The organism is Nitritalea sp., from assembly GCF_054166705.1.
The window spans coordinates 519043-575936 of the sequence record NZ_JBSZCV010000008.1; the positions used below are offsets into that span (position 1 = coordinate 519043).

The 56894-nt window shown below is 46.7% G+C and carries 52 protein-coding genes and 2 tRNA genes (2 of these 54 only partly in view); 26 read left to right on the plus strand and 28 right to left on the minus strand.

Annotated features, from left to right (window positions below):
• Nucleotides 1–491: the 3' portion of a fasciclin domain-containing protein gene (locus ACXIT9_RS06190; protein WP_458055355.1), read on the plus strand. The gene continues 10 nt to the left of window position 1, outside the view; the window shows 491 of its 501 coding nt (coding positions 11–501); its start codon lies off the left edge, out of view; it ends in the stop codon at nucleotides 489–491.
• A gap of 49 nt (nucleotides 492–540) precedes the next feature.
• Here the strand turns inward: ACXIT9_RS06190 and ACXIT9_RS06195 are convergent, their stop codons facing one another.
• Nucleotides 541–1014, minus strand: a complete 474-nt coding sequence (locus tag ACXIT9_RS06195) for a YcxB family protein (protein WP_458055356.1) — start codon at nucleotides 1012–1014, stop codon at nucleotides 541–543.
• Nucleotides 1015–1184: 170 nt separating this feature from the next.
• Between ACXIT9_RS06195 and ACXIT9_RS06200 the strand changes: the two genes are divergently transcribed.
• The gene (locus tag ACXIT9_RS06200) at nucleotides 1185–1415 is read left to right on the plus strand and encodes a hypothetical protein (RefSeq protein ID WP_458055357.1); all 231 of its coding nucleotides are present in this window, start codon (nucleotides 1185–1187) and stop codon (nucleotides 1413–1415) included.
• A gap of 7 nt (nucleotides 1416–1422) precedes the next feature.
• On the opposite strand, the gene ACXIT9_RS06205 is transcribed toward ACXIT9_RS06200, so the two are convergent.
• Nucleotides 1423–1848 (minus strand): Fur family transcriptional regulator, encoded by a 426-nt coding sequence (locus ACXIT9_RS06205; RefSeq protein WP_458055358.1) that lies wholly within the window; start codon nucleotides 1846–1848, stop codon nucleotides 1423–1425.
• 95 nt (nucleotides 1849–1943) lie between these two features.
• Here ACXIT9_RS06205 and ACXIT9_RS06210 point away from each other — a divergent pair, with 95 nt between their 5' ends.
• A complete protein-coding gene (locus ACXIT9_RS06210) occupies nucleotides 1944–3059 on the plus strand; it encodes an NAD(P)/FAD-dependent oxidoreductase (RefSeq protein ID WP_458055359.1) in 1116 nt (371 codons plus the stop codon).
• A gap of 95 nt (nucleotides 3060–3154) precedes the next feature.
• Nucleotides 3155–4339 (plus strand): RsmB/NOP family class I SAM-dependent RNA methyltransferase, encoded by a 1185-nt coding sequence (locus ACXIT9_RS06215; RefSeq protein ID WP_458055360.1) that lies wholly within the window; start codon nucleotides 3155–3157, stop codon nucleotides 4337–4339.
• A gap of 110 nt (nucleotides 4340–4449) precedes the next feature.
• On the opposite strand, the gene ACXIT9_RS06220 is transcribed toward ACXIT9_RS06215, so the two are convergent.
• The 4 genes from ACXIT9_RS06220 to ACXIT9_RS06235 all read right to left on the minus strand — a co-directional run bounded on the left by ACXIT9_RS06220 (nucleotide 4450) and on the right by ACXIT9_RS06235 (nucleotide 8168).
• Nucleotides 4450–5859: an LruC domain-containing protein gene (locus tag ACXIT9_RS06220; RefSeq protein WP_458055361.1), complete on the minus strand. Its 1410-nt coding sequence runs from the start codon at nucleotides 5857–5859 to the stop codon at nucleotides 4450–4452.
• Nucleotides 5852–6232, minus strand: a complete 381-nt coding sequence (locus tag ACXIT9_RS06225; protein WP_458055362.1) for a hypothetical protein — start codon at nucleotides 6230–6232, stop codon at nucleotides 5852–5854. Before ACXIT9_RS06225 ends, ACXIT9_RS06220 begins: the two co-directional genes overlap by 8 nt.
• A 162-nt stretch (nucleotides 6233–6394) precedes the next feature.
• The gene (locus ACXIT9_RS06230; protein ID WP_458055363.1) at nucleotides 6395–7795 is read right to left on the minus strand and encodes an LruC domain-containing protein; all 1401 of its coding nucleotides are present in this window, start codon (nucleotides 7793–7795) and stop codon (nucleotides 6395–6397) included.
• Nucleotides 7788–8168, minus strand: coding sequence for a hypothetical protein (locus ACXIT9_RS06235; RefSeq protein WP_458055364.1), 381 nt, complete (start codon nucleotides 8166–8168; stop codon nucleotides 7788–7790). Before ACXIT9_RS06235 ends, ACXIT9_RS06230 begins: the two co-directional genes overlap by 8 nt.
• Nucleotides 8169–8497: 329 nt before the next feature.
• Here ACXIT9_RS06235 and guaB point away from each other — a divergent pair, with 329 nt between their 5' ends.
• Nucleotides 8498–9976, plus strand: a complete 1479-nt coding sequence (guaB, locus tag ACXIT9_RS06240; protein ID WP_458055365.1) for an IMP dehydrogenase — start codon at nucleotides 8498–8500, stop codon at nucleotides 9974–9976.
• A 221-nt stretch (nucleotides 9977–10197) separates the two neighbouring features.
• Nucleotides 10198–11052, plus strand: coding sequence for a formyltetrahydrofolate deformylase (gene purU / locus ACXIT9_RS06245; RefSeq protein ID WP_458055366.1), 855 nt, complete (start codon nucleotides 10198–10200; stop codon nucleotides 11050–11052).
• A 101-nt stretch (nucleotides 11053–11153) separates the two neighbouring features.
• On the opposite strand, the gene ACXIT9_RS06250 is transcribed toward purU, so the two are convergent.
• Together ACXIT9_RS06250 and ACXIT9_RS06255 are read right to left on the minus strand one after the other, a co-directional pair.
• The gene (locus ACXIT9_RS06250) at nucleotides 11154–13985 is read right to left on the minus strand and encodes a M16 family metallopeptidase (RefSeq protein WP_458055367.1); all 2832 of its coding nucleotides are present in this window, start codon (nucleotides 13983–13985) and stop codon (nucleotides 11154–11156) included.
• A gap of 90 nt (nucleotides 13986–14075) precedes the next feature.
• Nucleotides 14076–14786, minus strand: a complete 711-nt coding sequence (locus tag ACXIT9_RS06255; RefSeq protein ID WP_458055368.1) for a lysoplasmalogenase — start codon at nucleotides 14784–14786, stop codon at nucleotides 14076–14078.
• 347 nt (nucleotides 14787–15133) lie between these two features.
• On the opposite strand from ACXIT9_RS06255, the gene ACXIT9_RS06260 reads away from it, so the two are divergent.
• Entirely contained in the window at nucleotides 15134–18430 is a 3297-nt protein-coding gene (locus ACXIT9_RS06260) for a TonB-dependent receptor domain-containing protein (RefSeq protein WP_458055369.1), read from the plus strand.
• 289 nt (nucleotides 18431–18719) lie between these two features.
• Nucleotides 18720–20273 carry a hypothetical protein gene (locus tag ACXIT9_RS06265; RefSeq protein WP_458055370.1) on the plus strand — a complete coding sequence of 518 codons (1554 nt, stop codon included), beginning with the start codon at nucleotides 18720–18722 and terminating at the stop codon, nucleotides 20271–20273.
• 134 nt (nucleotides 20274–20407) lie between these two features.
• On the opposite strand, the gene ACXIT9_RS06270 is transcribed toward ACXIT9_RS06265, so the two are convergent.
• The 8 genes from ACXIT9_RS06270 to ACXIT9_RS06305 all read right to left on the minus strand — a co-directional run bounded on the left by ACXIT9_RS06270 (nucleotide 20408) and on the right by ACXIT9_RS06305 (nucleotide 27564).
• A complete protein-coding gene (locus ACXIT9_RS06270; RefSeq protein WP_458055371.1) occupies nucleotides 20408–20983 on the minus strand; it encodes a precorrin-2 dehydrogenase/sirohydrochlorin ferrochelatase family protein in 576 nt (191 codons plus the stop codon).
• The gene (cobA, locus tag ACXIT9_RS06275) at nucleotides 20980–21780 is read right to left on the minus strand and encodes a uroporphyrinogen-III C-methyltransferase (RefSeq protein ID WP_458055372.1); all 801 of its coding nucleotides are present in this window, start codon (nucleotides 21778–21780) and stop codon (nucleotides 20980–20982) included. Before cobA ends, ACXIT9_RS06270 begins: the two co-directional genes overlap by 4 nt.
• Nucleotides 21777–23858: a nitrite reductase gene (locus ACXIT9_RS06280; RefSeq protein WP_458055373.1), complete on the minus strand. Its 2082-nt coding sequence runs from the start codon at nucleotides 23856–23858 to the stop codon at nucleotides 21777–21779. The genes cobA and ACXIT9_RS06280 overlap by 4 nt, the downstream gene beginning before the upstream one ends.
• Nucleotides 23859–23937: 79 nt before the next feature.
• Nucleotides 23938–25197, minus strand: a complete 1260-nt coding sequence (locus tag ACXIT9_RS06285; RefSeq protein ID WP_458055374.1) for a sulfate adenylyltransferase subunit 1 — start codon at nucleotides 25195–25197, stop codon at nucleotides 23938–23940.
• Nucleotides 25198–25212: 15 nt separating this feature from the next.
• On the minus strand, nucleotides 25213–26112 hold the full coding sequence (gene cysD / locus ACXIT9_RS06290) for a sulfate adenylyltransferase subunit CysD (RefSeq protein WP_458055375.1): 900 nt from the start codon (nucleotides 26110–26112) through the stop codon (nucleotides 25213–25215).
• 6 nt (nucleotides 26113–26118) lie between these two features.
• The gene (locus ACXIT9_RS06295; RefSeq protein WP_458055376.1) at nucleotides 26119–26823 is read right to left on the minus strand and encodes a phosphoadenylyl-sulfate reductase; all 705 of its coding nucleotides are present in this window, start codon (nucleotides 26821–26823) and stop codon (nucleotides 26119–26121) included.
• Complete coding sequence (locus tag ACXIT9_RS06300; protein WP_458055377.1) at nucleotides 26798–27073, minus strand: DUF2061 domain-containing protein; 276 nt, start codon at nucleotides 27071–27073, stop codon at nucleotides 26798–26800. Before ACXIT9_RS06300 ends, ACXIT9_RS06295 begins: the two co-directional genes overlap by 26 nt.
• A gap of 74 nt (nucleotides 27074–27147) precedes the next feature.
• The gene (locus ACXIT9_RS06305) at nucleotides 27148–27564 is read right to left on the minus strand and encodes an RrF2 family transcriptional regulator (RefSeq protein WP_009055790.1); all 417 of its coding nucleotides are present in this window, start codon (nucleotides 27562–27564) and stop codon (nucleotides 27148–27150) included.
• Nucleotides 27565–27707: 143 nt separating this feature from the next.
• Between ACXIT9_RS06305 and ACXIT9_RS06310 the strand changes: the two genes are divergently transcribed.
• The 6 genes from ACXIT9_RS06310 (at nucleotide 27708) to ACXIT9_RS06335 (ending at nucleotide 33331) form a co-directional block, all read left to right on the plus strand.
• Nucleotides 27708–28373 carry a heme exporter protein CcmB gene (locus ACXIT9_RS06310; RefSeq protein ID WP_458055378.1) on the plus strand — a complete coding sequence of 222 codons (666 nt, stop codon included), beginning with the start codon at nucleotides 27708–27710 and terminating at the stop codon, nucleotides 28371–28373.
• 159 nt (nucleotides 28374–28532) lie between these two features.
• Complete coding sequence (gene ccsA, locus ACXIT9_RS06315) at nucleotides 28533–29213, plus strand: cytochrome c biogenesis protein CcsA (RefSeq protein WP_458055379.1); 681 nt, start codon at nucleotides 28533–28535, stop codon at nucleotides 29211–29213.
• Nucleotides 29210–29458: a CcmD family protein gene (locus ACXIT9_RS06320; protein ID WP_458055380.1), complete on the plus strand. Its 249-nt coding sequence runs from the start codon at nucleotides 29210–29212 to the stop codon at nucleotides 29456–29458. Before ccsA (ACXIT9_RS06315) ends, ACXIT9_RS06320 begins: the two co-directional genes overlap by 4 nt.
• A gap of 37 nt (nucleotides 29459–29495) precedes the next feature.
• Nucleotides 29496–29912, plus strand: a complete 417-nt coding sequence (locus tag ACXIT9_RS06325) for a cytochrome c maturation protein CcmE domain-containing protein (RefSeq protein WP_458055381.1) — start codon at nucleotides 29496–29498, stop codon at nucleotides 29910–29912.
• Nucleotides 29913–29938: 26 nt separating this feature from the next.
• The gene (gene ccsA, locus ACXIT9_RS06330; protein ID WP_458055382.1) at nucleotides 29939–32467 is read left to right on the plus strand and encodes a cytochrome c biogenesis protein CcsA; all 2529 of its coding nucleotides are present in this window, start codon (nucleotides 29939–29941) and stop codon (nucleotides 32465–32467) included.
• A 75-nt stretch (nucleotides 32468–32542) separates the two neighbouring features.
• A complete protein-coding gene (locus tag ACXIT9_RS06335) occupies nucleotides 32543–33331 on the plus strand; it encodes a Rossmann-like and DUF2520 domain-containing protein (RefSeq protein ID WP_458055383.1) in 789 nt (262 codons plus the stop codon).
• Between the two features lie 12 nt (nucleotides 33332–33343).
• Here ACXIT9_RS06335 and ACXIT9_RS06340 read toward each other — a convergent pair whose 3' ends face one another.
• The 9 genes from ACXIT9_RS06340 to mutS all read right to left on the minus strand — a co-directional run bounded on the left by ACXIT9_RS06340 (nucleotide 33344) and on the right by mutS (nucleotide 44517).
• Nucleotides 33344–34699 carry a GntP family permease gene (locus ACXIT9_RS06340; protein WP_458055384.1) on the minus strand — a complete coding sequence of 452 codons (1356 nt, stop codon included), beginning with the start codon at nucleotides 34697–34699 and terminating at the stop codon, nucleotides 33344–33346.
• A 336-nt stretch (nucleotides 34700–35035) separates the two neighbouring features.
• The gene (locus ACXIT9_RS06345) at nucleotides 35036–35887 is read right to left on the minus strand and encodes a pirin family protein (RefSeq protein WP_458055385.1); all 852 of its coding nucleotides are present in this window, start codon (nucleotides 35885–35887) and stop codon (nucleotides 35036–35038) included.
• A 147-nt stretch (nucleotides 35888–36034) separates the two neighbouring features.
• A complete protein-coding gene (locus ACXIT9_RS06350) occupies nucleotides 36035–37087 on the minus strand; it encodes a hypothetical protein (RefSeq protein ID WP_458055386.1) in 1053 nt (350 codons plus the stop codon).
• A 645-nt stretch (nucleotides 37088–37732) separates the two neighbouring features.
• A complete protein-coding gene (locus ACXIT9_RS06355) occupies nucleotides 37733–39262 on the minus strand; it encodes a cryptochrome/photolyase family protein (RefSeq protein WP_458055387.1) in 1530 nt (509 codons plus the stop codon).
• An 80-nt stretch (nucleotides 39263–39342) separates the two neighbouring features.
• On the minus strand, nucleotides 39343–40398 hold the full coding sequence (locus ACXIT9_RS06360; RefSeq protein ID WP_458055388.1) for a PorP/SprF family type IX secretion system membrane protein: 1056 nt from the start codon (nucleotides 40396–40398) through the stop codon (nucleotides 39343–39345).
• Between the two features lie 360 nt (nucleotides 40399–40758).
• Nucleotides 40759–40842 (minus strand) — tRNA-Leu (locus tag ACXIT9_RS06365).
• A gap of 57 nt (nucleotides 40843–40899) precedes the next feature.
• Nucleotides 40900–40972, minus strand: a tRNA-Gly gene (locus ACXIT9_RS06370).
• A 131-nt stretch (nucleotides 40973–41103) separates the two neighbouring features.
• Entirely contained in the window at nucleotides 41104–41841 is a 738-nt protein-coding gene (locus ACXIT9_RS06375) for a helix-turn-helix transcriptional regulator (RefSeq protein WP_458055389.1), read from the minus strand.
• A 75-nt stretch (nucleotides 41842–41916) separates the two neighbouring features.
• Nucleotides 41917–44517, minus strand: a complete 2601-nt coding sequence (gene mutS, locus ACXIT9_RS06380; protein ID WP_458055390.1) for a DNA mismatch repair protein MutS — start codon at nucleotides 44515–44517, stop codon at nucleotides 41917–41919.
• Between the two features lie 83 nt (nucleotides 44518–44600).
• On the opposite strand from mutS, the gene ACXIT9_RS06385 reads away from it, so the two are divergent.
• Nucleotides 44601–45146 (plus strand): RNA methyltransferase, encoded by a 546-nt coding sequence (locus ACXIT9_RS06385; protein WP_458055391.1) that lies wholly within the window; start codon nucleotides 44601–44603, stop codon nucleotides 45144–45146.
• 19 nt (nucleotides 45147–45165) lie between these two features.
• Here the strand turns inward: ACXIT9_RS06385 and ACXIT9_RS06390 are convergent, their stop codons facing one another.
• Nucleotides 45166–45444, minus strand: a complete 279-nt coding sequence (locus ACXIT9_RS06390) for a hypothetical protein (protein WP_458055392.1) — start codon at nucleotides 45442–45444, stop codon at nucleotides 45166–45168.
• Between the two features lie 190 nt (nucleotides 45445–45634).
• Between ACXIT9_RS06390 and ACXIT9_RS06395 the strand changes: the two genes are divergently transcribed.
• Nucleotides 45635–45970, plus strand: coding sequence for a tRNA-binding protein (locus tag ACXIT9_RS06395; RefSeq protein WP_458055393.1), 336 nt, complete (start codon nucleotides 45635–45637; stop codon nucleotides 45968–45970).
• A gap of 23 nt (nucleotides 45971–45993) precedes the next feature.
• Here the strand turns inward: ACXIT9_RS06395 and ACXIT9_RS06400 are convergent, their stop codons facing one another.
• Complete coding sequence (locus tag ACXIT9_RS06400) at nucleotides 45994–46323, minus strand: Rieske (2Fe-2S) protein (protein WP_458055394.1); 330 nt, start codon at nucleotides 46321–46323, stop codon at nucleotides 45994–45996.
• Nucleotides 46324–46362: 39 nt separating this feature from the next.
• Here ACXIT9_RS06400 and ACXIT9_RS06405 point away from each other — a divergent pair, with 39 nt between their 5' ends.
• Nucleotides 46363–47124: a hypothetical protein gene (locus tag ACXIT9_RS06405; RefSeq protein ID WP_458055395.1), complete on the plus strand. Its 762-nt coding sequence runs from the start codon at nucleotides 46363–46365 to the stop codon at nucleotides 47122–47124.
• 198 nt (nucleotides 47125–47322) lie between these two features.
• Here ACXIT9_RS06405 and ACXIT9_RS06410 read toward each other — a convergent pair whose 3' ends face one another.
• A complete protein-coding gene (locus tag ACXIT9_RS06410; RefSeq protein ID WP_458055396.1) occupies nucleotides 47323–47625 on the minus strand; it encodes a DUF4286 family protein in 303 nt (100 codons plus the stop codon).
• A 107-nt stretch (nucleotides 47626–47732) separates the two neighbouring features.
• Here ACXIT9_RS06410 and ACXIT9_RS06415 point away from each other — a divergent pair, with 107 nt between their 5' ends.
• The 9 genes from ACXIT9_RS06415 to ACXIT9_RS06455 all read left to right on the plus strand — a co-directional run.
• A complete protein-coding gene (locus ACXIT9_RS06415) occupies nucleotides 47733–48401 on the plus strand; it encodes a carotenoid biosynthesis protein (protein WP_458055397.1) in 669 nt (222 codons plus the stop codon).
• Nucleotides 48402–48433: 32 nt separating this feature from the next.
• The gene (locus tag ACXIT9_RS06420) at nucleotides 48434–48877 is read left to right on the plus strand and encodes a sterol desaturase family protein (protein ID WP_458055398.1); all 444 of its coding nucleotides are present in this window, start codon (nucleotides 48434–48436) and stop codon (nucleotides 48875–48877) included.
• Between the two features lie 5 nt (nucleotides 48878–48882).
• Nucleotides 48883–49779, plus strand: a complete 897-nt coding sequence (locus ACXIT9_RS06425; RefSeq protein WP_458055399.1) for a MerR family transcriptional regulator — start codon at nucleotides 48883–48885, stop codon at nucleotides 49777–49779.
• A gap of 345 nt (nucleotides 49780–50124) precedes the next feature.
• Complete coding sequence (locus tag ACXIT9_RS06430; protein ID WP_009055756.1) at nucleotides 50125–50637, plus strand: RNA polymerase sigma factor; 513 nt, start codon at nucleotides 50125–50127, stop codon at nucleotides 50635–50637.
• Nucleotides 50638–50641: 4 nt separating this feature from the next.
• On the plus strand, nucleotides 50642–52123 hold the full coding sequence (locus ACXIT9_RS06435) for a phytoene desaturase family protein (RefSeq protein WP_458055400.1): 1482 nt from the start codon (nucleotides 50642–50644) through the stop codon (nucleotides 52121–52123).
• A gap of 21 nt (nucleotides 52124–52144) precedes the next feature.
• Nucleotides 52145–52987: a phytoene/squalene synthase family protein gene (locus tag ACXIT9_RS06440; protein ID WP_458055401.1), complete on the plus strand. Its 843-nt coding sequence runs from the start codon at nucleotides 52145–52147 to the stop codon at nucleotides 52985–52987.
• 52 nt (nucleotides 52988–53039) lie between these two features.
• The gene (locus ACXIT9_RS06445) at nucleotides 53040–53885 is read left to right on the plus strand and encodes a 4-hydroxy-3-methylbut-2-enyl diphosphate reductase (protein ID WP_458055402.1); all 846 of its coding nucleotides are present in this window, start codon (nucleotides 53040–53042) and stop codon (nucleotides 53883–53885) included.
• 19 nt (nucleotides 53886–53904) lie between these two features.
• Entirely contained in the window at nucleotides 53905–54621 is a 717-nt protein-coding gene (locus ACXIT9_RS06450; RefSeq protein ID WP_458055403.1) for a fatty acid desaturase, read from the plus strand.
• 99 nt (nucleotides 54622–54720) lie between these two features.
• Nucleotides 54721–56894, plus strand: partial view of a TonB-dependent receptor gene (locus tag ACXIT9_RS06455; RefSeq protein ID WP_458055404.1) — the 5' portion only. Its footprint extends 235 nt past the window's final position; the window shows 2174 of its 2409 coding nt (coding positions 1–2174); its start codon is at nucleotides 54721–54723; the stop codon falls past the right edge of the window.

Below are 56894 nucleotides of genomic sequence, written 5' to 3' on the forward strand. Positions count from 1 at the left end.
TACTTACTCTTGCGCTTGTGCTAACCGTAGTGTTGGCCTCCGCATTTACCGTAAACAAAAATGCATCTGTTCCTGCAAACGATGACATCGTGGCCTTAGCTTCCAAAACAGATTTCTTATCTACTTTAGTTGCCGCTGTAAAAGCAGGTGATCTAGTGGGTACCCTGCAGGGAGATGGTCCTTTTACTGTGTTCGCTCCTTCGAATGAGGCGTTTTCTAAACTTCCTGCTGGAACAGTAGAAGAGTTATTAAAGCCGGAGAATAAGGCGCAGTTAGTAGCTGTATTGACCTATCACGTAGTACCTGGAAAAGTTTATAGCAAAGACCTGAAAGACGGTATGAAGGCGAAAACGGCTCAGGGTGCTGAAGTGACCATTTCCTTGAAAAATGGAAAAGCGATGGTGAATAACGCAAATGTGTCCACTGCTGATATCGAAGCTTCTAATGGAGTCGTGCATGTTATCGATGCCGTTATCTTACCTCCTATGTAAGTTTCCTTATCCTACAAAATAATAAAGGCGGTAGAAATACCGCCTTTTTTTATGCCATAAGCCCTTTGCGCTTGAGAATGGTCTCTAAAAACTTGATCTCATTCTCAGATTTAAAGATGGTGTAAGGGAGATAGATAAACTGTGCACGCGACATGGTGAGTACAAAGGCCTCCTTCGATTTCTCTACCTTCTTAATCAGAGACCAGTTGATCGGCATGCCTTGCCGCGCATTTAGGCGCATCAAAATCTGGCGGCTGTCGATTTCATAGGATAACTTATCGAACATGGCCTTATTCTGCTCCATCTGCGTGACGCCAGCGAACTGGATCAACCAGAAAAGGACATAGAGGAGGTAGGCGAGTAGGGCCATGCTAATCCACCACCAAGAGGCAATCCAAAAATAGCCACAGGCTATGCCTACGGCGATAAGGATGGTCCACCACTGCTCTTTTAATACATTAGCAAGGCCTGTTTTAATGTAAGTGCCAGAATCTAACTGATATTTTTTGGTCTTAACGATCATTTTGGTATGGTATTCGAGCTGCAAATATCGACCTATCCACGCGATTTAACAAACGGAATCCCCTAATCCTGATTATTTTGGAAAAAATTAAATCATTATGGATTCTAAACGGTTAGACTATTGGTAGATAAAATTCTTTGTAGTAACTTAAAAGAAATTTTCAAAAGAATATGAGTAGCTTGATCATAGATTTAATATTATGTGGGGTGGCGTATGTGGTGCTGATATATTTTGTCGCTACTATGACCAAAGCCCGCTTCCAGAGAGGAGGAGATAATGGAGATGACGGAGATGGGGGTATCGAAGATAGCACACCTCCGAAAATAGATCTACCACCAGGGGTCATTTGGCCATCTGATGCCCCCAAGCGCGTGGGCCCCAAAGAGCCTGTAGAAGTGTAAGCATTCCTTAACTTAGGGCATTACACTGCTTACAGACGCCTTGGATAAGTAAATTAACTTCCTTTTCCAAGAACCCCTCTGGTAAGTGGATTTTAGGTAAAACGGCAGACTCCACACAGGTCGTCTTCCCACAAACCTCACACTTAAAATGTACATGATCGTGTACATGGCCTTCTTCATGTGTATCATGAACATGATCGTGACTGCATAAAGCATACTTCACCGCCCCGCTATCGTCGAGGACCTTATGCACGATGTCCTTTTCTAGATAAGTTTTTAGGGTTCGGTAAAGTGTCACGCGATCATGCTCTGGAGTCAAAACTTGCTCGAGGTCGGCATGTGAGAGTGCTTCTTTCCTTTCCCCCATTAAAGTGAGCACATCTAAACGACACTTTGTTATCCGTAATTTTTTTTGCTGCAGCAGTTCTTCCATTTGTTTTAACAAATATACGTAGTATGTAAACGTTCCTCCTAAATTAGGGTTTTACTCTTAGTATCCCAAAAATTACAGCGTACCGGCTTCTATTTATGCCTAAACCAGCTCATACATATACCGTGCTTATCATCGGAGGAGGACTCGCGGGTCTTGTTAGCGCTATTTTACTGCGTAAGGCCGGTCACCAGGTAACCCTAGTAGAGAAAAAAGCCTATCCCTTTCACCGGGTCTGCGGAGAGTATATCTCGAATGAGGTGCGTGCCTTTTTAAAACGTGAAGCACTCTTGCCTCCCGATGAGGTGGCGGAGATCAACCGCTTCCTGCTCTCTTCCACGGACGGTAAACAGGCTGCCTTGCCGCTTGATTTAGGAGGCTTCGGGATCAGCCGCTATGCCTTAGATCTTTTTCTTTATCAGCGAGCCCTTCAAGAAGGAGTCGAGGTGCTCGAAAAGGAACAGGCCCTCGATGTGCGTAAAAAGGGAAAACAGATGCAGGTAATGCTTCAGCGCGGAGGGTGGCGTGAGGTAGACCTCGTGCTGGGCGCCTTCGGCAAAAGGTCTCGCTTGGATAAAACCCTTCAACGCGATTTCATGCAGCGAGAGGGAAATTACATCGGGGTTAAATACCATGTGAGAAGTGATTTCGACCCCCATACCGTGGCGCTGCATAATTTTCCCGGCGGGTACTGTGGGATGAATAAAGTAGAAGGCGATCGGTACAACCTCTGCTACCTGGGGAGCCAAAAAGATTTGAAGAAGTATGGTTCTATCTCGGAAATGGAGGCCGCCTGCCTGTATCAAAACCCTTTACTGAAAGAGATTTTCGAAAATAGCACGTTCTTATTTGAAAAGCCTGAAGTGATTACCTCCGTAAGCTTTGCAAAAAAAAGCCCGATTGAAGAGGATATTTTGATGTTAGGAGATGCGGCGGGCTTAATCACTCCTCTCTGTGGAAATGGCATGGCGATCGCCATTCATACGGCGAAATTAGCGGCCGAGGCCATCAATGAAAGCAGTTCTCCTGAAATCGCCCGCCAGCGCTATGCGAAAAGTTGGTACGCTTTATTTTACGGCCGCCTGCGCATCGGCCGCATGATCCAGACACTTTTCGGGGCAGGCACAGGCTCCCGAATAGCTGTGGGTCTCCTGCGCTACAGCCCTACCCTTAGTACCCAGCTGATGGCCCGCACACATGGCCAGCCTTTTTAATTTACTGGCATATGGAAGGCTTCCATCCTTTGGTAGCTTCCTTTGCCCCTAAGGGCAAAAAATAATGGCTATCTTTACTGCCCAATTTAAGAGACATGAAATTATTTCCAAATACTGTCCGCGGTGTCGTTTTCGCGCTCGAGCAAATTTTCGAACAGGGGTACTATACCGATAAGGTTATCGAGCGCCTATTTAAGGCGAACCCCAAGTGGGGGGCACGCGATAGGGCATTTGTGGCAGAAAGCATCTACGAAATGGTGCGCTGGTGGCGGCTTTTACGTGAAATTAGCCCTCAGCAGGATTATTATAGCCTTTTTGCGACCTATTATTTAATGGCCGGGCATATGCTCCCTGCTTGGGAGGAGTTTAAACATGTGCAGGCGGACGCGGTCCGCAAAGCGCTCGATGGGCTGGAAAATCGGGCTGTAAAAGCTTCCATTCCCGACTGGCTTGATGCAGTGGGTGCCGCTGGTCTGCAGGACCTTTGGGAGCCAGAGCTTCAGGCGCTGAACCAACAGGCCGCAGTGGTGCTGCGTGTGAATACACTTAAAAACTCGCGGGAGCAGTTGAAAAATCGATTAGCAGCAGATGGTATTCAGGCTTACGCGCCGAAAGGCTATCCGGATGCGCTCGTGCTGGAGCAGCGTCAAAACATTTTTAAACATCCGGCTTTTAAAGAAGGTGCCTTCGAGATTCAGGATGCCTCCTCACAGCTGGTCGCTGCGGCTTTAGAGGTAGAGCCGGGCATGCGGGTCATCGATGCCTGTGCAGGAGCCGGTGGAAAGGCACTGCATATCGCGGCATTGATGCAGAATAAGGGGCGTGTGCTCGCGATGGATATTGAGGGCTGGAAGTTGAAGCAGGCCAAGTTGCGTGCGCGAAGGGGAGGAGTTTCTATTTTGGAGACACGCGAGATAGAGGCGAAAACGGTCAAGCGTCTGCGGGATTCAGCCGACCGTTTGCTTCTCGATGTTCCTTGCACGGGTTTGGGTGTCCTGAAGCGAAATCCAGATACGAAGTGGAAGTTGAGTCCCCAGCGCCTCGAGGAGTTAGGCGCCATCCAGCAGGAGATCTTGCAGGGGTATACGAGCATGTTAAAGCCAGGAGGTATTTTGGTGTATGCGACATGCAGTATTTTGCCAGCTGAAAATAGGGAGCAGATAGATAGGTTTTTAAATAGTGCTCCGGGCCATGCATTTCAGCTCCTAGAAGAGCAGCATGTGCTCGCACATCAGAGCGGATTTGATGGCTTTTATGTGGCGAAGTTGAAAAAAAGTTAGTGTCTTTTGGGCCAGGGGCCCAAAGGCTACTGACAGAAGTGGAAACAAAAAAAGGAGTACCTTAGGTGCTCCTCTTTTCCATTTTATACACACAAATTATTCTTATAGGCTTATTTTCCAAAAAACTTTTCGTTATTTCTATAGCCGGGTTTATCGGAGAACCAGTCGACGAAAGAGGTTCCCTTTGATTTCGCCCAGTCACTCATTTTAAGAAATCCCTCAGTGATAGGTTTTGCTTCCTGCATGAAGGGAACTTCTTCGGGAATCAGGATAGCCCAAGGGAGGTTCGTCGTCTTCGAGGTGTAGCTAACGCCTATTTCGCTATTATCAGCAGCTGTCCCATACAGGGAAGGGTCTACCAAGTCAGTGCCTGATCTTCCGGGAAGATGGACCTCACGTCCACGTGTTTGGTTGGCGATCAGGAAGGGGTCTACGCGTTCTGCTGTCACGGTAGTACCGCTAAGGGCAGCGCTTCCTTTTATTTTTATGAGCACCTCGAATGGAGCCAGTTCAGGCATAGTTCCTGCATTACCTGTTAGTAGCGTGTTGTTTGCAGTTGGAATTAGGGCATGTACACTCTCGATGACGATCACTGAAAGCCTTGTTTGGTTAGCTTCTGCTCCAGAAGGCAAGTAACTGAAGCTCGTCATTCCTCCTTTTAGGGTGCCACTTACTGATTCCACTGCCTCAGTGGGTATACCTGGAAAAGCGATCCCAAAACTGTTATCGAAAGCCGCGCCGGCAGCTTTAAGTAAAACGGTCAATTTGATCTCTTTTAAAATACCTGCTGCGGTAGTCGTTTTTTCGGCTTTTAGGTTGACAACTAAGTCATTAAAGTCATAATCACCTAATCCCGGCCATAAGTCTTCGAACATCACCGTGCTGAAGCCTGAAGTACCAAAAATGGAGCTGGTAATATCTGCGGCTGGTGTGACAGAGGTGTCTAGCGTGCAGTTTTTAGTAGGATCCGAGGCATAGCGCCCAGGGACTACGAGATCATCTAGCGCGATACGTCCATTTCCGCCGTTTCCAGTAAAAGAGACCATGATTTTTCCCGATTTACCGATTAATTCCGCGGGTACGGGTACGGAGTAGGTACGTAAGCGTATGTCGGTAGGAGCATCTAAGTTTGCTGAGAAGAAATGCTGGGGTGTTCCTTTTTGTCCCGATGCGTTAGCGGCGAAAGGAATGAAGCTAACATGTACGTTACGTACCGTGGCTGAATTTCCATCTGTTTTAAGCTTAAAGGTGATGTTTCCAGCACTTAAGTTTAGCCAGGGGGTCAGCAAGCTCTGGTCCCCAATGGTGGCCGTATTCACAGGACTAGTCGTTCTGGCGATGTGATTGCCTGAAATATCTACAGAAGAGTGAATGTTTATGCTGTTAAATTCCCAGCAAATGGTACGGTATTGGCCTACTGCGCCGAGTTCATTGTCCAGTACGACTTGGGCCTGAGCAAGTGGGCTCCAGAGCAGTCCGATTAGCCCTATGGATACGAAAGATGAAAAAAGCTTAGTCATTTATAGGAAAGTTAAAGGTGATAGTAGATTGACGGGCATTTGCGTTTACGCTTAATGAACCGAAGCTTACAGCTAAGCGCTCGATCTGAGCGGGTACTGCCACTTCGATGCGTAAGGCTTCATTAGCAGACTGAAGCGCCTGGTACAGGACTACGCCTTCCGGAGTGCTAACCGTAAAGAGTGCGCTGAAGTCGATAGGAGCCTTGAGAGGCTCGAATTCTACTTGAACGGAACGAAAACTGGACCAATTAAAACCCTGAGGCGCGCTCATAGAGTTTGGGTCTAAAAGGTTCTCTACTGACGGATTTTCCTGCGGCATGCAGGAGGCGAAAGCGAAGAGTACCAAGAGCAAGTAAAAAAGATGTGTTTTCATGTCCGTTTATTTTATTTGCTATGAAGGTAGCTTGATTTCAGTTTTTTAGCATTTTATTTCGATATAAGCTCTATAATTTTCGATAAAACAAAAAAAGGAGAGCGAACCACCCTCCTTTTTAGATAAACAAATCTTTTTTAATACGTTTCGAGATATTTTCTCTTAGCGGAAAAGCTTACTATTATTTCGGAATCCGCTATTGTTTTCAAACCAGTTCGGGAATTTATCGCCCGCAGATCTCGCCCATTCAGGGAAGTTGAGGTAGCCTTCGGTGATGTCTACGCCTTCCTGCATGAAAGGGATCTCTTTAGGGACCAGAAGCGCCCAAGGTAAATTTCTAGCTGTGGAGGTATAACTTAGACCATTAAGGCTATTGTCTGAACTCGTACCTAAGAGACTTGGGTCAGAAAGACTAGTACCCTGACGGCCGGGAAGGTGAATTTCACGTCCTCGGTTTTGATCTACGATCAAGTAGGGATCAAAGGTCTCGTAGCTTATTTGATCTGCTTTGATACCAGCACTCTCACGCACTTTGATGGTAACAGTGAAAGGTTCTGGTGTGAACGGTGCTGCAGACTCATTTCTAAGCGGATTATTCGCGAAAGGGATCACTTGATTGATGTTCTCGATTATGATAACAGATAGTGTGCTCTGTCCAGCTTCTGCACCATTCCCTTGGTAAGAGAAGAGCGTGGAACCGCCTTTAACTGTTCCTGTAATTTCTGTGACGGCCGTGCTTGGGATTGTCGGGAAAGCTACTGCAAAGCTGTTTCGGAACGTAGCTCCGGCAGCTCTTGGCAGAACTTCAAGCTTGATTTCTTTTAGGATGCCATCTAATGCAGTACTCACTTTTTCTGCTTTAATGCCTACGACGAAGTCGTTAAAGTCATAATCTCCTAATCCAGGCCATAAATCTTCAAACATAAGGGTACTGAAGTCATTTGTTCCTAAGATGGAGGTAGTTACATCTGGAGGAATAACAGGCTCCACTTTTGGAAGGCAGTTGTTTGTAGGGTCTGCCCAGTATTCACCAGGGACCACGATGTCATCTACACCGAAACGTCCTGTACCTCCTTCGCCTAAGAAGGAAATGAGGATGCGGTGCGTCTGTCCTACGATAGCTGCAGGAACTGGAACCGTCACCGTGCGCACTGTTGACTCACGGAAGTCAGGAATTTCTTGCGTAAAGAAAGTAACCGGAGTACCATTTTGTGTAGGAGTATTTGGATTAACGGGAATGTAACTTACTAATACTCTTCTGCTAGTTCCTGCACCACCATCAGGGCGTATTTTGAACGTGATATTACCTGCTGCAGGCCGCAACCAAGGTGTGGTAATCGCTTGGGCAGTTAAGCTTACATTATTGGTGACCTGACCTGAACGAGCAGAGAAATTTCCGTTCATTGAAATGGTGCTGTTAATAGCGAATCCTTGGAAGACCCAGCACGTGTATAAACCTCGATCACCCAGTTCCATGTCATTGGTCACTTGCTGCTGTGCCTGCGCACTAAACGTGAATAAGAAAAGGGCTGCAGAGAAGAAAAGGATATGGAGCTTATTCATTGTTCGTAGGGATTTGGAAAAGGATGTCAGATTGATTTGCATTGGCAGATACAGTTAAGGCTCCGAAGCTAATTTCTACTCGGTCCATTTGAGCCGGTAGGCTCAGCGCTAAAGAAAGACTAGTGTTAGCGTTTTGAAGTGCCTGATAAAGCACCACACCTTCTGTCGTTTTCACGGTAAACAGAGCTGAAAAATCTATGGGCGCTTGTAGCGGTGCGTAGTTAATATTCACCGTTCTAAAATTAGACCAGGTGAAACCTTGGGGAGCATCGATTGCGATTGCATCGAGATCATTGTTGGCTACAGGAGCTTCATCGGGCATACATGCGAAAGTTCCGAAAGCCAAGAGGGCGACATAAAAGAGTTTTTTCATTTGGTGTGTTGTTTATCTTGTCCCAAAACTAGTGTGTGTATTTCTCTGCTTATTTTTTTTTCGACTAAAGGTGGTTTTTTTTCGATAAAGAATTTTTAGTTTATTGAATTGTATTTTTTCATTTACTGCCTTTTAATAAAAAAGGATAACACAGCTATAGGTGTAAGGGAAATATTATCTGAATTTTCTAAGACGCTTGGTTTCCCTTAGGTTCAAAATGAAATACTGTCGACTAGAAAAAGATGCGTTACATCCAATAAAAATTTGGTATATATCGCGTTTGCGACGTATCTTTGACGGGCAAATAGGGTTCCCTAACCAAATTTGCCATGAACAGAAATTCAGATAAATTCCTCTTTGAAGCACTCACCTACGATGATGTGCTTCTGGTACCCGGCTATTCGGAAGTTTTACCTCGCGATACGGATACCTCCTCCCAGCTTACACGTAACATTCGCTTGAACATTCCCCTTGTTTCCGCCGCCATGGACACGGTGACGGAGGCAGAGCTGGCTATTGCCATCGCCCTGGAAGGGGGACTCGGATTCATTCATAAAAACATGAGCATCGAGAAGCAAGCGGCGCAGGTGCGCAAAGTAAAGCGCTCTCAAGCGGGAATGATTCTCGACCCCATTACATTGGATATTGAAGCCCGCGTAAAAGATGCAGAAGCTATCATGCGCGAATTTTCCATTGGTGGAATTCCTGTCGTCGATGCCGATCGCGTATTAAAAGGTATCATCACGAATCGTGACTTGCGCTTCATCAAAGATCCTCAGATGAAAATCAAGGATATCATGACGAAAGAAAAGCTGATCACGGCCAAGGCAGGTGTAACCTTGGAAGCTGCCGAAGAAATTCTCCAAGAATATAAAATCGAAAAACTTCCGATCGTGGATGAGCAGTACAAGCTCACCGGCCTGATCACCTATAAAGATATACTTAAGAGAAAAGATAAACCCCACGCTTGTAAAGATGAATACGGTCGTCTGCGCGTCGGTGCCGCTGTCGGCGTTACGGCAGATATCGAACAGCGCGTAGAAGCCTTAGTGCAAGCAGGTGTGGACGTAGTTTCCATCGATACGGCGCATGGCCACTCGAAAGGGGTTATCGAAACATGCCGGCGTATTAAGGCGGCTTTTCCAGATTTAGAGGTCATCGTCGGAAATATAGCGACCCCAGAGGCTGCCCTAGCCCTTGCAGAAGCAGGAGCGGATGCAGTTAAAGTTGGCGTAGGCCCAGGGAGCATTTGTACCACACGAGTGATTGCGGGCGTAGGCGTTCCTCAGCTGTCTGCTGTGTATGAATGTGCTGAAGCCCTGAAGGGCAAAGGAATCCCCGTCATCGCAGATGGTGGAATCCGCTATTCAGGGGATTTGGTGAAGGCCATTGCCGCAGGCGCCTCCTCCATTATGATCGGCTCCCTTCTGGCGGGTACCGAAGAGGCTCCTGGAGAAATGATTATTTTCGAAGGAAGAAAATTTAAAAGTTACCGAGGAATGGGCTCCTTAGAAGCGATGGAGTCCGGATCTAAAGACCGCTACTTCCAAGACGCAGAAGATAACATTAAAAAGCTGGTGCCTGAAGGTATCGTCGGCCGTGTGGCGTATAAAGGTTTAGTAGCCGAAGTGCTTTACCAGTTGGTAGGAGGCTTACAAGCAGGTATGGGCTACTGTGGTACGGGGACGATCGATGCACTGCAGCGTGATGGCAAGTTCGTAAAAATTACAGCGGCGGGCGTGAAAGAATCACACCCCCATGATATCAGCATCACTCGGGAGGCACCGAATTATTCGGCGAAAATGTAATTCCTACTCCTAAAAGAAAAGAAAGGATGGACCTTCCTTTCTAGTAAAAAATAGACTGAGCATTTCAGTCTATTTTTTTTGTTCCCCAGCTGCTTAGAAATTATTAAATCTGCATCAAAATAGATAAAACATTATAAATATTGTATATATTTCGCGTATTTATAGGAAATAAGAGTAACTTTACCGTTTTACGACATGCACTAACCCAAAATACGTTCGCTATGAAAAAAGCCATCATGATTATACAGTGCCCAGATCAGCGGGGCATAGTAGCAGCAGTCTCTGACTTTCTTTTTGCACATTATGGAAATATTTTAGAAATAGACCAGCATGTGGACCAAGAGTCGGGCATGTTTTTTATGCGCGCTGCTTGGGAGCTGGACACTTTCTCTTTACCTGAGGCGCATATTTTACCCACATTTGAGCTGGCTATAGGGAAAAAGTTCGGCATGAAGCATCAGCTCTATATTGAAAATGCAAAACCCAAAATGGCACTTTTTGTCAGTAAGCAGTCGCACTGTCTTTTCGATGTGTTGAGTCGCTATTTTTCAGGGCAGTTTCAAGTTGAAATTCCTTTTGTGCTTTCCAATCATGAAACCTTGCGTCCCATCGTGGAGGCTTTCGGCATTCCTTTTTATCATGTACCCGTTAAGCCGGGGGAGAAAGAGGTGGCCGAAGCGGAGCAACTGGCACTTTTGGCTGAGCATCAGGTAGATTTTATCGTACTGGCTCGCTACATGCAGGTGCTATCGGAAGATTTTGTTTCCCGTTATCCGAATACGATTATTAATATTCACCACTCTTTTTTGCCGGCTTTCGTGGGCGCTAAGCCCTATCATGCTGCCTATGAGCGCGGAGTGAAAATTATAGGAGCTACAGCGCATTATGTGACGGCAGTCTTAGATGCGGGTCCTATTATCGAACAGGATGTCGCTCGTGTACGGCATCATAATACGATTTCAGACTTGGTGCAGATCGGCCAAGATATCGAAAAAGTAGTGCTCTCGAAGGCTATCAAATATCATTTGGAGCGTAAGGTATTGTCAGTCGGTAATAAAACGGTCATTTTTTACTAAACAGCTAGAGCCATAAAAAAGCCTCACGCAGGCGGTGAGGCTCTCAGAGTTTGCTTAAAAGAAGCATTTTTTAGATACGATCCCAGCGAATTCGATCGCTTTTAAGGCATGCTTTCCTCCAAAATAGCTTCAGTAGCAGAAATCTCGGGATTAAAATCAGCAGGTAACTGTTGCACGACGAGCGCCTGCTCTTCTTTAAAGAGTTTGGCTGCCATACGTTGTACGGCTTCTGCAGGAAAGTTTTCGATGATTTCTTCATAGCCAAATAATTCCTCAGCAGAAAAACTTTCTTCATGGAAAATCGCTGTAAGCTGTGCATTCCAGTAGGCATTTCGATTCAAACTTTCCCGATAGGAGCGCTTTCTTTTCTCTTTTACCTTCGCTAGCGTCTCTTCCGGAATACCTTTTTCCACTATTTTTTGTAATTCTTCCCGTACCGCCGCGATGAGTGTTTCTGTTTGATCTGGGCTACATGGAAAATAGATCGATAGGCCGTATTGAGAATCGGGCGCTCTGCTGGCCTCTCCTGACGCCGATATGCTATATACCCCAGAGAGCTTTTCACGAATTTCTTCGATCAAAATAATAGAAAGTGCATCGGAAAGGTAGCCTACCGCTCTGGCTTCTTCTTTCGTGTAAGGCGCCTGCGTACCATAGCGTAAAAAAACAGTACTTTTTTGATCTTGACCGATAAAAAAGCGTTCATTTACCTGCTGTGGCGGAAAAATAGCAAGGGCCTGTGGCGTTTCTCGTGTAGAGGTACCCGGCAGACTTCCGATATACTGGGCGGCTAAAGTCTCAAACTGCTCCGGATCGATATTCCCCGTGAAGAAGAAGTCGAAATTTCCTGCATTGGCAAAACGTTCTCTATAAATATGGATTGCCCTGTCTAAGTTGATTCGATCAAACTGCTCTGGGGAATTTATACCCATGGCACGGGGATGGTTATTGGCCATCAATTCACTTAGCGCTACTGAAAATTGAAAGTCTGGATTCCCTGCGGCTGAGCGTAAGTATTCTTTGTTATTGTTAATATACACTTGGAAGAGTTTTTCATCTTTTCGTGGAGCAGTGAAATAGAGGTAAATCAGCTGCAGTGCTTCTTCTGCATCTTTTGGGCTAAAGTATCCGCTCATGTCTTGACTGTAGCGGCCGATGTTTGGCGTTACACTCAAGCTTTTGCCGGCAAGCACTTTTTTCAGTTGGGTAGGGTCGAAATCCCCCACTCCCATGGTATTCACCAGCACTCCTGCTGAAATGGCGCTATAATGATCTTCTTCGGCCGTCAGAGAGATGCCTCCCTTTCCTAGCACACGAAATAAAACTTCATCGTTTTTAAAATCAGTCTGTTTGTAAAATACACGTGCACCATTCTCGAAAGTGATTGCTTTCACGTCTAGGTCCTCATGATAGCGGGTAGAGGCCACTCGTCCTGCTTCTGGGACTTCGGCGAGGAGTCTTTCAGCGAGTAACTCCTCATCTTTGGGGGCCAATTCCATGGCTGCCACTTCTGCAAGGAGCTGAAAGGTTTCGGCCTCTTCTGGAATTCCGGCTACAACTGGAGGAGCTAGGAAGAAGCTTGCAGAGCGTTCATGCTGGATCATTTGTTGCCCTGCGCGCTGAATATCCGCTACGCTGATCTTAGGGAGTAAATCTGTGTAAATGGCCAGGGTAGTAGCTTCATCCATACCGAAGCCCTGACCTAGAAAATGGCTTTGATAGCGGCTAACAAGTGCAGCCGACTCTTTTTTGTCCGCTTCCTTAGCGCTGCGCTCCACATTATTTAGAATACTTTTTTTCGCTCGCTCGATTTCTTGGGCAGTAAAACCATGTTGGGCTGCACGATTAGCCTCTATGGCGAGTGCTCTCAAAGTGGCCTCTGCAGCGCCGTCTTTAGCTACCCCTTGGAGCATGAAGTTATCGACGGAGCGCACCAAAGGAGAATAAGAGGCGCTCGCAAATAAAAAGGGGCTGTCTGGCTCTTCTGAAAGCTCTGCAAAACGCTGATTTAGGAGCGCCGCGTAAAGCGTGTACTGAAGACGTTCGCGAAGAGCCCCTTGGCTCCCATAGCCTACGGCTGGGAGCGAGTAAACTAACAGGGAAATCGTTCCAGGCGCTTCTTCATCACGTAAAACTTTGGCTACGGGAGCAGTGGGCATAGGAGCCACGATCTGTGGTCGTGTAAAACCCGTTGCAGTCGGGGCGATATCCCCAAAATATTTTTCCGTCAATTGGCGTAGGATGGCTTCATCCACATCTCCCACAGCTACAAGGGCCATATTTTCAGGACGATACCAGCGCTCATAAAATCCACGGAGGGTCGCAGCATCGGCGCCCTTAACGATTTCGATGTCTCCTATTGGAAGGCGGTCAGGATAAGCTGAGCCGGCTAAAAGTGTTTTTATTAAAGTTTGACTGAAGCGCTGTGAAAAGCCTAAACTTCCCCTCCACTCTTCTTCGATAATTCCTTTTTCATTTTCCACTTCTTCCTCCTCGAAACTCAGGCCCACCGCCCAGTCACGCAGGACGAGGAAGCCATTTTCGAGGACTTCTGGGTCATCAGAGGGAATAGGCAACATATACACTGTTTCATCGAAGCTGGTAAAAGCATTTAGGTCGCCGCCAAATTGTACCCCGACGCGCTGCAGATAAGAGACCAGCTCGTTTTTCTCGAAATGCGCACTGCCATTAAAAGCCATATGCTCTGTAAAATGTGCCAAACCGCTTTCATGATCTTCCTCTAGTACAGAGCCTGCATTTACGACCAGGCGTAGTTCTACTTTATTAGCTGGTTTTGGGTTGTGCTGGATGTAATAGGTGAAGCCATTGGGTAGTTTTCCCGTTTGGACCCTAGGGTCCAAAGCGATTTCTTGGGCCTGCACCGCCCAAAGCGATAGCAGGAAAAAGCTTAGAGCGCTTAAAAATCTTTTCATGGTACTGATATGTTTTAATTTCCCTACAAGATACATATTCGAGGGAGTAAAGCCCAAAGTGAAACGTTTAGATTCGTTTAGTGCGCGCTATTAGCCTTTGGAGTCAAGTTCATGCAGCATATACATAAAGTGTTCTCGCATCCCCATGACGATTAAAAGCTGTGCGATGGCATAGGTGCCCATCACCAGGACGCCAGCCTCTTCAAATGGACGAAAAAACAAGTTGAGTGCGAGTAGTGCATCTGAAAGCATGAAGAGGATTGCTCCGATAAAAGTTTGCCAGAAACTAGCGGCATTGGTTTTTTTAAAGCGCTCGCGCGCGGTGGTGGCCATCGTTACGATGACGATAAGATAGATGATGACGGGAATGCGCAGCTCGTTTAGGCCGGCAGAGATAAGAAAGTAGACGATGGCAGCCCCGATGTAAATGGGGAGATTGTACAGAAAAAGGTTGAAAAAATTGATGTTTTCTATGGAAAAGGCCTTTTTCTGTCCGATTTTAAAGGCAGCGATGTAGCTGACATGTGCCATGAGGAATGCGCCTAGGCCATAGAGGAAGAGGGAGGGGAAGAGCAGAAGTATATCTCCGATAAGAGAAAAAGCCAGAGCGGCTACCATACTTTTACGTAGGATGCTGCCGGAAATGACGACACTCTGCGTGTAGAAGAAAAAAAGTAGGCATGTGATGATCAGGGGTTTCGAAAAATACCGGTAGCTCAATAGGCCCGAGGCGGTAAAATAGACATCTAAAAGGGCTGCGATTAAAAAGAGATAGAGTGGAAGAAGGCGTTTTTTGTCCATGACCAAATATAATGCTTTTTTGGGCTTTTAAACTGCTTTTTTATAGTGATTTTCACACTAAAATCTGCATAACATTCAGGTAATAATATCTTAACATAACAAGGTATAGCCAAATGAAGTTTTCCTTCTGTTTCGATAAGCGTTTCATTTCAGGGTAGAATCGGTCGATTTCGAGGATAAGGCAAAGGAAGCTTCGGCTCTAATGTTAAGTTAATGTTAAGCCTCTATGTGAATAAACGTTAAAACTTAACAATTCCTAAAATAAATGCTTGCGGAAGTCCTGTACATTTGTAGCCGGAAAAGTACATTAAACCAAAGACAAATATTTTCCACAAAAAACAATTATTATGAGGCAATCATTACTAAAGAGTCTTTTTGCGATGTTAATGCTCGTCTTCGTGACGGGAGTAGCATTCTCGCAAGGTGTGACGACTGCTAACATGCAGGGTTCTGTTGCAGATGACACGGGTGATTTCTTACCGGGAGCAAATGTGGTCGCGATCCACAATCCTTCTGGTACCCGTTATGGCGCTGTAACAAATTTGGATGGACGTTGGATCCTTCCTAACGTTCGTGTAGGGGGACCTTACACAGTAACGATAAGCTATATTGGCTTTGAGGACAAGGTATACGATAATATCGTTCTTGGCCTTGGTCAAAATTATGTGATTAATGCTGTTTTAGATGATGGCATCACGTTAGAAGCAGTAGAGGTAACAGCCGGTAAAGGATCACTCTTTGACGCGGATAGAACAGGTTCTGGTATCAACTTAGATAATGAGCGTTTAAATCAGCTTCCTACAGTAAACCGTAGTGTGAACGACCTAACGCGTCTAACGCCACAGTCTAACGGAAACTCTTTCGCAGGGACAAGCTCTCGATTCAATAACTTCACATTGGATGGTTCGATCTACAACAATAACTTTGGACTTGGAACAGGCCAGTTCGCTGGTGGTAGCCCGATCTCTATCGATGCTATCGAGGAAATCCAAGTGAACCTAGCTCCTTATGATGTAAGACAGGGTGGTTTTACTGGTGCTGGTGTAAACGCAGTTACGCGTTCAGGCGATAACACCTTCAGAGGTTCTGCTTATTATTTCTTGAGAAATGATCAAATGCGTGGTACACGTCTAGGAGATCAGTTCCTGCCACAAAATGAGGCAAGAAATGAAATTATGGGTTTCCGTTTGGGGGGGCCAATTATCAAAAACAAACTATTCTTCTTTGTGAACTATGAGCAAGAAGAAGAGCTTCGTCCTTCTATTCTTAGAAGAGCTGCCCGTCCGGGAGAAACTCCTGATGGTTTATTTATCTCTCGCGTACGTATTGAAGAAGCTAATATGGTACGTCAGCGATTATTAGATAACTTCGGGTATGATGCAGGTGACCCTGATTCTTATCCTTTCGGTTCTGAGCAGACGCGCTTAAACATCCGTTTAGATTATAATATTAATAGCAATAATAAACTTTGGGTTCGTTACAATCGATTTAATTCCTTCCAGGATATCGCGACGAATGGTAACTCTACCCGTAACATGTCTGTTATTGGTGGAACGAGCCGTACAGGCGTAGAAGCCATTAACTTCCGTAATGCCAACTACACAAACGATCGCCTAGTAGAGTCTATCGCGGCTGAATTAAATACACGAATCGGTAATAATATGGCGAACCAATTAAACATCGGTTATACGTCCATTGCTGATCCACGTCGTGGTATTCCGGGAGGTCAAGAATTTCCATTCATTGAAGTACTAGAGCCAGATGAGTCTGGACAGCTACTTTACTTCATGTCTATGGGTAATGAATTGTTTTCAGTGGGTAACTTGTTAGAGAATAGTGTACTGAATATTACGAATAATTTTACCTACTTCCAAGGTAAACACACTGTGACCGTAGGGGGTAACTTTGAGTTCATGACTTTCGATAATGCCTTTAATCCAGTATTTAACACGCACTACAGATTTATTGGTTTTGATCGTTTCAAGGCAGCTGTTTTAGATCAAGATCCTACCGTTTTCCCTGATGCTTTCGCTAGAAGCTTTGCCTTGGACGGATCTTTAACGCCTCCTACTGATGCCACGCGTTTCGGACAGCTAGGTTTTTATGTACAAGACGAGTTTCAAGTTAATCCTCGCCTGAAATTAACAGGTGGTCTACGTGTAGATCTTCCTTTCTATCCAACTACTTTGCCTAGAAATGAATTATTGGATAACCTAAATCGGGAATTTAACCTTCCAAACGGTGGTACTTTAGTACCTGATGTAACTACGTTCCCAACTGTGAATCCATTATTCTCTCCAAGATTTGGGTTTAACTATGATGTGAAAGGAGATAGAAGCCTTGTACTTCGTGGAGGAACGGGTGTCTTCTCTGGTCGTCTGCCATTCGTATGGTTATCGAATCAGGTTAATGGTTCAGGTGTAGTGAGGGGTATCTTAGGTTTTGAAGGGCAAGAGGTAATTGATAATAATATTATTTTTACCCCAGATGTTACCGCTTACCTACCTGAAAATCCTTCCCAGACCTTAGGTACAGAGCTTAACCTTACTGATCGTAACTTCCGTTTACCGCAGACTTGGAGAACCACACTTGCTGCAGATATGCGTCTTCCTTTCGGAATCATCGGATCCGTGGACTTTATCTACTCACGTGATGTGACAGCTCCTGTAGCACAGAACATTATTATCCGTGAGCCAGATGCAGTATGGAATGGTCCGGATCAGCGTCCTATTTGGACTCCTCAGCCAGGTCTGTTTGGTCCTTCTGGCGACGACTTCTTCCGTCAAGTGTTCTTCCTAACGAATTCACAGGTTTTACCTGATTATATCTCGGGTACTGTGAGCTTAGCAAAAGACTTCTCTAACGGTTTGAGTGTGTTTGCAGCTTATACTTTATCCAGAGCACGTGATATCGATGCTACAGGTGGTTCACAGGCTCAGTCCTTATGGCCATCCGTGGTAAAGCAAGATAGAAATGCTCCTGAACTGAGCTTTGCTAACTTCGATCAACCTCACCGTATCATCTCTACGCTTAACTACAACATCGACAATACAACTATCTCCCTTGTTTACGATGGTGGTAATGCAGGTCGTTGGAGCTACACAATGGCAAATGGTGCTGGCCTTAATAATAGACTGAATATTGGTGATGCTCAGAATAGATTACTTTTCGTTCCTGAGCAAGCCTCTGACCTTAATTTCCAACAGTTTACTTTAGGCGGTATTGTATATACTCCTGAAATGCAGGCTCAAATTTTTGACGCTTTCATCGATCAGGATCCCGTGTTGAGTAGAGCTCGTGGTACTATCGTGGACAGAAATGCCGGACTTCGTCCATGGGTACATCGTTTTGACCTTTCTTTTGCACAAAGAATTGATGTTACAAACGATAAGAAAAACCGCTTAGAGCTTCGTATCGATATTATGAACTTTAACAATATGCTGAATCCGAATTGGGGTGTTCCACAAATTGAATGGCAGCGTAATCCGTTACAATATCGCGGAACCAATGATGCAGGAGAGCCGGTATTTAGAGTACAAGCGAACCCTGGTACTACTGAGCTCATTAATGAGACATTCCGTCAATCAACAGCTTTTGGTAACGTGTGGAATATGCAGCTTGGCGTTCGTTACTTATTCAATTAATCTAATCAACCCTACATGCTTAAAAGGCTTCCAGTTTTGGAGGCCTTTTTTGGTTTTTGCTCTTATTTTTTATATGAATCTTAGCGGCACATCTGCTGCTCTATACCGATTCCGACTCTAAGAAAGAGAACGCATTTTCTGAAATTAGAAGACTGGAGGATTCGGGATGTAGCTTACTTTTTATCCCTACCGATTTTTCTATGTTATGCTTCTGTTACTTATTATAAATCAATTTGGATATGCACCATAATGTAACTATATTTAAGTATTAATTAAATAAAAACAGATCATGAGAAACTTCTATTTTATTCTTACTTTGTTCCTGTTATTTGGTTGTGGTCAAATCGATGAAATAGTTCAAGAAAATGAAAAAGATGTCCATACCATTGATTTCGAAACCGTCGAGGTACAGTCTTTTGGAGCTAGAATTCTGGAGGTAGATGATCCAAATTCTGACCCTTCCTGGGATTGGACTGCTACAGGCAACTTGGATCTTTTTATTCGGCCAGCTACACCGGATCAAAATGTTATTCAAGTGCGTACAACAAGTCCTTTTTTTGAGCAGGGTAATCCACTCAACACGGTAAATAAAGATATGTACCCGGAAGACGGTTGGGTCCTTGTTGCGCGTGATTTTGGTACGCAGAATAACCCAGTACCGATACCGTTTTATGCCTTGTACAACAAGTATCAAGGGAGGCTTCGTGTTCTTTTTTATACCAGCGAGCTTGGCGCATCCGGAGTGGTTCGCGTAGGGCTATCTTTAAACTCGCCTGAAACTCCAAAAAGTTTTCTGAGTTTTAATGACTTTTCAGAGAAAGGGCCGTTCTTGGATACAGCTAATCCAGATTTAAGTCTTTCTGCCATCACGGGTGTACAAGTTACAGGCGGCTGGGGATCTGTAGATTTTAACTTAAGTAGCTACGATAACGCTCCATTAAACTGGAAGGATCAACTAACTGTTTTTATATGGTCTATGGATGCTACTACTCTAGATTCAGAACCTTTTGGCGACTTTGTTTGGTCAAGTAGGTTTCAGCCCATAAGTACTCATCCTACTTTAGTAAATCCTTTTTTCTCTTCGAACCAAATTCATACAGCCAGCATTGCTTCCATGCGAGAGCGTTTCAGTCAAGAGGGCTTTGCTTTGGCCGGCTCTTCCATCCAAGCGAGCTCTTCAGCCGACGTTTTTATGCAGCAGCTGGCCGCATTACATGAAAACTTTCAAGGGTACATAGGTACTCCACTTTCAGTTTCAGGCAGCCATACGCTCTACATGCGCGATTTATTTCGGTTTTCCATCTCGCCTCTCGATTTTCAGCCCCAAAGTGGTTTTACGCTGTCACTTTCGAATAATGGATTTCAAGCAAATGGAAGCAGTTATAAACCCCTTTCGACGGTTCCATGGGGTGTTTTCGCTTTTCAAACCATGCCAGAACTACTTACTGAAACGGTTTATGAGCGCCGTATAGTTGAGGGCAATTGTCAGCTTACCTTCCAATCATCTTTACGCTTCGCTAAGCCAATAGCTTTCTTGCAGCGTGAAGCATCCACGCTGGGTATGCGTTTAAAAAGTGCCAGGTTTAACCTAGGACCAGATAAAACAGAGGAAGCCGAATTTCCTTTCGATCTTTTTGACTTTGAAGGGATCATCGAGACAGGAAATTTGGCGGCCGATGCAGAGCAAATAGCACGAAATATTGCGCCTGATGAAATTCGTATTCAGTTGATCTACGAAATTGAACAGCCCACGCGCTATGCTGCACCTGAGGTTATTATTTACCGAAGCTTACCCGTGCGCTCCACAGCAGAGGTGATCCTGCAAGCAGGTGCTTGTCCATAAGGCTGTGTCGGCTCCTTTCGAGTAGAAGACCTACAAGCAAGCCCCCGATAGCTGGAAAACAGATCGGGGGCTACTTTTTCTTTGCGCGGAAGCGCAAATGGAGGAAAAGACGAATCGAAATGTGCTATAACCCCCTATTTTATCAGGCTCTTCGTATGCTCATTTAAGGCTTGTACCTTCGCCTCGAAATCCCCCTTCAACTGTTTCCTGTACTGGTCCAGGTGCAGCACCAGTTCATCCAATTCATCAGGTAAAATTTCTTCCAAAAGCTGGCGCAGTCGCTTGGCAGTGGTCGGCGATTTACCATTCGTGCTGATGGCCACTTTTACATGGCCTTTAGTGACGATGCCGCCCAAATAAAAGTCACAAAGCGGCGGGGTATCGGCTACATTTACCAACTTTTCTGCGGCGCGGGTTAGGGCTGCGATATGTTGGTTAAGGGCGACATCATCCGTGGCAGCGATAACGATGACATGGCCGCTCAAGTCACTTTCCCGAAAGTGACGCTCCTCGATGTGCAGCTGCGCCTCCGGATAAGCCGCTATCGTCTCTCGGAACTCCTCGCGGATGAAGGGAGCTACGACGGTGACCTTGGCCCGTGGACTTGATTTTAAAAGGAAGCCGATTTTTTCTGTGCCGACAAATCCGGCACCCACCAGCAAGATAGGCACTTCTGAGGCCTTTACGAAGATAGGATATAAGGGATTCATACGGCCTGCGGTAGTAAGGATTGGAAACGTAAGGCAGCAGCCTGCTGAACGGCAGCATGTTTCGCCACCTCTCCTATCAAGATGATGCCAGGACCTGCCTGTTCCCTGGCTGAGGAATCGCTAAATTTAGCTGCGAGCTCTACTATGGACCCAGCATGTACTTGACTGCAAGCCGTACTGCCTGAAATGAGTACCGCTGCAGGTAGGTCTGGAGATCCCGCAGCACGGTAATGGGCAGCGATTTTGTCGATTTTACGCATGCCCATTAAAATAACCACCGTTGCTGTAGAATGAACTGCGAGTGCGATGTCCCGCGAAAGCGAAGCATCGCTTTTCGTAGCGGTAATGACCCAAAAGCTTTCACTCTCTCCCCGCTTCGTCACAGGTATCCCTGCCAGCCCAGGTACTGCTATGGCTGAGCTGATGCCGGGAATATAACGCACCGCGATACCCGCAGCTTGGATATACTCCCATTCCTCATGCCCTCTTCCGAAAACGAATGGATCCCCGCCTTTTAGACGCACCACATGCCCATGGGCTAAGGCCATCTCCACACAAAGCGCCTGGATGTCTTCCTGTCGACTGCTGGACGCCTGCCCCGCACGCTTTCCTACAAAGCGCTTGATCGCCGTTTGAGGGGCATGGGCTAAAAGAGAAGGATCCACCAGCGCATCGTAAAGCACGACGTCCGCCTTATTTAATGCCAAAATCCCCTTTAGCGTCATCAACTCAGGATCTCCAGGCCCTGCCCCTAAAAGGGTGACCTGAGGTTTTATCACTTGATTTCCGTTTTTCATCCTTGCACCTCCTCTTCTCTATGTGTACGTATCGCTGCGATAAATGCCTCTGCTTGCGTGGCCAGCTGCTTGGCGCCTTCTGCACTGGGGACGCGCTTAAAGCCTTCCACGATAGCCGTTAAGGAAATGCCTGGTATTTTGCCGGAGGCAATAAACGTTTCCTCAAAAGTTCGAATTAACGCAGCATAATTATTTTCCTGCTTGCCTTCCTGTAAAAGAATGGCCTTCGCAGCCAATACGGCGGCCGCATAGCTGTAATACTGACTGTCCCCCCAGCGCGCAGCAGCGAGTGCCTCTAGGCCAGAAGCCAGCTTTTCGTCTGCTTCTAAGAGCAGGGTGCTGATCAGGTCGATGACCACTCCCGCACATTCGCCCACTCCGATCGCCTTTACGTAGGGATTTTCGTGGCCCCAATCGATAAAGTCACTCTCCTGTACCTCTTCCGTGCCGCTTAAAGGTTTCAGCAAATCGTAAAAATAGCGATCTCCCTTCTCTTCATAATACACGTGGAAAGGCGTGGGATAGGCATTCTCTTCGTAATCACGCAATAGCCATCGAAGTGCTTCCGGCCCCCGCTTGCTCGGAATCTTGATGACCTTGTCCGCAAATCGCGCCTCTCCATTTCCTGCATTATGGCCACCTAAAAGAACTTGAAGAGCAGGCAAAACGGCTTTGCCCACCTTTATCGACATGCCCTGAAAGCCGATAGCGGCCATATTATGCTGGCCGCAAGCGTTCATGCAACCTGAAATTTTTATGCTAATGGCTTTATTTCCCAGAAAGTCAGGAAACTCATCTGCGATGACATTTTCTAGGACACGAGCTGCCCCAGTGGAGGAGGCTATGCCTAGGTTACAGGTATCTGTTCCTGGGCAGGCAGTGATGTCACTAAGCCCCTCATAACCCGGTTCCGCAAAACTGATTCTGGCCAGCCCCAGATAAAGTTCCTTCAGACGTCCCTCGGGAATATGTCGGATGAGGAGATTCTGACGCAGAGTGAAGCGCATATCTGCTGTCGGATAGGCAGAAAGGAGCTGGCTGATGGCCCGCGCTTCGTCACTGCTGAAATCTCCCAAACGAACTTTTATCCCCACGCTTACGTAATGCGCCTGTTTTTGCGGCAGCACATTTAGGCTGCGCCAAAGCGCAAAAGCCCCTTCTTGGTCTGCAGGAATCTGTACCGACTCAACGGGGACCGGAACTGGCAGTTCGACAGGAGCTCCCACGGGTATTGGAATACGCTGCTCGGGTAGTGCCTGTCTTTCTTCTTCTACTAAGGCTAAGAAAGCCTCCAGCCCCAGGTCCGCCACGAGAAACTTTAGCCGCGCCTTCATCCGCTTCGCGCGCTCTCCATAGCGATCAAATACCCGTAACACGGCCTCTGAAAAAGGTAAAATTTCATCCGCGGGCATAAACTCTGCTATCTTATCCGCTTTTCTAGGCTGAGAACCCAGACCCCCAGCCAGTAAAACCGTAAAGCCACGCTGCCCCTCCTGTAAACGCGCGATAAAACCCAAGTCATGCAAATAGGCCAGTGCTGTATCCTGTGCAGAAGAGGAAAAAGCAATTTTGATCTTTCTGCCCATTTCCTGGCAGATAGGGTTGCGCAGGAAGTGCTGAAACATCGCCTCCGAATAGGGACTTACATCGAAAGCCTCTTCTGGATCCACTCCTGCACGCTCTGAGGCGGTAATGTTACGCACTGTATTGCCGCAGGCCTCACGAATCGTGATTTGGTCACGCTCTAGCTCTTCCCATAACTCGGGCGTACGCTCTAGCGCCACATGATGAATCTGAATGTCCTGTCGGGTCGTAATGTGCAGCTTTCCAGTGGAGTAGCGATCCGAAACAGAAGCGATGCGCTCGAGTTGTTTCGGTGTCACTTGCCCGTAGGGCAATTTAATCCTTACCATCTGCACCCCTGGCTGGCGCTGGCCATACACACCACGCGCTAGCCGCAAGCTGCGAAATTTTTCTTCGTCTAATTTGCCCTCTTTGTAAAGGCGTATTTTTCGTTCGAGCTCGATGATATCCTGCTCTACTATCGGATTTTCTAATTCTGTTCTAAAACTCTGCATTGTCTATGTGGTGTGTAGGGTAATAAATGTGAGCAAATTCCCTTTCTGCTCAGGAAGGGAATGCTTCATTAGTGGCGGCTTACTGTACGAAGCCGACGCTCAGGGTATCATGTCCCTGTTCGTCGATTAAAATAAAGCTGCCCGTATGGCGGTTGTGCGTGAATGCATCTACATGGATGGGCTTGCTCAACTTAAAACGAACCTGTCCGATTTCATTTAAGGCGAGTGTGTCCGCGGCTTCCGAAGGACCGAAATCGGTGGGGATACGACCTTCTATCTCTGTGACTTTAGCATGTACGCGATTTACGCCATGCTGCAGCACTAGGCGCTGCCCCACACGTAAGGGCTGACTATTGAGCTGGCAAATGGTAGCGCTCACTTCTTTTACCGACTGCGGCCGATCCTGTAAGGGGACGATCATATCTCCTCTACTTATATCGATGTCATCTGCTAAAACCAGTACAGGAGCCATGCCCGCTTCGGCAGTTTGTACTTGTGTAGTGTACTGATGGATGGCGACGATACGGGAGGTTTTTAAGGAAGGGAGTACACATATTTCCTGGCCCACAGAAAAGGTTCCCCCATAAACGGTTCCAGCAAAGCCACGGAAATCAGGATGGCTAGCCGTTTTCGGACGTATGACATATTGGACGGGAAAGCGGGCTTCTGTGCCGCTTTGCTGCAGCTCAGCTTCTTCTAGCACTTCCAAATGCGGCAAAAGGGCATTTCCTTGGTACCAAGGCATGCGTTCTGAGCGTACCGTGATGTTGTCTCCCTGTAGAGCCGACACAGGTAAGTAATGTACCTGCTCAGGCGAAAAATTACTTTTGGCCACCAAGGCCTCCATTTCGCCACGAATACGCTCGAATACCTCCTCATCATAAGCGACTAAATCCATCTTATTTATGGCTATGATAACGTGACGCATCTGGAGCAAGTCGCTGATAAAGAAATGCCGGTAGGTCTGCTCTAAAACCCCTTTTCGGGCATCGATCAGGATGATGGCTACCTGCGCTTTGGAAGCTCCCGTAACCATATTTCGGGTATACTCCACATGGCCCGGGGTATCTGCGATGATGTAATTCGTTCGCTCGGTATTGAAATATATATGCGCCACATCGATGGTAATCCCTTGTTCTCTTTCTGCGATCAGGCCATCGGTAGCTAGCGAGAAGTCCAGATAGTCGTAGCCCTTCTGCTTGCTGGACCGCTCGATGGCTTCCAGCTTATCTGTGGGCAGGGAATTCGTCTCATAAAGTAAGCGCCCGATTAGGGTACTTTTGCCATCGTCTACTGACCCAGCCGTGGCGATGGTGATTAATTTTTTTACCTCTTGCATGTCTGTTGTCGTCTGTTAAAAATAGCCTGCCTTTTTCCTAGTTTCCATGGCCGCCTCGGAGCGCTTATCATCGATACGGGCGCCTCGCTCCGAAAGCGTAGAGCTGCGTATTTCAGCCACGACATCTTCTAAGGTCTTGGCCTCCGAAAGCACAGCCGCCGTACACGTCATGTCGCCTACCGTCCGGAAGCGCACCCAGTGCGTTTCGACCTGTTCATGTGATTCCCGGTAAACATGTTCGTTAGCAGTCCACACCAAGCCATCGCGGAAGAAGACCTCGCGCTGATGCGCAAAGTAAATGCTAGGGATGGCGATACTTTCGCGCCGAATATATTCCCAGACGTCTAATTCAGTCCAGTCTGAAATTGGGAATGCGCGCACATTCTGACCTTGGTCGATGCAGCCATTGAGCATGTCGAAAAGCTCTGGCCGCTGGTTTTTTTCATCCCACTGACCGAAATCATCGCGCACAGAAAAGACGCGCTCTTTCGCTCGCGCTTTCTCCTCGTCCCGACGTGCCCCTCCGATGCAGGCATCAAATTTAAACTCTTCGATGGCCTCTAAAAGCGTAATGGTCTGAAGGCTGTTGCGGCTGGCATAGCGTCCTTTCTCTTCTTTGACCAGGCCCTGGTCGATGGCATCCTGAACATGGCGAACGATGAGGGTCAGCCCAAGTTCTTCTACCAGCTGATCCCGAAAGGCGATCGTTTCTGGAAAATTATGCCCCGTATCAATATGCAGTAAAGGGAAAGGAATCTTGGCCGGGTAAAAGGCTTTTTGCGCTAAGCGCACCAAGGTAATGGAGTCTTTCCCCCCTGAAAAGAGCAGGACAGGACGCTCAAACTGCGCCGCTACTTCTCGTAAAATATGAATTGAAGCAGCTTCTTTATGATCGATTAATGTCGTCTGTTGCATAGCAAATTATTTTACATGTAATCCACATTCTTTTTTGGAATTTTCCCACCACCAGCGGCCGGCGCGGCTATCTTCTCCCGGCTGAACGGCCCGTGTACAGGGGGCACATCCGATGCTAGGGTAACCCTGGTCATGAAGGGGGTTATAGGGGATGCCTTCTGCCTTGATAAAGGAGTCGATCTCTTCAGCGCTCCAGTGAAGAAGGGGATTATACTTATACAGGTGAAATTTCGGATCCCATTCCAGCAGAGGCATGGAGGCACGGTTTTCACTTTGTTCAGCACGCAAGCCGGTGATCCAGACCTGCTTGCCTGCGAGCCCCCGTTTTAAGCCTTCCACTTTGCGCAGGGCGCAACAGCCCTTTCGCTTTTCGATGCTTTCGTAGAATCCATTTATACCGTTCGTCCGTACCCAGCGTTCTAATGGCTCCTGAGGCGGGTAGATGACCTCTAAGGTAAGGTTATAGCGGGAGCTTGTCCTCGCGAGCAAATCCAGCGTTTCTGGAAAAAGTCTGCCAGTATCTAGGCTGAAAATAGAGATCGGTAGCTGGTTTTCGGCTATCAGGTGCGTAATGACCTGGTCTTCCTTTCCCAGGGAGCTGCTAAAGGTGATGCCTCCAGGAAAAGTTTTCGCTAAGTAACTTAGGCCAGCGGCTGCATCTAAGGTCGCCAATTGCTGCCGTAAATCAGACAAGTTCTTCACTTCGTTCATATTCCTTTTTCGTAGTAGTGACCTTTTCCCAAGCGCGCTCGTGGAAATAGTACAAAATAATTTTACTGAATACCTCTATAGACCCGATCGAAACGGCCATGGTCAGCTGGCCTGTGATAAAGTAAGCGATGACCATGGTGTCCAGGGTGCCCACGATTCTCCATGAAATCGACTTGAGCATGCTCTTAAGCGCAGAATCACTACCCTGCGCATTTGTGAACCATTTTTTTAGCGGTTGATCTAATAGCATAATGGAAATAAAGGATTCGATTTTACAAATGTATATAAATCCTATAAGTTTTGTAGGGAATAGGCGGAAAAAGATTATTCTTTTTCTAAAATATCTGCTAAAGACTTGTTTTCCAAGACATTAAGCATTTCGTCACGCACTTGCGCCATTACCCGATTTAGGCCACAACTCACCTCACAGCGGCATTCTTCGCAAGGTTCGTAGTAATTTAAGCTCACGCAGGGAAGCAGTGCGATGGGTCCATCGAGGAGTCGAATTACCTTAGACAGGGGGATGTCTTTCGGCTGTTTAATCAAGTAATAACCGCCTCCTTTTCCTTTTTTGCTGCCGAGCATCCCTGCTTTTTTTAACTCAAGCAGGATGTTTTCTAAAAATTTATGGGAGATGCCGTAGGTGCTGGCGATCTCTTGGATGAGAACGGTTTTGTTTTCCCTGTTTTTCCCTAAATAGGTTAAGGCATGGAAAGCATATTTGGTTTTTTTGGATAACATGTGAATAGATGATGGTTAATATACGGGTATGTAACATTTCATCCCGACTCATAAAATCGGAATAATGCTAATACGAATCCGTATTTACATAGTTTCAAAATATTAGGATTAAGTTATAAAAAAATTACCTTATTTTTACGGACATGGGAAAAGAAATCTTGGTTCTGGTCACCAAGGAGCTGAAGTCGGAATGGCGCCTAAAATACGCACTTAACGGAATCATCTTATATGTCGTGTCGGCAGTTTTCGTGACCTACCTCAGTGTGGGCGCCCAGCAGGGCAATTTAAACCCGCCGACCTGGAATGCGCTCTACTGGGTGATTATGCTTTTTTCTGCTTTGTCGGCTGTAGCAAAAAGCTTTATGGGTGAACCGAAGGGATTACATTATTATTATTACATGACCGTGGCTCCCGGCGCACTTATTTTAGCTAAAATGGCCTACAATGCGCTATTGACTGTTCTCTTAGCCCTTCTCGGCTACCTGGTGTTTGGCCTTATTTTAGGAAATCCAGTGCAGGATCAGGGTTTGTTTTTGCTCAATCTACTCCTTGGCGCTAGTGGCTTGGCTTTTGCGCTCACGATGGTGTCGGCTATCGCCGCAAAGGCCGGTAGCAATGCCACGCTTATGGCGATTTTAAGTTTTCCTGTTGTGCTACCTATTCTTTTAATGTGTATTCGGGTATCGAAGCATGCAGTGGATGGCTTGGACTTTTCTGTCAGCGTGGATAAACTGCTGACGCTTTTAGCCTTAAATGCCATCGTAGCTGCTACTGCCTATATTTTATTTCCCTATCTATGGCGTAGTTAATGGAATCACTGTTGGCCCAGCATTTAAGTAACAAGACACCCAACAGGTTTTCCTATGATAGGAGTCAGAGAACATCTTTCCCCTATCAGATTTGTACGAAATATCACCAGAAAGCGGAACTTATCACGTATTTTTGCACTTGACAATTAAAAGATTACGATGCGAAATTCTTGGTGGAAAATCCTGGCGGTCGGACTCTTGCTGTACACGATCGTGGCTGGAATGCTCATGGATGCGCCCCGTCTACCGATCCTAAACGAGACGATTCGCGCCCTCCATTTCCATGTGACCATGTGGTTTGGAATGATTTTACTGCTTATCGTTGCTGTGGTAAACAGTGTTCGTTACCTACGCACGCAGCAACTAGCGTATGATGATGCCGCAAGTGAATACACAAACGCAGCGCTCCTCTTCGGAGTACTGGGGATCGCTACGGGGATGCTGTGGGCCAAATTCACTTGGGGAGATTACTGGAGTGGCGATCCGAAGCAAAATGCTTCTGCGATCGGGATCCTTATGTACTTTGCATACATGGTGCTGCGTAATGCGTTACCTGATCTCCAGCAGCGCGCACGCATCGGAGCTATCTATAATATTTTTGCTTTTGCGGCTTTTATTCCCCTTATTTTTGTACTGCCGCGTCTGACCGATAGCCTGCATCCTGGTAATGGAGGTAATCCCGGTTTTAACGCCTACGACTTGGATAGTAATCTTCGCGTGGTGTTCTATCCTGCGATCATCGGCTGGACTCTACTGGGTGCCTGGATGGCAAGTGTCCGCATACGTATGCGCCGTGTAGAGCGCGCTGTAGAAGAAAAATTAATCAATCAAATCTCATGAGAATAGCGCTGACTTGTCTGTTGTTTCTCCTCACATTTGCTAGTAAAGCACAGGAGAAAATCGAAATTACCGCGGAAGATTATGCCAATTCCCGGGTAGAAATGGCCGATCTGATGCGTTCAGAGGGTAAAATATATGTTTTAGTCGGCATTATCCTCATCATCTTCATCGGCATGATCATGTACACCGTCGCCACAGATCGTAAGGTACGCCAGCTCGAGCAGCAGCTGAAAAACCTAAAGTAAAGAACCACGTAAACGAATAAAATTAAGTCTAAATACCATGAAAAAAGGACACATTGTTGGGCTAGGGATTATCGCGATTGCGATCGTGATAATCGTTTCCATGCTGGGCGATGCCAGTACGTATGAAAGCTTTACCACTGCACGTGCGATGCTCGAACGGGGAGAAGATAAAGCCATCCACGTAGTGGGAGAACTGAAAAAATCGACGGCAGGACAGGTAGAAGGGATCGAAGTGAGTGAAGGAAAAACCTCCTTTTATTTTATGATGGTAGACAATGACGGGACAGAACAGCGTGTTTTCTATAATCAACCGGTACCAGCAGACTTCCAACGCTCGGAGCAGGTAGTCGTTATCGGTTCCTACCGAAATCCTGAACTCTTCGTGGCAGATAAAATTCTGATGAAATGCCCGTCCAAGTATCAGGAAAATGAAGTTAACACCGCCGGCATGTAAGTGCCGCTTTAAATTCTCGAATTATCATGCTAAATACCTTTATTGGTAATGCCGGACATCTGTCGGTAATCATCGCTTTTATTTCTGCGATCGTTACCGCTTATGCTTATTTTATGTATGGCAGGACCATGGGCGAAGAACAAGCCACCTGGAAACGTTTCAGCCGGGCTAGTTTTTACGTACATGCCTTTGCTAGCTTCTTTACAGCTTTCGCGCTATTCGAAATAATCTACAACCACAGATTCGAATATTTCTACGCTTACTCGCACTCTTCTAAAGCGCTCCCCGTGCACTACATGGTGTCCAGCTTCTGGGAAGGCCAGGAAGGGGCTTTTATCCTATGGATCATTTGGAATGTAGTCTTAGGATTTTTCCTTATTTACACAAACAAGCGCTGGGAGGCTCCTGTCATGGTGGTCTTTGCACTCGTGCAAGCGTTCCTGGTCTCTATGATTTTAGGGGTAGTCATCGGTGATCTAAAAATCGGCAGCTCTCCTTTTATCCTCCTGCGTGACGCAGTGAACGCTCCGGTATTCCAGATAAACCCTGATTTCATTCCAGAGGATGGAACTGGACTAAACCCGCTGCTTCAGAATATCTGGATGGTCATTCATCCCCCCACACTCTTCCTCGGCTATGCCAGTACCTTAGTGCCTTTTGCCTTTCTTTTAGCAGGTTTGGCCTACAAGCGCTACACGGAGTGGATTCGCCCCGCTTTACCCTGGGCGATCTTTTCTGCCATGGTTCTAGGAATGGGGATTATCATGGGTGCCTACTGGGCTTATGTTACCCTTAACTTCGGCGGCTATTGGAACTGGGATCCTGTAGAAAATGCCGTATACGTGCCTTGGTTGATCCTAGTGGCCTCCATCCACACCATGATTACCTACAAAAAAAGCAGCACAGCATTAAAAACCTCTATCGTGCTGGTGATTGCTACTTTTATTCTGGTACTCTATGCGACATTCCTCGTACGAAGTGGTGTTCTTGGAGACTCTTCGGTGCACTCTTTCACCGACCTAGGGCTTTCCGGGCAGCTGATGATCTACATGTTCTTCTTCCTTTTCGCAGCGGTCTTCCTCGCGGTGCGCTCCTGGAAACATATTCCTACTTCCGAGAAAGAAGCCTCTGTCTATTCCCGGGAATTTTGGGTTTTCGTCGGAGCAACCACACTCGGCCTGATGGCTTTCCAAGTGATTTTGCCTACCTCTATTCCCGTATGGAATGCCCTAGTGGAATCTTTTGGAGGGATCTCGAATATGGCTCCACCGGCCGATCAAGTAGGTTTTTATACCAAGTTTCAACTTTGGTTTGCCGTGGCGCTGGCCCTTCTGACCGCTATAGGACAGTTCTTCTGGTGGAAGAAAATCGATCGGGATACCTTAAAAAATGCCTTGGTGACCCCGTACATCGCCTCCCTAGTACTCTCTGCAGCCATTATCGTGCTGGGTAAGGTCTATGATATCAAGTATATCATCCTAGTTCTCGCTTCTACTTTTACGATCACCGCGAACGCGACGATTCTCTTCCAACTAGTGAAAAAGAAGACGTTTAAACTGGCTGGAGGCTCTCTCGCCCATATCGGACTAGGAATGATTCTGATTGGCACCATGTTTTCTTCCGGCTATTCTGAGGTCATCTCTTTTAACTTATCCGGCCTGACCTACAGCAATAGCTTCGAAGATGAAATCAATCGGGAGCATGTGTTGCTCTTTATCAACAAGCCCACAGCTATTAAGGATTATACAGCGGTATACCGAGGCAGGCATAAAAAGGTAAAAGGCATGCCTGAGCTGGTAAATATAAATAAGCTACAACCTACAGAGCGCGTGAATGAGGCCATCGCGCTGACTGATCTCGAGCAAAAAGGACGGATTTACTACCGAAAAGGAGACCTGGTTCCTATCGTTCTGGAAGAAAATGATTATTTCCGTATCGATTACTATCAGGAAGAAGTGCGTCAGTTTACGCTGTACCCGATGGCGCAGTATAATGAGTCGATGGGACTGATTTCTTCACCCGATTCCCGTCGTTACCTCAGCCGGGACTTGTACACCTTCGTATCGGTCATAAATGATTTCGATGATCCGGAATGGCGAGATGATGAGTACTTCGAAGTCGCCCCAGGAGATCAGTTCTTTATCTCGGATTTCGTCACACAGTTTGAAGGTGTGGAGGTGCTAGAAGAAATTAATGGCATCCGATTAGAAGACGGTGACCTAGCGGTCAAAGCCAGCATCGTGGTCCAGGACTTCGATGTAGAAAAGCGCCTGGAACCTGTGTTTATCATTCGGGGCAACCAAGTCGGTCGTGTGCCTTTCACCGATCCAGAGCTGGGCGTAAAAATCGAGATCGACAATATCCTTCCTGAGGAAAATAAATTCCTTTTTAAGGTGAACCGGTACCAAAAAGATTATGTGGTGTTAAAGGCCATGGTAAAGCCACATATAAACATTCTCTGGGCGGGAACGATCATCATGCTTATCGGCTTCACGGTAGCAATTTTTAGACGCTTTGATGAGTTTAAGAAAATGCGTGATAAGGGGCTGGAGTAGCCGCCCTCTTTCATACAGGCCAAAATCACTGTGATTTTGGCCTTTTTTCTCTTTTAGCATACACGTATATCCGTTATGGAAAAAATAAGCATCATCGGTACTGGTAATGTGGCTTGGCAACTCGGACAGGCGCTGGAGGAGGCAGGGCATCAGGTCTTAGAAGTCTTTGGGCGAAGCCCAAAAAAGGCACGCGCTGTCTTGGAAAACCTGTACCTGGCGGAATATCAGGATCATCTAGACTTTAGTGACAGTGATGCCGACTGGTTTATTTTAGCCGTTTCCGATGATGCGATCCTCCTCTGCTGTGAAGAGCTGATCCTGCCAGAGGGCGCTATTTTACTGCATACCTCAGGGACTGTGCCCTTGGATGTGCTGTATGCTTCCTCTGCTGATGAAGTGGGTATTCTCTATCCACTCCAAAGCTTTACGAAAGGGCGTGCCTTAGATTTCCGGGAGATACCGCTTTTGATAGAAGCTGATTCGCCCCTGATTCTGCGTCGTCTTAAAAAGCTAGCGGCCAGCCTCAGCACACAAGTGCAGGTCTTGGGTTCGAAGGAAAGGACTTTCGTTCATTTGGCAGCCGTTTTTGCAGCTAATTTTACGAATCACCTGTGGCATATCGCCGAAGAGATCCTAAAAGAAGAGGAACTAGAACTTTCCCTCTTGCAGCCATTAGTGGAGGAAACGGTAGCGAAGGCTTTTGCGCTAGGTCCCCAGCGATCCCAAACGGGCCCCGCACGCAGAAGAGACGAGGCTACGCTCGATCGACACGAGGCCTTTCTTCGCCAGCGCTTTCCGGAACTCCTAGCCCTATACCAAGAGATGTCTGCGCGCATCCAAGAACAGGCCAGGCCGGACAAATAAGCTGGCTTCAGGTCAGGTGATTTTTCCCAAAAAATCAAGTAAGGACGTAAGAACAAGTAGGCTTGCCAGGCAGCTAAGGCCTAGAAGTAAGGTCATCAGGCTGTAACGCAGGAGCGCCTGTCGCATATCCATGCCCGTTAAGCTCTTTACGATCCAGAAATAGGAGTCGTTCGCATGTGAAATACACATGGCGCCGGCACCGATGGCTAGCACAAAAAGGCTTGCCTGTAGCGGGCTTTGCATTTCTAAGGGAAGAATACTAACGAGTAGTGATCCTCCGATGACCATAGCTGAGGTGCTGGACCCTTGAGCGGTTTTTAAAAAAGCACTTAGCCCAAAGGCGATGAGCAGCCAGCAGTAGATGCTGGTGACCTCCCAGTCTAGTTGCGCCAGGAGGTCCTGAAGCCCTATTTTTTGGAGTAGGGCACCAAAGCCTGCACCAGCACCGGTGAGGATTAAGATCGGTCCGGCGATGCGGATTCCCTCTTCCAGGGCCTGCGGCAAAAGATTTTTTTTACCGGGCCCTTTGAGCCGCCAGGCGCCTAAACCGATACCCAAGCTCATGGCTATCAGCGGCTGTCCCAGCACGTGCAGCAGCTCCCTTGCGGGGCCTTCTGTCAGCTGATGATGCATATTACCAAGCGCTATGCACAGTAGTGGAAGACCTAAAGCGGCTGCCGACCAAAAAAGCGTGGGAAGGGGTTTTGGCGCAACTTTTTCCGGTAGTGCAACATCAGCAGCGTCTATATCGGCATGATCAATAGGTGAATTTTTAAAGCGTAGCGCCCAAAGTACACTCACACTTAAGGTAGGCAAAAGGAGGAGCAGCCCAAGGAAAAGCAAGAGGCCAAGTTGGTTTTCGATAGTAAAGATGCCGGCTAATGCTAAGGGTCCAGGGGTAGGCGGAAGTAGGATATGGGCGAGGTATAGCCCGCTAGCTAAGCACAGACTAAAGGTGATGGCGGCCATGCGGGTGAGCTTCGCTAAATGTTTACTAAGTGGCTGTAAGAGAATGAAACCGGAATCACAAAAAACAGGCACGCCTACTAAGGTACCCATGGCTGCCGTACTCCAGGCAGGAAATCTTTTTCCTATCCCCATGAGCAAGCTGTAGGCGATGCGTGTGGCAGCGCCACTTTTTTCTAATAGGTAGCCTAATATACAGCCCGCGATGAGCATTAAACCGATCTGGCCGATTAATTGGCCAAAACCTGTTCCGAAGAGGGAAAGTGTCTCAAGAAGAGAAAACCCGGTACTCCACCCAACATAAAGACTGGCCGCGAGCAAGGCGGGTAGCGGATGGATTTTCCAGTAGGCGGTGGCGCCGATAATCCAGAACACAGCGATTAAGAGGTGAAGAAGGATCATACGAGCAAGATACGCATTTCTTAAGGGTGTGAAGTCCCTTTTTCTAGCCCTTTTGTAAGAAAGCAGGAAAATGCATTCATTTAAGAGGAGGAACAAATGAAAAATACCCGAAATCAGGTATTTTTTCAATGCACGATTTTGCCTACCTTTATATCAGGGTGATTAAGTGACTTTTTCAGTAAAAACATCGAGAAGAGGCTTTATTTTTTCCTCTTCTTTTTTAATTCGTACGCTTACCGTGTATGTTAGTTTCTCTTTGAAAAAGCGCTATTTCTAAAAGAAGAAATAGCGCTTTCAGCAGGAGCTTATTTTTAATTAAAAATAATGGCTTTCCGTTTAAGACCAGCGTCCGAAGCGTCCGTTTTGATAGTCCATATACGCTTCCTGTATTTCACGCATGCTGTTCATTACAAAAGGACCCTGCATGACGATAGGCTCTTGGAAGGGTTTCGCCCGCCCGAAAAGAACTATAGACTTTTCTTTGGCGTGGAGGTGGATTTCTCCCGCACCCATATGAAACTCGGGTAGCTGCTTGGCTTTTACCACTGTATCGTTTAGCTGTAGGGTACCCTGAACAGGATAAAGGAAAACTTGCTCCTCTTGCTCTACCGGAAGACGTATTTCTGCACCCTCTTCCAGATAAAGCGTGTAAAAGGTAAGTGGGAAATTAGGTTCTAAAGGACCCTTTACATCCCCCAGTGATCCGAAGAGCACCTGAGCACGAACACCTTCCTGTTCGTAGACAGGAATGTCCTCCTTTTGAAGACCTGAATATGCCGGTGCAGTCATCTTCTTTTTAGCAGGGAGATTCAACCAAAGCTGTAAAATCTCCAGTTGGCCTCCTTCTCTTTTAAACTTCTCGGAGCTGACTTCTTCATGTAACAAGCCACTGCCTGCACACATCCACTGAATACCGCCTTCCGCTATGGTGGACTCATGTCCATGGGAGTCGCGATGCTTGATATCTCCTTCGATAATAAAGGTGAGCGTTTCCATCCCACGATGTGGATGAGGGCCAAAGGGTAGGCCTTGGTTGTTAGGAGGGTAGAATTGTGAGCCGTGATGGTTAAGGAATAAAAAAGGATCTAGATGCTCCAGCCCACGATTCGGAAGGGGAGTGGTCGTCTCTAAATCTGCGATGTGATGAAAATGTCCCGCGTGTATGGTTTTGATTTTTTTTGCTTCCATGTCTATTAATGTATATACATAGAATACAAGAAGGCCTTTCGATTAGTTCCCCAGTAAGGTTCTTTCTGTCTTTTTTACCACGTAATGGAAGCGTTTGAGCAGAACAGGAAAGCCGAACTATTAGGGGCTAGTCTCCGATAGCATGGCTTAAGGCGAGGGGGAAGGAGTGAGGCTAATGGGATAGGAGATCAAGGTTTCGTCTTCCACTTCCATACTGCTCGCAAAAAAATGTTCATGCGCGGCACTGTAAACAAAGGAAAGCAAGTGTCGATCCGCTTGGTAGGCTCCTAAAATCCGACCTTCCCAATCAAAGTGTAGAATTTTGGAAGCTTTGGTTATACCCGCGCGCTGCTCGTTAAAGGTCGCATCTTCAAGTAAAAGAAAAATAGAATCGGGTGTTACGTCTAGGTCATAGGCCATTTTCTTCAGGTCCGTCCGGGTAATATTTTCCGCTTGCATCTCCAAGGCATCGTGGTTACTGGAGTCGAAGGTAACACTGCGGATTAACTGCCCCGAAAAATCGTACAGCATCAATTCGCCGAACAGGTAAGGACTTACCGCAACGATTTTCTTCTCGGCATGTACGCCAAACACCGCTTGATAGGCGATCCATTTATTTTTTTCCATAAGCCCATGCTTAGGAAGGGGATGAAGAGGCACCTCATGGCTGCGCTGCTGTTTTTTATCGTAACTAACGAAAAGAGCCCCTCGTTCGGGCATGAATAAGAGCCAGTCATCGTCTTGGTAAATAAGGGCTTTGACTTGATAATTGCCTATGAGAGGTAATTTTTCGACCTCTTCCAGATGCAAGCTGTCAGCGAAGGAGGAGTAACGCATTCTTTTCGCTTGATCGGCATCATAAACATAAAAAAAGGGGTTTTCGGCGGTCGAGTTCGCGATGAAGCGGGGAAAGGAATAGTGTTCTGGGTGAAGATCTACCTGACCATACCGAAACAGAATTTCGCCTGTAAGAGGATCGATCACACTGAATAAATCGCTATCTGTTCTCGCCAGTGCGATGATGCGTTCTCCAAAACGCTGAATCCGAGGTACTCCTAATAAAGCGGTGGGAAGTGCGGTGCCTGCTAAGGGAATAAATTCCAAATCTTGGACCTGCTTTTCTTCGTCAGAAGTCCCACAGCCCATACAGAAAAAACACAACAGGCAGACAGCCAAGAAATAGCGGGCTATTCGGTTCATCTGGTTAACAGTTGGGTAAAACATCATCTACTAAAGTTCTACTTCATTCTCATTACAATAGGAGCATCTACCTTCTCCATCGATTAGGTCGAAGTAAGCTCTAGCGCATTTGGTATTATCACAAACTCTACCGTATAAAACACCCGTTTCACCAAAATTTTCGGCGTCGTAGCAATTTACAACTACTGTGGTACCGTCACACGCAGTCGTAGAAGGACTACTTATTAAAGGCAAGAAGGCGAGGATTAAAAATAGTTTTTTCATTTTTAAAATGTTTGTTCTTATAAATCTGAGTAAAAAAAAATACAGATCAAAATAAAACAGTTTTTTTTAAAATACATTTAAATATATGCGAAAGGTGTTTATGAGAATACGAAAGTAAAGATATATTTTTTTGAGGGTATGTAGAGTGAAAAATCTTGTTTTACCCTTGGAGGACGCCGTTTTAAATCAAGTAGTTATCACTATTATATACCAGTAAATCTTCTAAGTTGGATTTCCAAACACCAAGCTAATCTAAATCTAAGCTGGCCCATTTTTTAAGGATGCCCCACATTTATAGTGGTGGAATCCAGCTGAAGAAAGGCCTTGAAACCTTTCTCCAGCACAGCGTTTTGGCCGGAAGGCCGAGGGTAAAAAATGGTTTTAAAGTGTGTCCAGGTGCTTCAAGTAAAAAGCTGCCTGCTCGCGGATCGCCTCCTTATCTTTCATCTTCTCCCAGGTGCGGTAAGCCATCCCGATGCGTGGATTTTTCGCCAGCTTGTCCTCATTTCGGGCGTAGAAGTCCCAGTAGAGGCTGTTAAACGGGCAGGCTTTATCCCCTGTTTTTTTACTTTTCAGGTAGTGACAGCTGCCGCAGTAATTAGACATTTTGTCGATATAATTTGCAGAAGACACATAGGGCTTGGTACCGACGATACCGCCATCTGCGAACTGGCTCATGCCGCGTGTGTTTGTGAGCTCCACCCACTGGAAGGCATCCACATAGATGCCCAGGTACCAGCGATCCACCTCTTCGGGGTCTACTCCTGCCAGCAAAAGAAAGTTTCCTGTCACCATTAGCCGCTGGATGTGGTGCGCATAGGCCTCCTCGAGCGACTGCGTAATCGCATGGTGCAGGCAGAGCATCTTGGTATCTCCGGTCCAGAACCATTTGGGCAGCGCGCGGTCATGTCCAAAAAAGTTCAGGCTTTCATAGTCCGGCATTTTCGCCCAGTACACGCCGCGCATGTATTCACGCCAGCCTAAGATCTGGCGGATGAAGCCTTCTGCTTGGGCGATGTCCACCTGCTCCTGATGACCCATCCAGTATTTTTCCACCTGGCTGACCACCTCCAGCGGGCTGATCAGCTTCACGTTTAGGGCGAAGCTGAGCCGACTATGAAAGAGGAAGCGGTCTTCCGTGTGCATGGCATCCTGGTAGGTTCCGAAGTTCGGGAAAAGTTTCTCGCAGAAGTAGCGTAGCACCTCGATGGCCTCTTTTCGGGTGCAAGGCCAGTTTAAGCGGTCCTCCGGCACTGTTCCGATGGTTTTTACCCCTTGCTCGTCCAGCCACTGCCGCATTTCCGCCACATCCCGGCTTTGGTTTAGTGGAGGCAGAAGCAGGGAAGTGTCCTTGAGCTTGTTGCGGTTGTGTTGGTCATAGTTCCATTTGCCCGTCAGGGGCTCCCCATCCTCCATCAGGATGTCGTATTTTTTTCGCATATCGCGGTAGAAGGACTCCATGAGGTAGGTTTTTTTTCCCTTGAAGAAGCGCTCGAGGTGTTCGCGTTCGCTGAGAAAATGCTCGGTATCGACGGCGTCGGTTTTCAGATCGCTCTCCGCGCAAAAGTCCTTTAGCTGGGCATCTAGGCGGTATTCATCCGGCAGCAGGTAGCTGAAATGACTGGCCGAATGCTTCTGGATCAGCCTATCTAAATTATCAGGCAGGCTTTGGGTGTTTTCCGGGTCGTCTAAGCGCAGGTAGTGGACCTGATGTCCTTTTTCCTCCAGCTGCTTGGCGAATTCCCGCATCGCGATGAAGATGGAAAGGACTTTTTGGATGTGATGCACCACATAGTCAGTCTCCTGCCGCATTTCCATTAGCACGAAGCAGACCTCTGGGTCTGGCGCTTTAAACCAACTATGCTTGCTGTTCAATTGATCGCCAAGAATCAATTTGAGGTGTTTTGCCATGCCTAACTTCTTTCTTTTCCCTTTACAACTGAAAAAGGCGAGGGGAATGTTTTATTCCGGGCATGGGCAGAGCCCAAAAATTAATAGAAAAAGCAGGGGACGATACGGCTGCGCTGATTTCGGGAGCGGGGATCTCCCCAGAGGAAGGAGTAGCGGATGGAGACCTCATGTGCTCCTCCACTGTTTCTTAAGCCTAGGCGGGACACGGTGAAGTCGAAGCTGTAGCCCACATCGATGCCTGATGGCAGTCCGATACCGATGAGCGCGATGATGGCCTCATTATTCGGCAGCGCATTTTGGGTCGGTAGCCCCCGGTACCAAAGCCCTAGTACTAGGGGGTCTATATTGATTTGTGTGCCGAGGTCCAGCTGGTTAAAAGGGTCCTGTTGCTTGTAATTAAAGGCGAAGGAGATGCTGCGTTCGAAGGTTTCGCCCGTTAGGTAATTGGTGTAATCTCCACCTAGCGGAAAGCGTATTCCACCGTGTAGGGAAAGTTTTAGCGGCAGCCGTGCGATGCGTAGGTCTTCGTCTGTGGGAGCGTCTAAAAAGCTGATGGAAGGCTGGGTGACGTGATGAGTAGAGACCCCAAACCAGTGTTTTGTGTCTGTATAGAGGGCGCCGAAGCTGTAGTTAAAGAAGCGATGCTGTGCGTCAGTAAGCAGTCCACCCAGCTCATCACTAAGTGCATTATTCGCCGCTCCTAAGTTAATCATACTGTTAAATACCAGATCTCCGAAGAAAGCGCTTCGGTTAATGTAGCTCACCTGTCCTCCTAGGCGCAGAAATCGGGAGCTTCCTAGCTGTAAGCGGTAGCTGTAGAGCAAGCCAATTTCATCGGTGGCTAAATTTGCGAGACTTTCCCGGCTGCTGTTCACGATAAGACCCACGCCTGAATTATAATCGAAAATGTAATGGTCGATAAAAGCGGAATAGGAAACAAAACTATGGTCGAGGCCCGGCCATTGGTTACGGAAGATGGTTCCGACGCGTGTAAGTTCAGTAGCCCCTGTCATCGCAGGGTTTAGGTAAAGGGGGGCTGCATAAAATTGGGAAAACTGCACGTCCTGGCTTTGCGCCTGGGGCGCAAAGTAGACGAAAAACCACAAAAATAGTAGTGGTCGTAACAGTTTAGGCATACGTTTCATGCTTGGTGAAAAGAAATATGCTGTTGATTTTTGCCTCAATCCGCGGTGTACCCTACCCGCTTGCGGTGTTCATTTGGAGGTTGGATGATTTTTTGAACAAGGAAGGCACACAATCAGTAGCTAGTCAAAAGTAGACAAAAAAGTTGGACTACAAAAGATGTTTTTTGGTCAGGTTCTTTCGAGCCAGCTTAGCAGGTGAGTTTGTGGAAACGGGAGGCCATTTATATAGGAGCTATAGCGGAGGGCTCTGCGCTAGTATGTTAGGAAATTAGGGGATGTGCTGTGTAGAATTTTATAAAAAAAGAAAAAGCTTCCTTATGCAGGAAGCTTTTATGTGCTGATAATCAACTGTACCAGGAGCGGGAATCGAACCCGCACGGCCTAATGGCCACAAGATTTTAAGTCTTGCGTGTCTACCAGTTCCACCATCCCGGCTTCTCCTAACGCATAGGAAAAGGGTAAACAAGAAAGCCCTTTCAGCAAAGGGCTTCGAGCGAGAGACGAGATTCGAACTCGCGACCCCGACCTTGGCAAGGTCGTGCTCTACCAACTGAGCTACTCTCGCTTAATTTTTTGGAGACGTTTTCTCCGTTTTGATGACACAAAGGTAGAAGCATTTTTTTAAACCGCAAATACCCTACTTAAAAAAATATTTCACTGCTCTACTTTTTTGCTGATTATCAATGCATTATTTTTTTATACTTTCGTCTCATAAATGACCTTAAGTAGCCCAGAAACACTTGTTACGCCTGTTTTTTTGAAGATATTCCGCTTATGGGTATTGATGGTATGTTGGGAAAGACACAGGCTCTCGGCGATTTGATCCACCGTATTCCCCATTAACAAGCCATTTAAGACATCCACCTCTCGTACCGTTAACCCTGCTTCTAAGAAAGCAAAAGTTCTTTTTTCTTCGATGACTTTCCCATGGACGTCGATGTAGCGAATCGACCACTCAAGTCCCCGGTGTGCAGGAGGACTGCTGAGCAGGCTGGATACATGCAGGTCATAATGTAAGGCTCCGTTTAGCCCTAAGCTGTAGGGTCTGGCGATCGTACTAAGCCAGACGACTTCTCCGCTACAGGCTTTCACCCATCGGAGATGATAACTTACTAGGACGGTTTCTCTTACTGACAGCGGTAAGCTATTCAATACCTCCAGTACGATCGATTGAAAGTGAAAAATCCTGCTACGGTCTTCTTTATAAACATGCGCGACGGCGGCGGCTTTCGTATCCGAAGAACGGCCCTTGTCTGGTGGTAAACCGAGGAAGGCGTCTAAGTGACAACTTCTATAAGCCAGACGCTGGGAAACATAATCGAAGCTAAATAAAAAAATACCGTGTGGTATGCCGATTTCTTGCTCTAACTTACTCAGTTCGCTGTTTAATTCTTGCCAAGTTAGTGTTCGATACAGTGACCGCTTTCCTTCCATCTCATTCAACTAATTTTCCATTAATGTACGGGAAAAAAGAGGGGTTAGTTGGTGTGGTTTTTTGAAACTTTTGTTTTATCCTAACTTTTGTTTTATTTCATGCAATTTAATAAGTGCTTCTAAAGGCGAAAGCGTATTCACGTCCACTTGGCGGAGCAAACGTTCTACCTCTTGAAATTTGGGATCCAGTTCAAATAAGTTAAGTTGATAATTTGCTTTTGGCACCTGTGCCAGCCGCTCTTTATTCTCTTCAAGTCCTTTCGCACGTTCCAGCTGATTCATGATTTCGGCCGCACGCAAGACTACCGCATTCGGCATCCCCGCCAGCTGCGCCACATGAATACCAAAACTATGTTCGCTGCCACCGGGCTTTAGCTTGCGCATAAATAAAATCTTTCCTTCGACCTCTTTTACGGATACATTAAAGTTTTTAATCTTCGGCAGCTCTTTCGCGAGCTCGTTTAGCTCGTGGTAATGCGTCGCAAAAAGTGTTTTGGCCTTATACTGCGGGTGATTATGAAGGTGCTCCACGATCGACCAGGCGATGGAAATGCCATCGTAGGTAGAAGTTCCACGTCCGATTTCATCCATCAGCACGAGACTGTTATTCGACAGGTTATTCAGAATGCTGGCCGTTTCGGTCATTTCTACCATAAAAGTAGACTCTCCTCGGGACAGGTTATCGGAAGCCCCTACTCGGGTGAAAACCTTGTCTATCAGTCCGATACGTGCATAGCTGGCAGGCACGAAGCTCCCCATCTGGGCCATCAGTACGATGAGGGCGGTCTGGCGTAGCAGGGCTGATTTACCGGCCATATTTGGGCCGGTAATGATGATGATCTGCTGCGTATCATGGTCTAGATAAATGTCATTCGGAATATACTCCTCACCTACGGGCAGCTGTTTTTCGATAACAGGATGGCGGCCATCTTTAATTTCTAGACTATCTCCCTCGTGTATTTTCGGTCTACAGTATTGGTTTTTTTGCGCCACGCGCGCAAAGGAGAGCAAGCTGTCCAAGGTCCCGATCAGGCGTGCATTTTCCTGTACCTGGACTACGTAATCTCCAGCCACCTGCACGAGAAGTTGAAAGTATTTTTGCTCCAGGGCGATTAGCCTCTCCTCGGCGTGGAGGATTTTCTCTTCGTAGGTTTTCAGCTCGGGCGTGATGTAGCGCTCCGCATTTACAAGCGTCTGCTTGCGGATCCAAGTCTCAGGGACTTTATCTTTGTGCGCATGGGTCACCTCCAGATAGTAGCCAAAAACCTTATTATAGGCGATCTTGAGTGATGAAATACCCGTTTGCTGAATTTCGCGCTGCTGCAGATCCAGCAGATAGTCTTTTCCCTGATGTGCCAGGCGGCGGTACTCGTCCAGTTCAGCATCTACGCCATCTTGAATGACGCCTCCCTGGTGGGTAAGCATAGGTGCGTCCTCTTTTAGCTCAGCTGTAATTTTATCCAGGAGGTACTGGCAGGTATGCAGCTGGTCTGCTAATTTTTTCAGCGCGGGCTGCGGGCTGCCGCCCAAAAGCTCTTTTATCGGAAGACTGTTGGCAAGGGACTTGCGCAGCTGATTCATTTCGCGGGGGTTTATACGTCCCACAGCTACTTTAGAAATGAGCCGCTCCATGTCTCCGATCTGCTTTAGATGCTGCTCGAGGGCTTCGGCTAATTCAACTTCGGCTATCAGGTGTGCCACCACCTCGAGTCGCTGTTCGATCTGACTTACGTCTTTTAAAGGGAGCACCATCCAGCGCTTCAACATACGAGAGCCCATAGGGGTGACGGTCTGATCTAAAATCGCGATAAGCGGAATACCGCCCTCCTGCTGTGGAGCCACCAGCTCTAAATTACGGATCGTGAACTTGTCCAGCCACACATATTTTTCTGCGGCGATGCGGGAAATGGTGCTGATATGACTCGTCTCACGATGTTCAGTCTCTTCGAGGTAGTGAAGAATCGCGCCTGCCGCCGTGATTCCTTCCGCCAGTCCCTCGATGCCAAAACCCTTTAGGCTGTTGGTCTGAAAATGGCGTATTAGCTTTTCGTAGGTATAGTCCCGCTGAAATACCCAGTCTTCCAGCGCGAAGGTTACGGCATGTTCTTTTAAGCTTCCGGGCAGGGATTGCTTGTGTGTCTTCGAGAAAAGAATTTCTGCCGGTTGGAAGCTTTGAAGTAGTTTCTCTACATAGTCCCAGCTGCCTTCCGCACAGTTAAACTCTCCCGTGCTTAGATCTAAAAAAGCAACACCCGCCGTGGGGCCTAACTGTACCGCGGCGAGATAATTATTTTTCCGCTTGTCCAGTACATTGTCGTTAAAGGAAAGTCCGGGAGTCACCAGCTCGGTGACCCCTCTTTTGACGATACCTTTCACACTTTTAGGGTCCTCTAGTTGATCGCAGATGGCCACGCGATTTCCAGCACGCACCAGCTTAGGGAGATAATTGTCCAGGGCATGGTGCGGAAAACCTGCCAGCTCAATATGGGAAGCAGCACCATTCGCCCGCTTGGTCAGTACGATGTCGAGAACCTTACTGGCGGTGATGGCATCTTCGCCGAAGGTTTCATAAAAATCTCCCACCCGAAAGAGCAAGAGCGCACCAGGATGTTTGGCTTTAATCGCATTGTACTGTTTCATTAAAGGTGTTTCCTTATCTGCTTTGCCTTTCGCCATTTTCTATTCCTAAATCTTATCGTACTTTTACCCCTAAAATCAAATCTTGAAATTACGCTAAATCGTTTGTACCACAAAACACCATGAAGAAATTAACGCTCGACGAACTGCAGCGCCTCAGCCCGGAGGCCTACCGTGAGGCACCGAAAACCCCCATCAGTATCCTGTTAAATGACATTCGCAGTTTGAATAACGTGGGCTCAGCCTTTCGTACGGCCGATGCATTCCGTTTGGAAAAAATATACCTTTGCGGCATCACAGGCAGCCCACCCCATCGGGATATCCATAAAACGGCATTAGGGGCCACAGAAACGGTAGACTGGGAATACAGCGAAGATGCCGAAGCGTGCGTAAAAAATTTGAGAGCAGCAGGTTATGTGATCGCGGTATTGGAACAAGCGGAAAAAGCGCTCCCCTTACAGGATTTTCAGCCGCAACCAGAAAAACCGCTTGTATTAATCGTAGGGAATGAAGTTTTCGGCGTGAGCCAAGTGCTCGTGGATGCCGCAGATTACGTACTGGAAATTCCACAGTTTGGCACCAAACATTCTTTAAATGTATCCGTCTCGCTTGGTATCGCCGTGTGGGATATTTTCGCTAAACTCAAATTTGAGGCAAAGCTCAAGTAATCCTCCGGGTCCCGGCGAATTAGTCTTCCTTAAACTTATCGATGACATAAAGAAAGAGATTAAACGACAGCGTCGATACTCCTTCGCGGCCACGATCTCTTTCGCCTCCATTTTTAAACTGCTGCTCCTCTCTGCCAGCAGGCTGCTGTGAGCGGTTTCGAAATGCGTCAGAGGCGGTAGGTCTATTCTGGGGACGATTTTGCTGCTGACGTATGGCCTGATCGTCTATAGCCGACGGCGCTACCGAACCCTCCATCAGCTGGCTGGGATCTTCATTCGGTAACTGTTCTTGCACCATTCTTTCGCGATCGCCGCGCTCATGCTGCCCGAAAACAGGGGAAAATCCAAAAAAGCAAAATAATGCAAGGAATATCCCCGAAAATGTGAAATTTTTAGGTGGTAAAGCGTACTTTTTCATGCAGTGGTGGACTTGACTGGATACTAAATTCTGCGTAATTTAATTGAAAGTTACTTACAAAAAAAACAAAATGCAAACGTTAGACTTTACTGATTTTCAAAAGATTGAGCTTCGAATAGGTACTGTCCTCCGCGCGGAGGCTTTCCCGGAGGCACGTAAGCCAGCCTTTAAGCTCTGGGTGGATCTCGGCGAACTAGGTATTAAAAAGTCCTCTGCCCAACTGACCTTACGTTATCAAGCACATGATTTAGTGGGCAAACAGGTCTTATGTGTATGCAATCTGTCGCCTAGGCAGGTGGGGCCTTTCATGTCTGAAGTTTTAGTAACCGGATTTTCCGATGAAAATGGGGGCATTGTTCTCGCCAGTGTGGACTCTCCGGTGTCTAATGGTGCGCGGCTACATTAAGCGTTTATCCTGGCACTTAGCGACTATAAGCGTATTTCCAGCCCTTCAGCTGTAAGCCGGCAGGGATAAGTCTGCAAGTCTCCGCAGCCACCCCCATGCAGCAAGCGGCCATCCTGCAAGCTGAAACGATAGGCATGAAGCGGGCAGACCACGCTACTTTCAGGACTAATGAAGCCCGTACTCAGGTCAGCGCGCCGATGTGGGCAGGCTGTGTCGAAGGCATAAAAGGCACCTTTAAACTGCACCAGCGCCACCTGTCTTGTCCCTAATGCCACTCGTTTAATTTGCCCTTCGGGCAACATCTTTTGGACCTGTTCTGCCGTAGACCCTAAGAGGTATCTTTTTGTTTCCATAAAAAAGCTGCTAATTTTAAATGAACCAAATCTAATCCTATGAAACTATACGCGATTTTATTCCTTTGCGTTGGTCTGATGACCTTCCAGACGACAGCCCAAACTTTAGAGGGGGCCTATAAGTTGGTCTCCATGAACGGTGAGCCCGTGGCCAACCATAAGATTAAGCTATTTCAGGAGGGCTACTTTACCTTTGGGCATGCTCAGGCCGGAGATAATGCCTATTTGGGGGCAGGTGGTGGAAACTTTGCCCTAAAGGGCAATGCCTATGAAGAAACATTCGATTTTTATCCGCAGGACTCTACTCAGGTGGGGACCACGCGCACTTACGGCTTCGAACGACAGGGAGACAGAATCCAGCTGACACGTATGGATAAAGGCCAGCAGCGGGTGGAACTATGGGAAAAGCTGCCCGCCAGAGAAGATGCTTTAAAAGGCTTTTGGGTCTTTACAGGCCGGAAAGATGCGGAGGGGCAGCTGAGCCGTTACACTCCTGGGGCGAGAAGAACGATAAAAATGCTGGTGGATGGTTACTTTCAGTGGGTCGCCTTTAACAGTGAAACCAAGCAATTTATGGGTACGGGAGGGGGAACTTACGAAGCTGAATCGGGGACCTATACGGAGAATATTCAGTTCTTCTCCCGGGACAATGCGCGGGTGGGCGCTAGCCTAAGTTTCAGTTTCGAACGTGTCGGCGATGACTGGCATCATAGTGGTAAAAGCTCCACGGGAAATCCGATTTACGAGCTATGGTCCCCCTATCGTCAAGCCTATAGCGTCGCCTCTTTAGACGAAAAATAGGCACGAAGGGTAGGTGAAAAATGCTTTTCCTGTGTTTCGGGAGGAAGGAGCAGAAGTACATCTAGTAGAAAACAGGAAAACCACAGGAGGATAATGGTCAGCGATAGCTATCCTTTCCCTGTGGTTTTTTATTTAGATGTGAGAAGCGTCTAGCTCACTACATATGGATCATGGCCGACCCTCCTCAGAAGGGGTATATCAAATTTCCTTTAGCAGCGTACGGAAGGAAGCACAGCTATCGCCAAACTCTTTTTTCACATCCGCCTGAAGCTGGGGTGCGAATTTCTGATGATAGGCCTGCATGCGCTCCATGTCGGAAGTAAAATACTGCACAGCATAGTTTATAGAACCATCTTCAGATTCGTGCAGCAGCTCAAAAAATTTATAGGAGTCAAAACAGCCTGTCTCCATCACATCGGCGATATGCTTTTCCTTCATCCACTGCACCCAGCGCAGCGCATGGGCCTTATCTACATTTACAGTTACATTATATAATAGCATGAGAAATAGATTTTTTTCTTATTTTTGGATTTTCTACCTGTGCAACAAAAGTACGTAATCTGCGGTTAAACGGGTAGTTTTATCCGGTAAACCTTTACGAAACGCTTATGCTTACCCAAATGCAGCGTGATGCGAGCCCTACGGCGACATCGCCTACCGTGCGTTACGCTATGTACCTGCTGGCTTTAATGCACCTAGCCGGTGTGGTGGGGATGAGTGTCCCAGCCCTGCAGCCTATCTTTCAGCTTCTGACCCCTTTTCATCTGCTTGCTTGCCTGCTAGCCTTACTCTATTTTCACCGTGACTGGAGCCTAGGTTTCGTTTTCTTTTTAAGCGCTTCCTTTATCATCGGATTCGGTTCAGAAGTGATGGGGGTGAAAACAGGCTTTCCTTTCGGTTCGTATAGTTATGGCCCCGTACTAGGGTGGCAGCTCTGGGAGGTACCCATTCTTATCGGTGTAAACTGGATGCTGCTCGTGTACATTTCAGCGCATGTGGTGCGGCGCTTTGCAGCGCAAAAGTACCTGCAAGTTATTTTGGCTTCTACCCTAATGGTACTGTTAGACTTCCTAATCGAGCCGGTAGCGATTGCCTTGGACTTTTGGAGCTGGGAAAATACGGCCGTGCCCGTATCGAATTACATCGGATGGTTCGGTGTAGCCGTACTAATCCAAGCCATCTATGCCTATAGTAAGTTTGAAAAACAAAACCCTTTAGCAGATTTCTTGCTGCTGAACTTGGCGTTTTTCTTCCTTATACTAAATTTCCTGCTTTAGAAACAAATCAACCTAAACCGAGTTAAAACGATATGATACTGTATGCAATCGGTTGGACCCTTATTGGATTTCTGGCCATGGAGTTGGCAGGATGGTCTATCCATAAGTATCTCATGCATGGTCCACTGTGGCGAATTCATAAGACACATCATCAAGCTTCGAAAGGCTTCTTTGAATTAAATGATGTGTTCTCCTTACTCTTTGGAGGGGTGGCGGTGTTGCTCATCTTCCTCGGTGTAGAGGTACTCGATCATCGTTTCTGGATGGGGGTAGGTATTACCACGTACGGTATGCTTTACTTCTTCTTACACGATGTGCTTATCCATCGCCGACTAAAATGGTTTGATAAACCTAAAAACTGGTTCTTGCGTGGAATCTTTAAAGCACATCAGGCACATCATATCACGAATAAAAAGGACGATGCTGTATCCTTCGGTCTGTTCTTCGTACCTAAAAAATATTTTAAAACGAAATAATCACTGTGAGTACCTATTCCATCAAAGATCTCGAACAGCTTTCTGGCATAAAAGCACACACGCTCCGTGTATGGGAGCAGCGGTATAAGCTTTTAAGTCCGAAGCGTACCGATACGAATATTCGGTACTACGATGACTTTGATCTGAAGCTCATTTTAAATGTGGCCTTACTGAATGATAATGGCTTTAAAATCTCCAAGATAGCCAGTATGACGGAGGACGAAATGAAGCAAGAGGTTATCAAGCTTACGGAACGTTCACTAACCCACGACGATCAGATTCATACACTAACGATATGTATGATCGAAATGGATGAGGAGCGTTTCGATAAGGTCTTATCCAGTAACATCCTCAAGCTGGGTTTCGAGCAGACGATGATGCATATCATCTACCCATTTATGAGTAAAATAGGGGTGCTATGGCAGACAGGCGCCATAAATCCGGCACAAGAGCACTTTATCAGCAATTTAGTGCGCCAAAAACTCATCGTGGCTATCGATGGGCAGGTTTATAAGGGTGGAGGTAAAAAGTTTTTGCTCTACCTTCCCGAAGGAGAGCTGCATGAAATTTCCCTCTTGTTCGCCGCTTACCTCATTAAAGCGAAAGGACATAAAGTGATCTACCTCGGCCAAAGCACTCCAGATGAGGACCTCACGCTGGTGTATCGCTTGCATAAGCCTGACTACTTAATGACGGTACTGACAACAAACCCTGCCGCGGATCAAGTGCAGAGCTATATATTTCAACTTTCCGAACGCTTCCCTCAAGCGGAGATTATCTTAAGTGGTTATCAAATTATCGGTCAGGATCTAGACTTTCCTGGGAATATCCGCATCATGAATTATATTCGTGACATCAAACAGTACTTAGAAGAACTCGAACACGTCATGCACGTGAAATAAAAATAGAGTATCGAAGCACTATTACTACAGTATGAAGACCTTTCGTTCGGGAGGTCTTTTCCTTTTTTAGGCCCTTCTGTTCCGATAAAGCATCTGATTTCAGCATCTGTTCAGTTATTTTTTCAGTTTGTGTGACAAAGGATCAACAAAGATTATCAAATTTTTTAGGGCCTTGTTTAACGAAAAACATATGTATATACCCTTAATTTGTCGATTTTAGTCATTTTTGGCTCATTTACTGATTGCGTCCTGAATTTTTGTTTAAGGTTCAGAAAAAAATATTCGACAAAAGTTTTTGATTCTGTTTAATTCTTGCTACATTTGATTAAACAAAACAACAAAGCCATGACAACTCTAGAATTTAGTTACTCTTTACACAAGCTAAGTGGCGCTTTGAAACCATTTGCTTTAAAGCTAACCCGTGATGTAGATGATGCAAACGACTTGCTTCAGGATACCATGGTGAAAGCATTTACGAATAAGGATAAATTCACTGAGGGAACCAACCTTAAGGCTTGGTTATACACTATCATGAAAAATACGTTTATCACGAATTACCAGCGCATGGTACGTAGAGGTACATTCGTGGATACGACGGATAATTTACACTACTTAAATTCTGGCGATACACTTGTAGAAAATGGTGCCTATGGAGATTTCGCCATGGAGGATATTTATACGGCGATCGAAAACCTTGACGACGTTTACAAGGTTCCCTTCATGATGCATTACCGTGGCTTTAAATACCATGAGATCGCAGATAAATTAGAGATACCTATTGGAACTGTCAAAAATAGAATCCATATTGCTCGTAAGCTCTTAAAAGAAGAATTGTCAGTGTACAAACATAAATCATAAACGTATGTCGAAAAAACGTGTAGTGGTCATAGGTTCCGGTTTCGCGGGCTTGTCAGTTGCCACTCACCTAGCCAGCAGCGGCTATGAAGTAACGGTTTTAGAAAAAAACAGCACCCCCGGTGGTCGAGCACGCAAGTTCGAAGCCGAGGGTTTTGTTTTTGATATGGGGCCCAGCTGGTATTGGATGCCCGATGTTTTTGATACTTACTTCGCTCATTTCGGAAAAAAAGTATCGGATTATTACCAGTTAAAGCGTCTGGATCCCTCCTACGCTGTCATTTTTGGGCAGGACGATTTTGTAGATATCCCTGCCGACTTAGATGCTTTTCGCGCGCTTTTAGAGGGAATGGAGCCGGGTGCGGCTGCGCAGTTGGATGATTTTCTAGAGCAAGCAGCCTACAAGTACAAGGTGGGCATCCAAGACTTGGTCTACCGTCCTTCTCGCTCGGTATTTGAGTTTACCAGCCCTGCACTTTTAGCGGATATGCTCCGGATGGATATTTTCCAGTCGATGGCGAAGCATGTGCGTAAGTTCTTTAAGGAGGATAAAATTATCCGCCTGATGGAATTTCCTGTTTTATTTTTGGGCGAGACCGCCCAAAATATACCGGCACTTTATAGCTTGATGAATTACGCGGACATAGCCCTAGGGACTTGGTACCCCGATGGAGGCATGCATAAAATTATAGAAGGCATGGTGAAGCTCGCACAAGAAAAGGGAGTGAAATTCCGTTTCGATGCAGAGGTAGAGGTTATTAAAGTGCGTCAGCAGATCGCCCAAGGAGTGCTCTTAAAGTCCGGGGAAGAAATTTATGCGGATATCGTGGTGGCAGGGGCAGATTATCAGCATGTAGACCAAGTGTTACTGCCCCCAGACAGCCGAAACTACAGCCCTTCTTACTGGGATTCGCGCGTGATGGCTCCTTCTAGCCTACTCTTTTATTTAGGCGTGAACAAGCGCCTAAAAGGCTTGCGCCACCATAATCTGTTCTTTGATGAGCCACTAGGGCCACATGCAGATGCTATTTACACGAATCCACGCTGGCCGGAGAAACCGCTGTTTTACGCCTCTGTTCCTTCTATTACAGATCCTACTGTAGCACCCGAAGGTAGCGAAAATCTTTTTTTACTGGTGCCACTGGCTCCCGATTTAGAAGATTCCGAAGAGATGCGTGAGAAATATTATCACATGATTATGGACCGTTTAGAAAAACTAACCGGACAGGAGATACGTTCTCATGTGGTATATAAGCGTTCGTATGCACATGCTGACTTTAAAGCGGACTACCATGCTTTTAAGGGCAATGCCTATGGATTAGCGAATACACTCACCCAAACGGCTATTTTGAAGCCAGGCCTGAAAAACAAGAAGGTGAAAAATATGTACTATACAGGGCAGCTGACCGTGCCAGGCCCGGGAGTCCCTCCATCACTTATCTCAGGCCATGTCGTGGCACGAGAGGTGATGAAAGAAAACAAATTGTAAATAAAAGAGTAGTATAAGCATATGGATGCAAAAGCCTTATACGATGATACGACGCTCGCATGCAGTAAGCTCATTACGCAGCGCTACAGTACCAGCTTCACGCTGGGCATTCGTACGCTGGATAAAAGTTTACACTTGCCGATTTATGCGATCTATGGCTTTGTCCGCTATGCGGACGAAATCGTAGATACCTTTCATGAGCATGATAAGAAGGCCCTCCTAGAAGATTTTAAGGTGCGTACCTACGAAGCTATAGAAAAGAAGATTTCGCTGAATCCCGTGTTGCATGCTTTCCAGTTAATCGTCAATCAGTATAGCATCGAGCAGGAGCTCATAGAGGCTTTTCTTCGGAGCATGGAAATGGATCTCGATTTTAAAACCTATAACGATAACCGCTATCACGAGTACATCTATGGTTCGGCAGAAGTCGTAGGGCTGATGTGTCTCCGTGTCTTCTGTGCCGGAAATGATGCACAGTACCAAGCCCTTCGTGAGCCTGCCTGTAAGTTAGGTGCCGCCTTCCAAAAGGTTAACTTTCTACGTGATATCAAAAGTGACTACGAAGAAAGAGGTCGTGTGTATTTTCCAGGAGTGGATTTTAATGCCTTCGACAAGTCCGCTAAGCGCCTCATAGAGGAGGATATCCAAAAGGATTTCGACGATGCGCTTATCGGCATTCAGCAGCTTCCCGAAACAGCCAAGCTAGGTGTGAAAGTCGCCTACTTATATTATCAGAAACTCTTCGATAAAATTCGTGGGCTGCCAGCAGAAATCATTACACGTGAACGTATCCGCATCCCGAATTCTCGCAAGTTCTCCCTCTTATTAGGCACCTACGTGGGAACAAAACTTGGATTAGGTTAAGGTTTCATTTAGTCAGGTATACATGTATTTATTTACCGTCATTTATTAGCGTATGAAAAATCTTCGCGTACATATCGATCAGCATTCCGGGTTTTGTTTCGGCGTGGTGTATGCCATCGAAATGGCTGAGGAAATCCTCGATGAACAGGGGTATCTGTATTGCCTCGGTGATATCGTGCATAACGATGAAGAGGTAAATCGCCTGACGGCCAAAGGACTCCGCATCATCAACCATGAAGATCTTTACGGCTTAAAAGACGAAAAGGTCCTCATCCGTGCCCATGGCGAGCCCCCTTCCACCTATGAGCTTTCGATAAAGAATAATCTTACGCTTATCGACGCTTCCTGCCCAGTGGTGCTGAAATTACAAAACCGGATTAAAAATAGCTTCGATAAAGAAGAGCATATTTATATCTACGGCAAGCATGGCCATGCAGAGGTCATTGGCCTTTTAGGCCAAACGAATAACAAGGCTGTCGTCTTTCAGGATATTCAGGAGCTGGACATGCAGGCGATGCCTAAAAACATCACGCTCTACAGCCAGACCACGAAGAGTACTGATAAATTCTATGAGATCAATAGCCTCCTAAAGGAAAATGGTATCGCCGTAAACACGAACGACACGATCTGCCGTCAAGTCTCTAACCGGGATAAGGAACTCCGGGATTTTGCGGACAAGTTTGATGTGATTATCTTCGTGAGCGGCACGAAGTCCTCTAATGGTAAGGTGCTGTATAATGTGTGTAAGGAGCGTAATCCGAATACGTATTTCGTGTCTAACTCCGCACAGGTACAGGATAGCTGGTTCGGTCCGGAACAGTCTGTAGGTATCTGTGGAGCCACTTCCACGCCGATGTGGCTGATGGAAGAAGTGAAGGCACGGATCGAAACCTTTTAATGTGTAGTAGACTTTCCACGTGCGTACCCGAAATCTTTCTATAGACCCTACAGGCGTTCAAATCGCCCTTTTGATTATTTTCCTATGGGCTGGCTGCTTGGTGCTGGCCTTTCAGGTTCCTGTGGCCTGGGATAACCCGCTCACCTATGTGCTCGTCCTGCTGCAGACACACCTCTATACGGGTTTATTTATCACCGCGCATGATGCCATGCACGGCGTGGTGTCGGGAAATAAGCGGGTCAACAACTTTATCGGGCATCTCTGTGCGACCTTATTTAGCTATAATGCCTATTGGAAGCTGTTTCCAAAGCATCATGAGCACCATCGCTTCGTGGCTACAGCGAAAGATCCCGATTATCATGCTTCCGGAAACTTCTTTATCTGGTACTTGAGCTTCGTGCGCCAATATGTGACGCTCTGGCAAATTCTCGCCATGGCGGTGACTTTTAATGTGCTTAAACTGTGGCTGCCCGTGCCCCCGCTTGTGGTGTACTGGATGCTGCCCGCCGTGCTGAGTACCTTACAACTTTTTTATTTCGGCACCTACCTCCCGCATAAAGGTGAGGCCACAAATGCCCATCACTCACGCTCCCAGAAAAAAAATCACCTCTGGGCCTTTCTCTCCTGTTATTTCTTCGGCTACCACTTTGAGCATCATGATTCCCCGGGAACCCCCTGGTGGCGGCTGTGGCAAGTGAAGGAAAAGAATGAACAAAAAGTAGGCGGAAATGCATAATGGCAATATAAATTTATAACTTTTTATAAAAATAGTATTTTGTTCTTCTTCGCGTGAACCATAAATTTTTCATGTAGTTTTCTACATAAATTTTCAGCTATGTATCTCAGGCTTTTTATTTCTGTACTGCTTGTGTGGAGCTCTGCGCTGGTTTTCGCACAAGAGGGCGGAGTCGTTACCGGAAGAGTTTTTAACCCAGCCAACAATGAAGGGGTGCCCTTCGCAAATGTCGCCATCTTAGGAACAGACTATGGGACGGTTTCAGATGAAAATGGAAATTACCGGATTGAAGGCATCGTTCCGGGTTTGTATAACATACGTGCGAGCTTTGTAGGCTTTCGGTCTAAGACGGAGTTTGAGGTACAGGTGACACGTGCCAGACCCTTGCAGATCGATTTTGCGCTTCGTGAAGATGCCTCTGACCTGAATGAGGTGGTCGTCAGTGCGGAGTTTACGCGCTCAGAAGAAACGCCCCTTTCCGTACGGCGTCTGAACTCGAATGAAATCGAACGGTATCCAGGTGGAAACCGAGATATAAGCATCGTGATTCAAGCACTTCCGGGGGTTTCCAGTACGGCAGCCTTCCGAAATGATATCATCATCCGAGGGGGCGCCCCGAGCGAAAACCGTTTTTTCATCGATGAAATCGAGGTTCCCGTCATCAATCACTTTGCGACCCAAGGGAGCTCAGGAGGACCTGTGGGCATATTAAACGTAAATTTAATTAAAAATGTAGATGTCATCACGGGAGGCTTCCCCGCGAACAGAATGAACTCTCTCAGCTCCTTCTTTGAATTTGAGCTAAAAGAGGGCAGAAGAGATAAGGCCTATACACAGCTGACGGTGGGAGCTTCCGAGCTTACCTTTTCCAATGAGGGGCCGATAGGAGAAAAGACCACCTACCTCATTTCTGCGCGTAGGTCCTATCTGCAGCTCCTCTTCCGTGTGTTAGGCCTGCCCTTCCTGCCTACCTTTAACGATTTTACCGTGAAGACGACCACTAAGTTTAACGACAAGACTGAACTTACCTTCTTAGGAGTTGGGGCCACGGGACAGTTTGCACTTAATTTTGATACGCCGAATAACGAAACAGAGGAGGAGCGCGAAAACAGACTCTTCTTACTGGAAAGTTTACCGATTACAAGTCAGTGGACCTATACGACAGGACTTCGCCTGAAGCGATTTCGCGAAAATGGCTTTTGGACCTTTGTGGCTAGTCGAAATATGCTGAATAATCGCTCGTTTAAATTTCTAGGTAACGATGAGAGTAGTCCGGCAAATCTGCTTTTCGACTACACCTCACAAGAAAGTGAAAACAAGTTTCGAGCGGAGAATTCTATTTTTAAGGGAAATCTTACGCTTAAATATGGTGTGAATTACGAGTACGCACGTTTTTTTATCGACAATTTCGACCGCTCTATTCCGGGTTTAAATGAACCTGTGAATGTAGCGGATCAGGCGTTCTTCCATGCTTACGGCGCCTTCGTTTCGGCAAGTAAAACCTTTCTGTCCGAGCGTCTTTTGGTTTCAGGAGGTGTGCGCATGGATGGCAGTGACTTTGGCGCGACAGCGGCCAACCCTTTCAATCAAATCAGCCCACGCCTGAACCTCTCCTACCAGCTGAAACCCAATTTATTTCTGACGGCGAATACGGGGATTTACTATCAAAAACCTCCCTATACGGCACTTGGCTTCCGCGATAATGCGGGCGTGCTGGTGAATCAGGAAAATGATATTCGCTGGATCCGCGCAGTACACTATATCGCGGGAATAGAAAAGGTGATTCCTGAAAAGAGTCGGCGCTTTACGGCAGAGCTCTTTTACAAAGGCTATAGCAATTACCCCACAAGTATTCGAAATGGTATCGCCCTGGCCAACTTAGGCGCCGACTTCGGGGTGATCGGCAATGAGCCTGTGGCATCTGATGCCGAAGGAAGGGCCTTTGGAATGGAATTTCTCGCCCAGCAGCGGCTATTCAATAATTTTTTTGGAATCGCTTCCTTAACCTTAGTGCGCTCTGAATTTACGAATCCCAATACCGAGGGCTTCGTTCCCAGCGCCTGGGATAATCGCTTTATCGTCAGCTTGACGGCAGGGTACCGCTTCGGTAAGAACTGGGAGGCCGGTGCACGCTGGCGCTGGCTGGGAGGCACGCCGTTTACGCCAGATGATTTAGAAGCTTCGGCCCTAATCGCGAACTGGGACAGCAGAGGTACGGCTATCCCCGATTTTAGTCGGATAAATGCCTTACGGCTGGCTTCCTTTAACCAGTT

What these genes read in the sequence shown, in the direction of transcription:
- ACXIT9_RS06445 (WP_458055402.1), top strand. Translation starts at nt 53,040, where the DNA reads ATGAAAAATCTTCGCGTACATATCGATCAGCATTCCGGGTTTTGTTTC.
- ACXIT9_RS06420 (WP_458055398.1), top strand. Translation starts at nt 48,434, where the DNA reads ATGATACTGTATGCAATCGGTTGGACCCTTATTGGATTTCTGGCCATG.
- ACXIT9_RS06320 (WP_458055380.1), top strand. Translation starts at nt 29,210, where the DNA reads ATGAGAATAGCGCTGACTTGTCTGTTGTTTCTCCTCACATTTGCTAGT.
- ACXIT9_RS06335 (WP_458055383.1), top strand. Translation starts at nt 32,543, where the DNA reads ATGGAAAAAATAAGCATCATCGGTACTGGTAATGTGGCTTGGCAACTC.
- ACXIT9_RS06355 (WP_458055387.1), bottom strand. Translation starts at nt 39,262, where the DNA reads ATGGCAAAACACCTCAAATTGATTCTTGGCGATCAATTGAACAGCAAG.
- mutS (WP_458055390.1), bottom strand. Translation starts at nt 44,517, where the DNA reads ATGGCGAAAGGCAAAGCAGATAAGGAAACACCTTTAATGAAACAGTAC.
- ACXIT9_RS06285 (WP_458055374.1), bottom strand. Translation starts at nt 25,197, where the DNA reads ATGCAAGAGGTAAAAAAATTAATCACCATCGCCACGGCTGGGTCAGTA.
- ACXIT9_RS06295 (WP_458055376.1), bottom strand. Translation starts at nt 26,823, where the DNA reads ATGAACGAAGTGAAGAACTTGTCTGATTTACGGCAGCAATTGGCGACC.
- ACXIT9_RS06325 (WP_458055381.1), top strand. Translation starts at nt 29,496, where the DNA reads ATGAAAAAAGGACACATTGTTGGGCTAGGGATTATCGCGATTGCGATC.
- ACXIT9_RS06310 (WP_458055378.1), top strand. Translation starts at nt 27,708, where the DNA reads ATGGGAAAAGAAATCTTGGTTCTGGTCACCAAGGAGCTGAAGTCGGAA.
- ACXIT9_RS06265 (WP_458055370.1), top strand. Translation starts at nt 18,720, where the DNA reads ATGAGAAACTTCTATTTTATTCTTACTTTGTTCCTGTTATTTGGTTGT.
- ACXIT9_RS06280 (WP_458055373.1), bottom strand. Translation starts at nt 23,858, where the DNA reads ATGCAGAGTTTTAGAACAGAATTAGAAAATCCGATAGTAGAGCAGGAT.
- ccsA (WP_458055382.1), top strand. Translation starts at nt 29,939, where the DNA reads ATGCTAAATACCTTTATTGGTAATGCCGGACATCTGTCGGTAATCATC.
- ACXIT9_RS06400 (WP_458055394.1), bottom strand. Translation starts at nt 46,323, where the DNA reads ATGGAAACAAAAAGATACCTCTTAGGGTCTACGGCAGAACAGGTCCAA.
- ACXIT9_RS06250 (WP_458055367.1), bottom strand. Translation starts at nt 13,985, where the DNA reads ATGAAAAGATTTTTAAGCGCTCTAAGCTTTTTCCTGCTATCGCTTTGG.
- ACXIT9_RS06300 (WP_458055377.1), bottom strand. Translation starts at nt 27,073, where the DNA reads ATGCTATTAGATCAACCGCTAAAAAAATGGTTCACAAATGCGCAGGGT.
- ACXIT9_RS06435 (WP_458055400.1), top strand. Translation starts at nt 50,642, where the DNA reads ATGTCGAAAAAACGTGTAGTGGTCATAGGTTCCGGTTTCGCGGGCTTG.
- ACXIT9_RS06270 (WP_458055371.1), bottom strand. Translation starts at nt 20,983, where the DNA reads ATGAATCCCTTATATCCTATCTTCGTAAAGGCCTCAGAAGTGCCTATC.
- ACXIT9_RS06205 (WP_458055358.1), bottom strand. Translation starts at nt 1,848, where the DNA reads ATGGAAGAACTGCTGCAGCAAAAAAAATTACGGATAACAAAGTGTCGT.
- ACXIT9_RS06235 (WP_458055364.1), bottom strand. Translation starts at nt 8,168, where the DNA reads ATGAAAAAACTCTTTTATGTCGCCCTCTTGGCTTTCGGAACTTTCGCA.
- ACXIT9_RS06260 (WP_458055369.1), top strand. Translation starts at nt 15,134, where the DNA reads ATGAGGCAATCATTACTAAAGAGTCTTTTTGCGATGTTAATGCTCGTC.
- ACXIT9_RS06305 (WP_009055790.1), bottom strand. Translation starts at nt 27,564, where the DNA reads ATGTTATCCAAAAAAACCAAATATGCTTTCCATGCCTTAACCTATTTA.
- cysD (WP_458055375.1), bottom strand. Translation starts at nt 26,112, where the DNA reads ATGCAACAGACGACATTAATCGATCATAAAGAAGCTGCTTCAATTCAT.
- ACXIT9_RS06440 (WP_458055401.1), top strand. Translation starts at nt 52,145, where the DNA reads ATGGATGCAAAAGCCTTATACGATGATACGACGCTCGCATGCAGTAAG.
- ACXIT9_RS06340 (WP_458055384.1), bottom strand. Translation starts at nt 34,699, where the DNA reads ATGATCCTTCTTCACCTCTTAATCGCTGTGTTCTGGATTATCGGCGCC.
- guaB (WP_458055365.1), top strand. Translation starts at nt 8,498, where the DNA reads ATGAACAGAAATTCAGATAAATTCCTCTTTGAAGCACTCACCTACGAT.
- ACXIT9_RS06345 (WP_458055385.1), bottom strand. Translation starts at nt 35,887, where the DNA reads ATGGAAGCAAAAAAAATCAAAACCATACACGCGGGACATTTTCATCAC.
- ACXIT9_RS06360 (WP_458055388.1), bottom strand. Translation starts at nt 40,398, where the DNA reads ATGCCTAAACTGTTACGACCACTACTATTTTTGTGGTTTTTCGTCTAC.
- ACXIT9_RS06215 (WP_458055360.1), top strand. Translation starts at nt 3,155, where the DNA reads ATGAAATTATTTCCAAATACTGTCCGCGGTGTCGTTTTCGCGCTCGAG.
- ACXIT9_RS06430 (WP_009055756.1), top strand. Translation starts at nt 50,125, where the DNA reads ATGACAACTCTAGAATTTAGTTACTCTTTACACAAGCTAAGTGGCGCT.
- ACXIT9_RS06230 (WP_458055363.1), bottom strand. Translation starts at nt 7,795, where the DNA reads ATGAATAAGCTCCATATCCTTTTCTTCTCTGCAGCCCTTTTCTTATTC.
- ACXIT9_RS06415 (WP_458055397.1), top strand. Translation starts at nt 47,733, where the DNA reads ATGCTTACCCAAATGCAGCGTGATGCGAGCCCTACGGCGACATCGCCT.
- ACXIT9_RS06385 (WP_458055391.1), top strand. Translation starts at nt 44,601, where the DNA reads ATGAAGAAATTAACGCTCGACGAACTGCAGCGCCTCAGCCCGGAGGCC.
- ACXIT9_RS06350 (WP_458055386.1), bottom strand. Translation starts at nt 37,087, where the DNA reads ATGAACCGAATAGCCCGCTATTTCTTGGCTGTCTGCCTGTTGTGTTTT.
- ACXIT9_RS06200 (WP_458055357.1), top strand. Translation starts at nt 1,185, where the DNA reads ATGAGTAGCTTGATCATAGATTTAATATTATGTGGGGTGGCGTATGTG.
- cobA (WP_458055372.1), bottom strand. Translation starts at nt 21,780, where the DNA reads ATGAAAAACGGAAATCAAGTGATAAAACCTCAGGTCACCCTTTTAGGG.
- ACXIT9_RS06210 (WP_458055359.1), top strand. Translation starts at nt 1,944, where the DNA reads ATGCCTAAACCAGCTCATACATATACCGTGCTTATCATCGGAGGAGGA.
- purU (WP_458055366.1), top strand. Translation starts at nt 10,198, where the DNA reads ATGAAAAAAGCCATCATGATTATACAGTGCCCAGATCAGCGGGGCATA.
- ACXIT9_RS06405 (WP_458055395.1), top strand. Translation starts at nt 46,363, where the DNA reads ATGAAACTATACGCGATTTTATTCCTTTGCGTTGGTCTGATGACCTTC.
- ccsA (WP_458055379.1), top strand. Translation starts at nt 28,533, where the DNA reads ATGCGAAATTCTTGGTGGAAAATCCTGGCGGTCGGACTCTTGCTGTAC.
- ACXIT9_RS06395 (WP_458055393.1), top strand. Translation starts at nt 45,635, where the DNA reads ATGCAAACGTTAGACTTTACTGATTTTCAAAAGATTGAGCTTCGAATA.
- ACXIT9_RS06220 (WP_458055361.1), bottom strand. Translation starts at nt 5,859, where the DNA reads ATGACTAAGCTTTTTTCATCTTTCGTATCCATAGGGCTAATCGGACTG.
- ACXIT9_RS06255 (WP_458055368.1), bottom strand. Translation starts at nt 14,786, where the DNA reads ATGGACAAAAAACGCCTTCTTCCACTCTATCTCTTTTTAATCGCAGCC.
- ACXIT9_RS06195 (WP_458055356.1), bottom strand. Translation starts at nt 1,014, where the DNA reads ATGATCGTTAAGACCAAAAAATATCAGTTAGATTCTGGCACTTACATT.
- ACXIT9_RS06390 (WP_458055392.1), bottom strand. Translation starts at nt 45,444, where the DNA reads ATGGTGCAAGAACAGTTACCGAATGAAGATCCCAGCCAGCTGATGGAG.
- ACXIT9_RS06410 (WP_458055396.1), bottom strand. Translation starts at nt 47,625, where the DNA reads ATGCTATTATATAATGTAACTGTAAATGTAGATAAGGCCCATGCGCTG.
- ACXIT9_RS06375 (WP_458055389.1), bottom strand. Translation starts at nt 41,841, where the DNA reads ATGGAAGGAAAGCGGTCACTGTATCGAACACTAACTTGGCAAGAATTA.
- ACXIT9_RS06225 (WP_458055362.1), bottom strand. Translation starts at nt 6,232, where the DNA reads ATGAAAACACATCTTTTTTACTTGCTCTTGGTACTCTTCGCTTTCGCC.